Below are 56,115 nucleotides of genomic sequence, written 5' to 3' on the forward strand. Positions count from 1 at the left end.
CATCACCGGTGTTACCCAGGGATTCACCAAGGGTCTTGAGATCGTTGGTACCGGTTACCGTGTAACTGCAAAGGGCTCAGACATTGAGTTCGCGCTTGGTTACTCACACCCGATCCTGGTTCAGGCACCAGCCGGAATCACTTTCACCGTTGAAGGCAACACCAAGGTTTCTGTGTCGGGCATCGACAAGCAAGCCGTTGGTGAAATGGCAGCTAACCTGCGCAAGTTGCGCAAGCCAGAGCCTTACAAGGGCAAGGGTGTTCGCTACGCAGGCGAAGTTGTTCGCCGCAAGGCCGGAAAGTCAGGTAAGTAATCATGGGTCTAACTACTAGAACTCGCGGAAAGAGCAAGGCAGCTGCCCGTACTCGCCGCCACCTACGTCTTCGCAAGAAGATCGCCGGCGACGCAATGCGTCCACGTTTGGTTGTAACTCGTTCGGCACGTCACGTGTTCGTTCAGGTTGTAGACGACACCAAGGGCATCACTTTGGTTTCAGCTTCAACCATGGAAGCAGATATGCGTAAGGCTTCTGGCGACAAGTCAGAGAAGTCAAAGCAGATCGGTTTGCTAATCGCAGAGCGCGCCAAGAAGGCCGGAATCTCTCAGGTTATTTTTGACCGCGGTGGCAACAAATACGCAGGTCGCGTAGCAGCAATTGCTGATGGCGCACGTGAAGGTGGGCTGGAACTATGAGCCCAGAAAACAAGGAGCAAGTGTTGTCGACTGAGTCAACTGAAGCTGCAACCGCTGTTGTTGCAACTGAGACCGTAGAAGCTACTGAGCGCGAAGCTCGTCGTGGTTCACGTGAGCGTGCACCTCGCAACGACCGTCGCGAGCGCGAAACCGAGAAGAGCCCGTTCCTAGAGCGTGTTGTTACTATCAACCGTGTATCAAAGGTTGTTAAGGGTGGTCGTCGCTTTAGCTTCACCGCACTAGTTGTTGTTGGTGACGGCAACGGTCTAGTTGGCGTTGGCTACGGCAAGTCAAAAGAAGTTCCATCAGCTATTGCTAAGGGTGTAGAAGAGGCGAAGAAGAACTTCTTCCGCGTTCCACGCTCATCAAGCACAATTCCTCACCCAGTTCAGGGCGAGGCAGCAGCTGGTGTTGTACTTCTTCGCCCAGCATCTCAGGGAACCGGTGTAATCGCCGGCGGTCCTGTTCGTGCAGTGCTTGAGTGTGCAGGAATCCACGACGTTCTTTCAAAGTCATTGGGTTCTTCAAACACCATCAACATCGTTCACGCCACCATCGCCGCATTGCGTCAGCTCGAAGAGCCAGCTGCAGTTGCTGCACGTCGTGGTCTAACTCTTGAAGAAGTTGCTCCGGCAGGTCTTCTTCGCCAGGCAAAGGCAGGTGCCTAATCATGGCTAACCGTCTAAAGGTAACCCAAATCAAGAGCAAGATTGGCAACAAGCCAAACCAGCGCGAGACCCTGCGCACTCTAGGACTAAAGCGAATCGGCGACATCATTGTCAAAGAGGACTCTCCTTCAGTACGCGGCATGGTTCAGACCGTTGCTCACCTAGTTAAGGTCGAGGAGATCAACTAATGGCCGACGACAAGTCAACTCCGGCAGAAGCTAAGGCTCCTGCTGCAAAGAAGCCAGCTGCGGCGAAAGCTCCAGCGGCTGCAAAGGCTCCAGCTGCAGCGAAAGCTGCTGCACCTAAGGCCGAGAAGGCAGAAGCAACCGAAGCTAAGGCACCTAAGGCTGCCGCTGCTAAGGCTCCTGCCAAGAAGGCTGCTGCACCTGCAGAAAAGTCAAACGTTTTGAAGTTGCACCACTTGCGTCCGGCTCCGGGCTCAAAGAAAGACCGCACTCGTGTTGGTCGTGGTGAGGCATCTAAGGGTAAGACTGCTGGTCGTGGTACCAAGGGTACAAAGGCTCGTTACCAGGTTCGTCCAGGCTTCGAAGGTGGTGGTGTTCGTCTAGTAATGCGCACCCCTAAGCTTCGTGGTTTCAAGAACCCGTTCCGCGTTGAGTACCAGGTAGTCAACATCGAGAAGCTTGCTGAACACTATCCAGCAGGTGGCAACGTTACCGTTGCAGATCTAGTGTCTAAGGGTCTTGTTCGCAAGAACGAGCCTGTCAAGGTTCTAGGCAACGGCGACATCTCAGTTAAACTAACCATCAGTGTCGACAAGGTATCTGAGTCTGCAAAGGCCAAGATCGTTGCCGCCGGTGGCTCAGTAACCGAGTAACCACAAAGTTTCTTACAAGCCAGGAGGCTTAAGTTGATCAGCGCCATTCTTCGTGCATTCCGCACTCCGGACTTGCGTAGCAAACTGCTATTCACTCTTGCAATCGTTGCCATCTTCCGTTTGGGCTCGTTTATTCCAGCTCCATTCGTTGACTATGGCAACGTGCAAAAGTGTTTGGCACAGACCCAGAACACTTCAGGTCTTTACGAACTTGTAAACCTGTTCTCTGGTGGCGCGCTGCTTCAGCTTTCAATCTTTGCGTTGGGAATCATGCCGTACATTACGGCTTCGATCATTACCCAGCTTCTTCGTGTGGTTATTCCGCACTTTGAAACACTGCACAAAGAGGGTCAGTCTGGCCAGGCAACTCTTACTCAGTACACCCGTTACCTAACAATTGCACTTGGTGTTCTTCAGTCAACAACATTGATTGCTGTTGCACGCCAAGGTGCATTGTTCGGTGCTGACTGTGTGCTGCCAATTCTTACCGACTCTTCACCTTTGGGTGTTGGCGTAATGGTTCTAACCATGACCGCGGGTACCGGTTTGATCATGTGGCTTGGTGAGCTAATCACCGAGCGTGGCGTTGGCAACGGAATGTCGCTTTTGATTTTCACATCAATCGCATCTCGCTTCCCTGCATCACTTACCTCAATCGCTGAGCAGAAGAACATCGAAACTCTTCTTCTTGTTCTTGCCGTTGGTGTTGTTGTGGTTGGCCTAGTTATCTTGGTCGAGCAATCACAGCGCCGCATCCCGGTTCAATATGCAAAGCGCATGGTTGGTCGCCGCACTTACGGTGGCCAGAGCACATACATTCCAATCAAGGTCAACATGGCCGGTGTGGTTCCAGTAATCTTCGCTTCGTCATTGCTTTACTTGCCAGCGTTGATTGCTCAGTTCAACCAGCCAGATGCCAACGGAAAAGTTGCCGACTGGGTTAGCTGGGTTTCTCAGTACCTAACCAAGGGTGACCACCCGCTATACATGGCGTTGTACTTCTTGCTAATTCTTGGCTTCACCTACTTCTACGTTGCAATTACATTCAACCCAGAAGAAGTTTCAGACAACATGAAGCAATACGGCGGTTTCATTCCTGGCATCCGTGCCGGTCGCCCAACCACCGAATTCCTTGAATACGTTTTGAGCCGCATCACATTCCCAGGCGCTATTTACCTCGGATTGATTGCGCTGATTCCGTTGATTGCATTCTCACTAATCGGTGCCAACCAGAACTTCCCGTTCGGTGGAACATCAATTTTGATTATCGTGGGTGTTGGTCTTGAGACCGTCAAGCAAATCAACGCTCAGATGCAACAGCGCAACTACGAAGGTCTTCTGAAGTGAGCCGCCTCCTCTTGATTGGCGCCCCGGGCGCCGGCAAGGGAACTCAGGCAGAGCGTCTTTCAGCCGCGTTTGCAATCCCTGCGATTTCAACCGGCGATATCTTTCGTCACAACGTAAAGAATGAAACCGAACTTGGCAAACTTGCCAAGGGTTTTATGGATCGCGGCGAGTATGTGCCAGATTCATTGACCAACGACTTGGTTCGCGACCGCCTTTCACAGAGCGATGCCGCAGCTGGGTTCTTGCTGGATGGCTACCCACGCACTGCAGATCAGGTTGTTGAGCTAGACAGCATTTTGACTGCGCTTGGCACACAACTAGACGTTGTTGTTCAGTTGACTGCAAACACCGATGAAGTTGTTCGTCGTTTGCTAAACCGTGCGATTGAGCAGGGTCGTGCCGATGACACTGAAGATGTAATTCGTCGTCGTCTCGAAGTTTATGAAGAGCAGACAGCTCCGCTAATTGACATTTATGCATCACGCGGAATCGTTGTGCGCATCGACGGTCTTGGCGAAGTTGCCGAAGTTACCGACCGCATTCTTGAAGCGCTTGACGCTCGCGGCTTAACCCCAAACCTGTAATTCATGTCACGCACCGGGTTTGAACTAAAAACAAACGCTCAGATTATTGCCATGCGCGAAGCCGGATTGGCGACCGCTGCAGCTTTGGCCGCTGTAAAAGCCGCAATCAAACCTGGCATTAGCACCCTCGAACTCGACAAAATTGCCGACGACACCATCCGAGGCCTTGGTGGTCACTCAAACTTTCAATTAGTCCCCGGATACCAGCACACCATTTGCTCATCGATTAATGACGAGATCGTGCACGGCATTCCATCACCAGAGCGCATTTTGGCCGCCGGCGACATTGTGTCGATTGACTGTGGAGCCGAAATTGGCGAATGGAACGGCGACAGTGCCATCACTGTGGTGGTTCCAGGGGGAGACCCAGAAACCCACGGATTGCGCGAGCACCTAAGCAAAACCACCGAAACCTCGCTTTGGGTGGGCATTGCAGCTTTGGCCACCGCCGAACACCTAAATGAGGTTGGCGCCGCCATCGAGGCATACATTCGAGAAGAAGCCCAGGAATCTGGCCGCAAATTTGGCATTCTTGAGGAATATGTGGGTCATGGCATTGGCCGCTCGATGCACGAAGAACCGCCGGTTTTCAATTATGCGGTGCGCGAAAAAGGCCCAAAAGTGGTGCCTGGCCTATGCGTAGCCATCGAGCCAATGGTCACCGCCGGCAGCGCAAAAACCAAGATTTTGGCTGACGCGTGGACTGTTTCTACTAAGGATGGCGGCGACGCCAGCCACTGGGAGCACACCGTTGCTGTGCACTCGGGTGGAATTTGGGTTTTGACCGAGCCTGATGGCGGAGTCGAAAAGTTGGCTCGTTTCGGCGTTATCCCGGTGCCACTGGTTTAAATCGGCATTTGGGCAAACATTTAATTTCCCATATCCCGCGAAATCCCATAGGATTGATCTTCGGTGTTTCTTACCGCAAATCCCATCCGCAAGGTTTGGTTTTTTTGCGTGCCAGGCACCTCCAAAGCTTGAAGCAGATAAGTGAGTTATGGCCAGTAAAGACGGTGTCATCGAGATCGAAGGTTCGGTCGTCGAGGCTCTTCCAAACGCAATGTTCCGCGTTGAGTTGGATAACGGTCACAAAGTTCTAGCCCACATTTCAGGAAAAATGCGTCAGCACTACATTCGCATCCTCCCAGAGGACCGCGTGATTGTGGAACTGAGCAGCTATGACCTGACTCGTGGACGCATCATTTATCGCTACAAATAAAGAAAGTAAAAATCATGAAGGTTAACCCAAGCGTTAAGAAGATTTGCGACAAGTGCAAAGTCATTCGTCGTCACGGTCGCGTCATGGTTATCTGCGACAACCCGCGCCACAAGCAACGTCAAGGCTAATCACAGCGAACCAAAGTCTTCACAGTTTCACCGCACAACTAAATAGCTTCAAAAAATAAAAGGCAACACAAAGTTCGCAAGAACTTCACCTCCAGAGAATGCTGGAGCCCAATCGTGAGATTCGGAAGTGTTGCTGCAGACATTCAAAAAACAAGGAGAAATCCCATGGCACGTGTTGCCGGAGCCGATATTCCAGACGCGAAGCGCGTCGAAATCGCACTTACCTACATCTACGGCGTTGGCCGTACTCGCTCAGTTCAAATCTTGACTGAGACCAAGATCGACAAAAACATCCGCGTAAAAGACCTAACTGACGACCAGTTGGTTGCAATTCGTGACTTCATCGAAGGCACTTACAAGGTTGAGGGTGACCTCCGCCGTGATGTTGCAGCAGACATTCGCCGCAAGGTTGAAATCGGTTCATACGAAGGTATTCGTCACCGCAAGGGACTACCTGTTCGTGGTCAGCGCACCAAGACCAACGCACGTACTCGCAAGGGTCCAAAGCGCACCGTAGCCGGCAAGAAGAAGGCGGCTCGCAAGTAGCCCATAGGCACTTGTAGCCCCTCACTAAAACTTTAAGAATCTAGGAGAAACTCATGGCAGCACCTAAGGCAGCAGCGTCAGCGCGCAAGCCACGCCGCAAAGAGAAGAAGAACATTGCTGTTGGTCAGGCTCACATCAAGTCGACCTTCAACAACACAATCGTTTCAATTACCGACCCAACCGGTGCGGTAATTTCATGGTCATCATCTGGTGACGTTGGCTTCAAGGGTTCTCGCAAGTCAACCCCGTTTGCCGCACAGCTTGCTGCTGAAGCAGCTGCTCGCAAGGCACAGGAGCACGGCCTAAAGAAGGTTGACGTTTTCGTTAAGGGCCCAGGCTCTGGTCGCGAAACTGCAATCCGTTCACTGCAGGCTGCAGGTCTAGAGGTTGGTTCAATCTCTGACGTGACTCCTCAGGCACACAACGGTTGCCGTCCGCCAAAGCGTCGTCGCGTCTAACAAATTTATGGTGTCGTCTTCGACATCACCCATGAACCTTGTTCCTGAGGTTCATAAAAGTTTTAACTCGCATCAAGTCTCAGCAGTGGCCACTGCTGAGAACCCAACAAATAGACATCAAATAGTGGATGTCTAGCTGAAAGGAACCAAACGTGCTAATTGCACAGCGTCCAACCCGGCACGAAGAAGTACTATCAACCAACCGCTCACGTTTTGCACTTGAGCCTCTAGAGCCTGGCTTCGGTTACACCCTCGGCAACTCGCTTCGCCGTACCCTGTTGTCATCTATCCCAGGTGCAGCAGTTACCAACATTCGCATCGAGGGTGTTCGTCACGAGTTCAGCACCATCGAAGGTGTTAAAGAAGACGTAACCGAGATCATCTTGAACATCAAAGATCTTGTAGTTTCATCTGAGCACGACGCACCTGTAGTTGCACACTTGCGCAAGCAGACTGCTGGCCCGGTAACCGCCGCTGACATCCAGGTTCCTGCTGGTGTAGAGGTTCACAACCCAGAGCTAGTTATTGCAACCATCAATGCAAAGGCAAAGTTCGAAGTTGAACTGACCATCGAGCGTGGCCGTGGCTACGTGCAGGCATCACAGAACCGCAACCCAGATGCAGACGCTGGTGTGATTCCAATCGACTCAATCTATTCACCAGTGCTAAAGGTTTCTTACCGCGTTGAGGCAACTCGTGCCGGTGAGTTCACCAACTTCGACAAGCTAATTGTTGATGTTGAAACAAAGCCTTCGATCACTCCACGTGACGCAGTTGCATCTGCAGGTCACACTCTTGTTGAACTATTCGGCCTAGCCCGCGAGTTGAACACTGCAGCCGAGGGTATCGAGATTGGTCCAGCACCTGTAGAAGCAGGTCTGTCACCAGAACTCGCAATGCCAATCGAAGACCTGGACCTAACCGTCCGTTCATACAACTGCCTAAAGCGTGAGGGCATCAACACTGTGTCAGAGCTAATCGCTCTGTCAGAAGACCAGTTGATGAACATCCGCAACTTCGGCAGCAAGTCTGTAGACGAAGTTCGCGACAAGCTAGTTTCGATGGGACTTAAGTTCAAGGATGCTGTGCCAGGTTTTGACGCAGCATACTTCAGCTCGGCATACGACGAGGAAGACCAGATTTAATTCTGGTCACTCGAGAATTTCAAGAGGAGAAATAAATGGCAGCCCCAACTAAAGGCCCACGTCTAGGTGGCGGACCAGCTCACGAGCGTCTGCTTCTTCGCAACATGGCAACTAGCTTGTTCAAGCACGGCAAGATCACAACCACCGAGACTAAGGCAAAGCGTCTTCGTCCGTTGGCTGAGCGTCTTGTAACCTTCGCAAAGCGCGGAGACCTTGCAGCTCGTCGTCGTGTTCTTTCAATGATCACCGACAAGTCTGTTGTGCACGAGTTGTTCACCAACATCGCACCTCAGGTTGCAGACCGTCAGGGTGGCTACACTCGCATCACCAAGCTTGGCTTCCGCAAGGGTGACAACGCTCCTCTAGCTCTTATTGAGCTAGTGCTTGAGCCGGTAAACCCAAAGGCAGTTAACAAGAAGCCAAAGCTTGAGAACACCATCAAGGCAACCGCTGCAGCAGTAGTTGCTGAAGAAGTTGTTGAAGAAGTTCCTGCTGAGACCGTAGAAGCAGCTGCAGAAGCAGTTGCCGAGGCTCCAGCAGCTGAAGCAGCAGCTCCTTTTGAAGAAGTTGCAGCAGCTGAAGAAGCCGCTGGAACTGAAGAGACTCCAGCAGCCGAATAAGGTTAGTTTTATGTCTAAGCCCGTTGACCCTCAGGTTGACGGGCTTATTCGTTACCGGCTCGACCTGGCCTATGACGGCACCGACTATTTCGGCTTTGCTTTTCAGAAGGGCCACAAAACCGTTCAGGGCGAACTGCTCAAGGCGCTAACTACGGTTTTTGGTAAGAGCAAGGCCTCCTTTGAAATGCGCGTTGCCGGCCGAACCGACGCCGGCGTGCACGCCACCGGCCAAGTTGTGCACATCGACCTAACCCCAACGCAACTCAAGCGCCTGGGTCGAACCGTTGGCATGATGGGCAGCCTCAACGACCTGCTGCCAACCGACATTCGCATTCTCGATGTCACCGAACCCCCAAAGGGCTTCGACGCTCGCTATTCGGCTTCCTACCGCAAATATCGCTACATAATCGCCGACAAGCTGGCCATCAAAAATCCGTTGCTAGCCAGATCTACCCTGTGGATCAAATTTGAACTCGATACCTTGGCCATGCAGGCGGCATCCCTAGCGCTGGTGGGTCTTCATGACTACGCCTCATTTTGCCGCCCTAAGGATGGCGCCACGACCATTCGCGAGGTTCGATCGATCAAGGTGAGCCGCAATAAAAAGGCTGGCAACGTGATTGAGGTTGAGCTGGTGGCCGATGCCTTTTGCCACAACATGGTGCGTTCGATTGTGGGTGCCTTGATTGCCGCCGGTGGTGGGCGAGTGGGCTCAGATCAGGTGGCCGCTACTTTGGCTCGTCGCTCTAGGGTGGGTTCATTCAAGGTTCAGCCACCTCACGGGCTCACCCTCATTGAGGTGGGCTATCCGCCGAATAGCCAGTTGGCTGCCCAGGCCGAACAGGCCAAAAATTTGCGAACTTTGGATGAAAACTAGGGTTTGACCAGCGAGGGGTTATCGGGCTAGACTTGACCCTTGGTATTGCGCCAAAGCGCAAAATGTGAATCCCGTGAAGTTTCTTCTTCCAGTGCGGATTCATTTCGATCCGATATTAGAAGTAGAAGGCAATTTAACGTGCGTACTTATTCTCCAAAGGCTCACGAGCTAAGCAACGAGTGGCTAATCATTGACGCCACCGACGTAGTTCTTGGCCGTCTTGCAACACACGCTGCAACTTTGTTGCGCGGCAAGCACAAGGCAACCTTTGCTCCACACATGGACAACGGTGACTTCGTGATCATCATCAACGCTGACAAGGTTGCTCTAACCGGCGCTAAGTTGAAGCAGAAGAAGGCTTACCGTCACTCTGGTTACCCAGGTGGTCTAACAGCAACTACTTATGCAGAGCTTCTAGAGAAGTCTCCTGAGAAGGCTGTTGAAAAAGCAATCAAGGGCATGCTGCCTCACAACAAGCTAGGTGCAACCCAGCTAAACAAACTTAAGGTTTACCGCGGTGCAGAGCACCCACACGCTGCACAGCAGCCAAAGCCTTTCATCATCGACCAGGTAGCTCAGTAAGGAATCCCTCGTGGCTAAAGACACCGTAGAAACAACTACTACAGAAGAAGTAGCTCCTTCGAGCTACAGCACCGAGACTCCAGCTGCTAAGTCAGCTGCTGTTAAGTCACGTGGCCCATTGACTCAGCCAGGTGCTGGTCTTGGTCGCCGCAAAGAAGCAATCGCTCGCGTTCGCATCATGCCAGGCACTGGCGTAATCAAGGTGAACGGTCGCGACCTTGCAGAATACTTCCCAAACAAGTTGCACCAGCAGCTAATCACCGACCCATTCACCGTTCTTGACCTAAAGAACGCATACGACGTTGTTGCTCGCATCAACGGCGGTGGCTCAGCTGGTCAGGCTGGCGCACTGCGTCTAGGCATCGCTCGTGCACTTAACGAGATCGACCGCGACAACAACCGTGCAGACCTAAAGAAGGCTGGCTTCCTAAAGCGCGACTCACGTGTGATCGAGCGCAAGAAGGCTGGTCTGAAGAAGGCGCGTAAGGCTTCTCAGTTCTCGAAGCGTTAATCCAACACTTCACTGCTTTCTAAGCAATAAACTCACGTTATGGCGAGACTCTTTGGCACCGATGGTGTTCGAGGTCTCGCCAATCGTGATTTAACGGCAGATCTTGCAATCAAACTTGCTCAAGCCGCCGCAATTGTTTTGGGTGCAGATGCACGTTCACGCGGCATCAAACCAAAAGCGGTTATCGGTCGCGACCCGCGCATCTCTGGTGAATTTCTAGCCGCTGCAATTTCTGCCGGCTTATCATCATCCGGTGTTGATGTTTTCGACGCAGGCGTTTTGCCAACACCGGCAACCGCGTTTTTGACTGCAGACCTCGACGCCGATTTCGGTGTGATGATTTCTGCTTCACACAACCCAGCTCCAGACAACGGCATTAAGTTTTTTGCGCGCGGTGGCCACAAGTTGCCAGACGACATTGAAGATCTAATCGAGGCTGCAATGCAAAACGAACCGCTTGCACCTCTTGGTGCGGGCGTGGGTCACGTGCAACGTTTTGCCGATGCCGAAGATCGCTACATCGTGCACTTGCTAGGTGCAATTCCAAATCGTCTCGACGGGCTAAAGGTTGTTGTCGACTGCGCACACGGTGCTGCAGCTGGTGTATCGCCACAGGTGTTCGCCGATGCCGGCGCAAAGGTAATTGTGATTGGCGCCGACCCAGACGGCATGAACATTAACCTCGGATACGGTTCAACTCACCTTTCGGCATTGCAAACAGCTGTGCTTGAACACGGCGCAGATTTTGGTGTGGCACACGACGGCGATGCCGACCGTTGCCTTGCAGTTGATGCCAACGGCGCAATCATCGACGGCGATCAGATCATGGCCATCTTGGCGCTTTCAATGAAGCAACGCGGATTACTGGCGCGCAACACTTTGGTTGCCACAGTGATGAGCAACTTGGGTTTGAAGATTGCCATGAAAGAAAACGGCATCGACATGATTGAAACCAAGGTTGGCGACCGCTATGTGCTCGAAGAAATTCGCGCCGGCGGCTACACCCTTGGTGGCGAGCAATCGGGTCACGTAATTTTCTCTCGTCACGCAACAACCGGTGATGGCATTCTTACCGGACTCAAGATTGGCGCCGAAATGGCACGATCAAAAAAGACTCTTGCAGAGTTGGCTGGCGTGATGCAGGTTTATCCGCAGGTTTTGTTGAACGTGCCTGGCGTTGACAAAAACAAGTGCGATTCAAATGCCGCGGTGCAAGCCGTAGTTGCCGAAGCCGAAAAAGATTTGCACGGCACCGGCCGCATTCTGTTGCGTGCCTCAGGCACCGAGCCGCTAGTGCGCGTGATGGTTGAAGCCGCCGATGCAGGCACTGCGCAATCATGGGCTGAGCGCATCGCTCGCGTGGTTGAAAAAGAACTGGCTCTATAAAAACTAAGTGTGAGTGGCCAAGAGTTTCTCTATGTCACCAAATACTTCTAATCCTGCGCAAGTTGCCAGACCTTCATACAAAACTTCGCCGTTTGCGGCGGTGTGTTTAATCTCAATCGTGGCATCCAAAGTTTCTTCAACGCGTTGATACATCGCTGTGCGCAGCGGTGCGTGCAGCAATCCGCCCCGCACTCGAGCCGCCTTTAGTTCGAGTGTGCCGTGCTTTGAAGTAAGCGACCAGTGCACATGAGAATCGTCAATCGTTAGTTTCACTTCTTTGGCCCGGTTATAGGTCGACCATTTAAAAAGCTTGCCGCTGTGCTTAAAGCCAACAATGTACCCGCGAAATGAACTGGTGAGCCAGGGGATCAATGCAACCGAAGCAATCAGTGAGGCATCTGGTGCATTTGAAATGTGATTGCTGGCCATCCATACGTAGCCTGCCGGGAAAGACTTGCCCCAATCTTTCTCGATGTAGCCTCGGCCGGAATTGAAACTTACATCGGTACCTTCAACAGAAAGCGTGCCCTGCAGTGCATGGCCAAAACTCACTACTCCGTGAAAACATTCCATGGCTGGCACCATGCCAAACCAACCCATGATTCCCGGTTCGATGAATTTCACTGGCCACGGGTCAAGGGGAGTGCTGAACTTTAGTTCACCGCGCAGTTGAGGCAAATTTAGAGTGACTCCATTGCTGTCGAAGTAGTTCGTGCCAATGCGCACGTCGAATTTGTCGGTGGCCGCCACAAATTGTTCGGCGTCAAACTTGTGAAACCAAGATCTGCCTGTGAGTCCATCAAGCAACTGCACGAAAGCTTGATTATGCGGTTTGCCATTTTCGGTTCCAAAAAAAATACCCGGGATTACCGCCCAGCGCTGAGTTTGGTCGGCGTTGATTATTTTGATGTACCAACCCTCGAAATATGGCTGGCGTTTGCCCAGCCCATGAAAGGCCTCTGGGTGAGCTACCCCTCGGATGAAAGCGCCCAGACTCTGCATGCCTTCACCTTACGCTCGTAAACAATCGTTAATAAACTAATGGGCCACCGTTTCCGATGGCCCACGAGTTTGATTCGCTAAATCTGATTAGGCGTCTTTGAATTCGGTCTTGGCGAATTCTTTGTCGTCTTCTGCAGATTTGATGCGTGCAATGCTGAAGATAATCAAGCCAAATAGACACTTGGCCAAAATATCCGCAATGCTGTAGCCCACTTCACGGGCAACAAACTCGCTTGCGTTGAAGCCGGTTGAGCCCATTGCCAAAATGAAGGTGATTGGGTAAACGCCCCATGTTGCAATCAGCAGAATGCGAACCAACTTGACTTTTTTCTGCACCTCAACTGATTGACGCGACAAGCTCTTGCCTAGCTCGATAAAGAGAACGTAAAGGATGTATAGGAACGGAATGGTAGACAGCAAGCCCCAAACCGAAGCTGGAAGGCCCATAATGTCCAACTTGGCATCGCCCGGGTAACCAAGCACAATCATTGCAGCGGCCGCAGGAACCAAGCGCTTTAGGATCGAACTTTGTGCAGCCTTGGCAAGTGCCAAAACAGCAACCAGCTCGACCAATAGCAAAGGAACAGTTAGCAACCAGTCCACGTAGCGGTAGCCCACGTTGTAGGCATCTGGGTTATTGACTGTGCCGGCGAAGGCGTGGTTGAAGTTATCGAACATTCTGAAGTAGTGATATGTGGCAATTGCGGTAACTGTTCCAGAGACCATCACTGCCATGCGATAGCGAGGCAGTACTCGTTCTCTTCCGATGAAGAGAAAAATCGAGGTGAATAGCATCGATGCCAGACCCAGCGAAAGTATGTTGTAGACCAAGTTAAATTGGCCGTTGTCTAATGCATTAGACAAAGTGTTCATGTGAAGCCTCCCAATAGATGTACTTACTTATAAGAAGTCATCGTTTGCATCGTCGGGGCCATGGTTAACCCACGGCGACACCCATACGAATGGCTCAGGGTCAGTCAACCCTCTTTAGCGGTGATGCCATCCTCAGAAAGGTAACAGTTTGGTCACAGAAATTTACAGTTTGCGCAGCAGAACAGACTCAACCGCGTGATTCGCACCCTTTTTTAGCACCAGGGTGGCTCGACTGCGGGTTGGCAGAATGTTCTCGATCAGGTTTGGCAGGTTGATGGTTCGCCAAATTTCGTTTGCTCGTTCAAGCGCCTGATCTACCGGCATCTCGGCGTAGCGGTGAAAATAAGAAGCTGGGTTGGTAAACGCCGATTCACGCAATTTATAGAAACGGTTCAAAAACCATTCGGTGACATCTTCGGTTTGAGCATCAACATAAATTTTGAAGTCGAAGAAATCGCTCAGCGCAACATCTTGGCCAGCGCCCGGTGATTGCAAAACATTCAGACCCTCAATAATCAAAACATCTGGGCTGTGCACGGTGTTTACTTCATCGGGCACGATGTCATAAACCAAGTGTGAATAGACCGGAGCGTTTACCTCTGCCACACCGCTCTTGATGTCGGCAATGAATTTCAACAGGGCCAGGCGGTCGTAGCTCTCGGGGAACCCTTTGCGGTGCATGATGTTGCGACGCTCAAGTTCTGAGTTTGGGTAGAGAAAACCATCGGTGGTCACTAGCTCCACGCGCGGAGTGCCAGCCCAGCGGCTTAATAGTTCTTTAAGCAAACGCGAAACTGTTGACTTGCCAACCGCTACCGAACCAGCAACACCAATGATGAATGGCACGCGCTTGGTTTGCTCGCCAAAGAATTCGCTGGTGACGCTGTGTAGTTTTTGGTGCTCGGCAACATAAAGATTTAGCAGGCGACTGAGCGGAAGATAAACCTCGGTAACTTCTTTGAGGTCTAGAAAGTCGCCAAGACCGCGAAGCGAAGTAATTTCGGCTTCGGTAAGTGGCAATTCGGTGTGAGAACCGAGTTCTGCCCAGTCATCACGAGAAATCTCATTGAATGGACTCAGCAGGTCGCTCATAAAGAGCCATTCTGCCGTAAATTAGAGGCATGTGCGGAATCGTGGGCTACGTTGGCCCGAAATCAACCCAAGAAATATTGCTCGGGGGCCTGCGCAGACTCGAATACCGCGGATACGATTCAGCCGGAATTTCGGTAATTACCAACGGTGGCGCACTTGAGACACGCAAAAAAGCCGGCAAACTCGACAACTTGATTGCCGAGATTACCAACCACCCACTGGCCCCAGCCAACATCGGCATTGGTCACACTCGCTGGGCAACCCATGGCGCACCAACCGATGGCAACGCGCACCCGCACCTTGGTGGCCCAACCTCAAAACTTTCTCTAATTCACAACGGCATCATCGAGAACTTTGCCGAGCTAAAGGCCGAGTTGGTTGCCGCCGGCACAAAGTTTGCCAGCGAGACCGACTCAGAAGTTGCCGCTCACCTGATTGCCGCCGAGTTTGAAAAGACCGGCGACCTGGTTGCTGCTTTTGGCGCAGTGGTCAAGCGCCTGCACGGCGCCTTCACAATTCTTGTAATTCACCAAGATGCCCCGGATGTTGTTCTGGCTGCCCGCTGCAACGCACCGCTGGTAGTTGGCCTGGGCGATGGCGAGAACTTCTTGGGTTCAGACGTTGCTGCCTTTGTTGAGCACACCAAGCGCGCAATCTCGGTGGGTCAAAACCAGATTGTGATTCTGCACAGCAACAATGTTGAGCTGCGCACCTTTGATGGCGAACCAGTTGTGCCTGAGGAATTTACCGTGAGCTGGGATGCCTCGGCAGCCAGCAAGGGCGGCTGGAGTTCATTCATGGCCAAAGAGATTGCCGACCAACCGCAGGCGGTTGCCGACACCCTGATGGGTCGTTTGGCTTCGGATGGCTCGGTGCGCTTGGCAGAGATTGATGGCTTGACCGAGGCCGACATTAAAGCGATTGATCGCATTGTGATGGTTGCTTGCGGCACAGCTTCTTACGCTTGCGATGTTGCCAAGTATGCAATCGAAAAATTCTCACGCATTCCGGTGCAGGTTGAGTTGGCACACGAATTTAGATATCGCGACCCAATCATTACCCCAAACACTTTGATTGTTGCGGTGAGCCAGTCTGGCGAAACCATGGACACCCTGATGGCAACTCGTTTTGCCAAGGAGCAGGGCGCAAAAGTTTTGGCAATTTGCAACACTCAGGGTGCAACCTTGGCTCGCGAATCAGACGCCGTGATTTATACCCACGCTGGCCCAGAAGTTGCAGTGGCTTCAACCAAAGCACTGGTTGCACAGATGACCGCTGGTTATTTGTTGGCATTGTTCTTAGGTGCCGGTCGCGGTGCTGTGCCAGCCGCAGAATTGCGCTCCCTTGGCAAAGAACTTTTGAAGATGCCGGCACGCGTCAACAAGGTGCTTGGTCGCCTTGATTCAATTCGTGCTCTTGGCAAAGAACTTTCAACCGCAAAATCAGTTTTGTTCCTCGGTCGCAACGTTGGATTCCCGGTGGCAATGGAGGGTGCTCTAAAACTTAAAGAGCTCGCCTACATTCATGCCGAAGGTTTTGCAGCCGGCGAATTGAAGCACGGCCCAATTGCCCTGATTGAAGAAGGCCAGCCTGTAATTGTGATCGTGCCGAGCCCTCGCGATGCCGACAGCTTGCACCCAAAGGTGATTTCAAACATTCAAGAAATTCGCGCGCGCGGTGCTCGTGTGATTGCCATTGCCGAAGAGGGCGATGCCGAAGTTGAAAACTATGCCGAGCACGTTACCTATGTGCCAAAGTCAGCAAACATTTTCTCTTCGATTCTCACCGTGATTCCGCTGCAACTATTTGCACTTGAACTTGCAACTGCAAAGGGCTTGGATGTTGACCAGCCGCGCAACCTGGCCAAGTCGGTAACGGTCGAATAGTCGATGATTGTTGGCATTGGAGTAGATGCGGTTGAACTAAGCCGCTTCGAAACCAAACTTGGTGAAAATCAAAAGTTGGCCGAGCGCCTATTCACCGCTGCCGAGCTAGAAGCACCAATTCGCACTCTGGCCGGCCGCTTTGCCGCCAAGGAGGCGCTAATCAAGGCGTTATCCGGGGCCACCGGACTTGAATGGCACGGCATGCAGGTGCAAAAAGAAGCCTCGGGCAAGCCGGTGTTCGCCCTTAGCGGCAAGACCGCAGAGATTGCCGCGGCCGCTGGGGTGCAGAATATTCATCTATCCATTTCTCACGATGGCGACATGGTCATTGCGTTTGTAATTGCAGAAGGAGGTGCGTGATGCGTGAACTGATTATTGATCTCGACGCAATCGCAACCAATCTGCAAACCATGCGCAGCAAAGTTTCTGGCGCAATTGTGATGGCAATTGTCAAAGCCGATGCTTATGGCCACGGCATGATTCCGGTTGCAAAGAAACTTGAAGCAGCTGGCGCCGAGTACCTTGGCGTTGCCGACATCAACGAAGCACTCGCACTGCGCGATGCCGGAATCGATCTGCCAATCTTGGCTTGGTTGCATGACCCGCGTGACACATTTGTTCGCGCGGTTGATGCAGGCATCGAACTTGGTGTGGCAAATGTTGAGCAGCTCGCGCGAATTGCTGCAGCAGCCGAGCACCTTGGTCGCACCGCGCGTGTGCATCTAAAGATTGACACCGGTCTTGGTCGCAATGGCGCAACCGCCGCTGAGTGGCCAGATGTTTTGAAAGCCGCCCACGGATACGTTGCCGAGGGTTTCATGCAAGTAGTGGCAATCTTCAGTCACCTTTCTTGCACCAGCGAAGCCGACGACCTGCAACAAATAGCGCGATTCGAAACTGCTTGCGAACAGGCTCGCGAAGCCGGCGTTGAATTTGAGCTTCGTCACCTTACCGCGAGCGACGGCGCGCTGCGATACCCGCAGGCACACTACGAAATGGTTCGCCTTGGTGTTTCGCTCTATGGTCTTTCACCGTTCACCGAAAACACCGCTGCCGATTTTGGTTTGCGCCCAGCAATGACCGCACAAGCTTTGGTGACTCAAACCAAGCGTGTGCCAGCTGGTCAAAACATTAGCTACGGATACCTGCACCAGACCACAGCCGAATCAACCCTGGCACTCGTGCCGGTTGGCTACGCAGAGGGTTTGCCTCGCAATGCGAGTGGCAACGCCAAGGTTTCGCTAAACGGCAAAACATATTCAATCGACAGTCGCATTGCGATGGATCAATTTGTGCTCGATGTGGGCAATGACAAAGTTGCCGCTGGTGACATTGTGACTATTTTTGGCGACCCGGCATCCGGGGTGCCTTCGGCCGATGATCTTGCCGCTGCCGGCGACACCATCAACTACGAAATTGTAACTCGCATGGGCGGCCGCTTTAAGCGCACCTACCTGGGCGAAGAGGTCTAAGTGGGCCGCGTGTTGGCCAAGCACTCAATCACCACTCCAGAAGAAATGCACGATCTGGGTGCAGCCTTGGCAAAAGATTTTCGAGCGGGAGATTTGATTCTGCTGACTGGCCCGCTTGGCGCCGGCAAGACCACACTCACTCGCGGCATTGGCGAAGCACTTGGTGCAATTGGAAACGTTTCGAGCCCAACTTTTGTAATTGCCCGAACCCATAAGCGTGAAGACGGTGGCCCAAACCTAGTGCACGTTGATGCCTATAGATTGGGCAGCCCGGCCGAACTCGACGATCTCGATATCGATTTTGAAAATTCGATTGTGATTGTCGAGTGGGGCAAAGGTTTCACCGAGGGCATTGCCGATTCATGGCTCGACATTGAGATTGAACGTGACCACACCGGTGCTAGTGAAACTCGCGAGGTTACCGTGACAGGCTTTGGTGCTCGCTATGCCTAATCACACGCTTTGCATCGATACCTCTGCCGGCACTTCGGTTGCCGTACTTCGCGGTGCCGAATTGCTCGCCGAATTTAACGACGACCACAACATGGGCCACACCGAGGTGATCGGTCGCGCAATTGCCACCGCACTCGCCGATGCCGGCGTTGCCTCGCATCAAATTAAACGCGTGGTGGTTGGCCGTGGCCCGGCACCATTCACGGGCTTGCGCGTGGGCATCGCTGCAGCGACCATGTTTGCCGCGGGCGTGGGCGCCAAGTTGTTTGGCGTGGTCAGCCTCGATGCGATTGCGTTTGAAGCGCTGAGCGCATCCGAAGTGCCTTTGTTAGTTACCGCGGATGCCCGCCGCAGCGAGGTCTACTGGGCTCTGTATTCAGGTCGCACCACATCGGGCGCACCTATTTGCATTGAAGGCCCAGGGGTAATCAAGCCGGCAGCCCTTGAAGAAATGCTGAGCGAACGAGGCATCAACCCGATGCGCACCGAACTGCCGGTGCACGCCGCCGCCCTAGGTCAACTTTTTGAAGCGCAACTGATTGATGGCATCGAAAGCACCGACCTGAGTGCGCTCTATTTGCGTGCACCAGATGCAGTGCCAACTCCGGGCAAGAAGGTGAGCGGATGAGCACCTTCTCGATTCGCGAGGCAGCCGAGACTGACCTGCAACACGTGATGCAACTGGAGCAAGAGTGTTTTGCAAAAGATGCGTGGTCGCGCGACAACATGCACTTTGAATTGCTGGCTCATCACACCTATTACGTGGTGGCTCACGAGGGCGAGCAGCTGGTTGGCTTTGCTGGCCTAAGCAAGGTGCCTGGAAACGATCAAGCCGATATTCAAACCATCGCTGTTTCACCAAGCATGCGTGGCCGTGGCCTTGGCAAAGAGCTAATGCTCGAGTTGCTGTCGCAAGCACGAAAGTTGCACGCCAGCGAAATTTTTCTCGAAGTGCGTGCCGACAACCAGGTGGCACAAAATCTTTATCACGGTCTCGGCTTCGAGCACATCGATACCCGCGCTCGTTATTACCAACCCGATGACGTTGATGCCTGGGTAATGCGGTTGAAGTTTGCAACCAGTTCGATTGGCCGCGAGTCGGTGGTGCTTGGCATCGAAACATCTTGTGACGAAACCGGTGTTGGCATTGTGCGCGGCAACAAGTTGTTGGCCAACGTAATTTCTTCATCGATGGATGAACAGGCACGCTTTGGTGGTGTGGTTCCCGAGATTGCCGCGCGCGCCCACCTTGAAGCAATGAAGCCAACTTTGGATAAAGCGCTGGCCGAAGCAAACATGAGCATCAACGATATTGATGCGATTGCAGTTACCAATGGCCCCGGATTAGGTGGCGCACTTATGGTTGGCATCGGTGCAGCCAAGGCGCTATCCGTAGCAACTGGAAAACCGATTTATGCAGTGAACCACTTGGTGGGTCACGTTGGTGTCGACATTCTTGAACGCGGTGTATTGCAAACCCCAACCATCGCTTTGTTGGTGAGTGGCGGTCACACCTCTTTGTTGCTCGTGCGCGATTTGCTAAACGATGTTGAGTTGCTTGGTGAAACTATCGATGATGCTGCCGGTGAAGCTTTCGACAAAGTCGCAAGATTGCTGTCGCTCAAATATCCGGGCGGCCCAGAAATCGACAAGGCGGCAATCGGTGGCGACCCGAAAGCAATTAGATTCCCACGCGGTCTCACCCTGCCAAAAGACATGGAGAAGAACCGATACAACTTCTCGTTTTCGGGTTTGAAAACTGCGGTTGCGCGTTGGGTTGAAGTGGCCGATGCCAAGGGCGAGAACTACAACAAGGCCGACGTTGCCGCCAGCTTTAGAGAAGCAGTTGTCGATGTGTTGGTGAGCAAAGCAATTGCCGCCTGCCTCGATCACAACGTGCCTCGCCTGCTGCTTGGTGGTGGCGTGATTGCCAATGCCCGCCTGCGTGAGCTGGCCACCGAGCGCTGTGCCGCCAACGGCATCGAACTTCGCATTCCGGCGCTGCACCTGTGCACCGATAACGGCGCAATGATTGCCACCCTGGGTGCTCAGCTGATCATGGATGGCCGCGAGCCATCGAGCCTAAACTTCGGAGCCGAATCGACCCTGCCAGTCACACAGGTACAGTCCCGCTAACTCCCAGCCCACTCCCAGCAAACTCTGGTCGAATTCAGGTGAGCGCAATTGCTCGAAGATAAAAGGAGCAGCCAAATGGCTAAAGAAGCAGCAGTAGTTGCTAAAGAGAAGTACGACTTCACAAAACTAAACACACTTTCAGTTGTGTCACTTGCAACCGCACTAACCGGCATTGGTGCCGCAGCTGCAATCATCACCGGTCACATTTCACTTTCACAGATCAAGCGTTCGGGCGAAAACGGTCGCCCATTGGCGCTTGTTGGTCTAGTGCTTGGTTACCTTTCAATCGCACTTTGGATTATTGGCGGCATCGCGATGGTTGTGATTCGCTTCTGGCTGTCGACACGAGGCTATGACCTTGGCAATTACGGTGGCGGCATGATGGGCAACCGCAATTTTGATTTCAATGACATGGGTCCAGGCATGATGTGGAACAACGGCACAGACGGCACCAACTAAAAATTATTTAAGCGGCTCGCAAATGAGCACGCGATGGGCGTCGCCCACTCTGGTAACAATCAGGGTGGCGGCGCCTTCGCCTTTTGGCGCCAATTCTTTGCGCAGCTCTTCAGGCACAATATCGCTGCCGCGTTTTTTAATCTCGAGTGTGCCAATGTTTCGTTCGCGCAAATAGGCTTTGAGTTTTTTGCGATCGAATGCCATTTCGTCAAGCAGTCGGTAGCTCTTGAGCCATGGCGAAACAATTTGCTCGGTTGAAGTTAAGTAGGCAATCTCGGGTGCAAAAATTGTGGCGCCAAGTTCAATCGCCAGGTTGCCCAGCAGGTGCGAGCGAATCACCGAGTTATCCGGTTCATAAATAAACGCACCGAGCTCACCAATTGGTGCATCAACGCGTTCGGTGGAATCGCTGGTTAATTCAAAGCGAGTGCCGTTGGCAATCAAAAGCGCCGATCGTTTGACCTCCGGGCGAGCAACAGCACCAAACCAAAGACCCAGCTCAACCAAGTCGCCGTCGAATGAAACCCACTGCGCCTCGGCATCATCGGGAATTCCCTCGTGCGGATGCCCTGGACCAAACTTTATGCCGGTTGGTTTGGTGCGCGCAGCTTCGAGCACAAAATCGAAACTCGGGCTGAACATGGCTGGGTCAAATTTGCGAATCGCTTTGGCGCGAGCCGGGCCATCAAGGTCGCGTCGAGCCGGGTCAAAAAACAACGCCTCAAACTGCGACAGGTCGAGTTCGGTCACATCGGCTTGGTCTACGGAGGCATTTTCAAATGCGGCCAGGTTATAGGTGGCCACTGCGGCGGTGAGCTCATCGATCTCGAAGGCACGCACTTCAAGCTCGAGGCTGGCCATAGCCATGGCTTCAGCGCCAATGCCACATCCGAGGTCGGTAACCTGCTTGAAGCCAGCTTGACGAAAACGATCAGCGTGCAGAGCAGCGGCGGTTAGGCGAGAGGCCTGCTCAAGGCCCGGTTCGGTGAAAAGCATGTGCTCGGCAAAGGGTCCAAATTTGGTGGCCCCACGTCGGCGCAACTTGGCCTGGCTCAGCACTGAGGCAACCAGACCGGGCGAGTGCCCCTCGGCACGCAACTGGCTCACCAGTCGAACCACATCGGCCTTGGCATCCAAAGGGCCAACCTTTGCCAGCAGCGCCTGGCCCTGGGGCGAGAGCAAGCCAACAAAGTCTTCGCGGTTCATACGGCAAGGTTACCCGCCCAAAAACCGAGTTAGCACTCGCCGTGCCAGAGTGCTAATATGGCCAGTACAAACCCGTTTTTACGAGAGAAAAGGTCAAGATGTCGGTTTCGATTAAGCCACTTGAAGATCGCATTGTTGTTCGCCCGGTTGAGGCTGAGCAGATCACAGCTTCTGGTCTGGTAATTCCAGACACTGCAAAAGAGAAGCCACAAGAAGCTGAAGTTATCGCTGTGGGCCCTGGCCGCGTTGACGACAAGGGTGTTCGCATCCCTGTTGACGTTGCTGTTGGCGACAAGGTGATTTTCTCAAAGTACGGCGGCACCGAGCTTAAGTACAACGGCGAAGAGTACCTAGTGCTCTCCGCTCGCGATGTGCTTGCAGTCGTGGTTCGATAATCACGAATCCCCATGAAAACCCTGACGCGAGTCGGGGTTTTCTGCTTTCTGGTCACTAAATTGCGAAGGGTAGAATTGACCCCATGACTTCTCACGACCCATTTGGCTTTGTCGGGCTCACTTATGACGACGTTCTCTTGCTTCCAGGTGAATCTGATGTTGTGCCTTCTGGCGTAAACACCAAGACCCGCATCACCAAGCGCATCGAAATCAATGTGCCCCTGCTTTCATCGGCTATGGATACCGTGACCGAAGCGCGCTTGGCCATCTCCATGGCTCGCCAGGGTGGCATTGGAATCTTGCACCGCAACCTGTCGCTTGAGCGACAGGCCAGCGAGGTTGACCTAGTCAAGCGCAGCGAAGCCGGAATGATTACCCACCCGGTAACCACAACCCCACTTGCAACTATCCAAGAGGTAGACGAACTTTGTGGCCGCTACCGTGTTTCAGGTTTGCCAGTGGTTGACGAAGACGATCGCCTAATCGGCATTGTTACCAACCGCGACATGCGCTTTGTGCTTGATGTGCAGCGCACCACAACTTTGGTTAAAGACGTCATGACTCCAATGCCGTTGATCACCGCACCGCACGACATTAACCCAGACGAAGCAATTGCTATTTTTGCGCAGCACCGTATTGAGAAGTTGCCTCTGATTGATGGCAACGGCAAGCTAAAGGGTCTAATCACCGTTAAAGATTTCGACAAGTCAGAGAAGTACCCACTTGCATCAAAGGATGCAAACGGTCGCTTGCTTGTTGGTGCAGCTGTTGGTGTTGGTCAAGACGCTTGGGAGCGTTCAATGGCCTTGATCGATGCAGGCGTTGACTTGCTAATCGTTGATACCGCACACGGTCACAACCGCGCAGTGCTAGAGATGATTGCAAAACTTAAGGCAGAACCATTCGCACGCAACATCGATGTAATCGGTGGCAACGTGGCAACTCGCGAAGGTGCACAGGCAATCATTGATGCCGGTGCCGATGGCGTAAAGGTTGGTGTTGGCCCTGGTTCAATTTGCACCACTCGCGTTGTTGCTGGTGTTGGCGTGCCACAGATCACCGCAGTTTATGAAGCTTCACTTGCCGGCAAGCCTGCGGGTGTTCCAATCATCGCCGATGGCGGTTTGCAATACTCGGGTGACATTGCCAAGGCTTTGGTTGCCGGTGCAAGCGCTGTGATGATTGGTTCGCTTCTTGCTGGAACCGATGAGGCTCCCGGCGACATCACTTTTGTTGGTGGCAAGCAATTCAAGACTTACCGCGGCATGGGTTCACTTGGTGCCATGCAGTCTCGCGGCCAAGCAAAGTCTTACTCAAAAGACCGCTACTTTCAGGATGACGTTTTGCGCGAAGACAAGTTGGTGCCAGAGGGCATCGAAGGTCGCGTGCCTTACCGTGGTTCAGTTGCTTCAGTAGTTCACCAGTTGGTTGGTGGCTTGCGCGCATCAATGGGTTACGTTGGTGCCGAGAATATTCCTGCGCTGCAGTCAAAGGGCAAGTTCGTTCGCATCACTGCGGCTGGCCTAAAAGAGAGCCACCCACACGACATTCAGATGACTGTCGAAGCGCCTAACTACGGAACCCGCTAAACCGCGGAGGGGAAACCATGACCGAAATTCAAATCGGCCGCGGCAAAAGCGGCAATCGCGCCTGGGCCTTCGACGACGTTGCAATTGTGCCGTCACGACGCACTCGCGACCCTAAGGATGTTTCTACCGCGTGGAAAATCGATGCGTATGAATTTGGTTTGCCGGTTTTGGCAGCGCCAATGGACTCAGCGGTTTCACCAGAGACTGCAGTTGCAATTGGAAAACTTGGTGGCCTTGGTGTTCTAGACCTTGAAGGTCTTTGGACTCGCTATGAAGACCCAACCATGCAACTAAACGAGATTGCTAAGTTACCTGCCGAGCAAGCCACCCGTCGCATGCAAGAAATTTATGCAGAGCCAATTAAGCAAGAACTGATTCGCGATCGCATTGCAGAGATTCGTGCAGCTGGCGTTACCGTTGCCGGTGCGCTGTCTCCGCAGCGTGCCGCCGAATTTAGCGACTGCGTAATCAAGGCTGGTGTCGATCTTTTTGTAATTCGTGGCACCACTGTTTCGGCAGAGCACGTTTCTAAAACTCACGAGCCACTGAACCTAAAAGAGTTCATCTACAAGCTTGATGTTCCAGTAATTGTTGGTGGCGCGGCAACCTACACCGCGGCACTGCACCTAATGCGCACTGGCGCTGCCGGCGTGCTCGTTGGTTTCGGTGGCGGTGCAGCATCAACCACCCGCAAGGTGCTTGGCATTCACGCGCCGATGGCAACCGCGGTTGCCGATGTTGCTGGTGCCCGCCGTGACTACATGGATGAATCTGGTGGTCGCTATGTTCACGTTATTGCCGATGGCGGATTGGGAACATCCGGAGACATCGTTAAGGCGATTGCTGTTGGTGCCGATGCCGTAATGCTGGGCACCGTTTTGGCTCGCGCCGAAGAAGCACCGGGTCAGGGCTGGCACTGGGGTCAAGAAGCGTTCAACAAAGAATTGCCTCGCGGTCACCGCGTGCACGTTGGCACTTCGGGCACGCTTGAGCAGATTCTCAACGGTCCTTCATCTTCAGCAGACGGCACCACAAACTTGATTGGTGCGTTGCGTCGTTCAATGGCAACCACCGGTTATTCAGACGTCAAAGAATTCCAACGCGTTGATGTAGTAGTCGCGCCTTACAACAGCTAATTTGATGCCAACCAAGGCGCCAACCTTCTTTGCTATCGCAAGACAGCCAAAGTGGATTGGTGCTTTGCTTTTGGCGCTGGCAGTCGCGGCAATTTTTGCTCTGCTTGGTCAATGGCAACTCGATCGAGCTTTCACTAAGAGCGCACCAACCGACACCGATATCAAAATCAGCACCGTGAACGTGATGATCGACAGCTCGCACGTATTTATTGCGGCCAACCGTTTGCAAGATGGCGAACAGGGTTATTGGTTACTTAGCAACTCGCGCGATGAAGCCGGCAAGAGTGTGACCCTGGCTCTGGGCTGGTCGCCAAGCTATGCAGAAGTGAAGGGCGAATATGACGCCCTCAAAGATTCAGTTTTGGTTCAAGCATTCATGCCCATGAAGGGCGTGTTCTTGCCATCCGAGGCACCAAAGCCACTCGACTCAAAGCAGCCTTACCTGCTGCAATCGGTCTCGCTGGCCCAGCTGGTGAACCTCTATTCACCGGATAAGCCGGTAGCCAGTCATCCGGAGTATTTGGCACTTTGCGGTTGCGATGAGGGCATGGCCTGGCCGCCGCTTCGCCCAATCAAGGTGAATTACGCACAGACCGACCCAATCAACTGGCTAAGCGCGTTCTACTTTTTGGAATGGACCGTTTTTGCCGGCTTCGCAGTGTTTATGTGGTGGCGCCTGGTGAAAGACCAGCTAATTCGCGACCAGCTTGAAACGGTAAACTAAACCAATGAATTCAGAGGTAATCGGCTCAGCGCTCAAGTTTTACAAGGTCACCTCTTATATCACCGGCACTTTCTTGATGCTCTTGGTGATCGAAATGATTATTCGATATGGCTTTGGCCTTGACCTTTGGCTTGCTGGCCCAAACGGGTTTTTCACTCTTGAAGAGCGCGGTCTTGATGGCATGGGTTTGCCAAACACCGGCCTAAACATTTCAACCGCAATTTTGATTGTGCACGGATGGCTTTATGTGGCCTACCTATTTGGTGACTTCAGACTCTGGACGCTAATGCGTTGGAGCTTTATGCGTTTCTTGATCATTGCCGCTGGTGGCGTGGTGCCAATGCTTTCATTCTTTACCGAACGCCACTTCAGCAAGATTGCTGAACAAGAGTTGGCGGAAGCCGCAACCAAGAAGGCAGGCAAATGACCAGCGCAACATCAACCAATGCCCGCCCAGTTTTGGTGGTCGACTTTGGCGCACAGTATGCACAGTTGATTGCACGTCGTGTGCGTGAGGCTTCGGTTTACAGCGAGATCGTGCACCACAACATCACCGCATCCGAAGTTGCGGCAAAGAACCCATTGGCAATCATTCTTTCCGGTGGCCCGTCATCGGTTTATGAGCAGGGTTCACCAAAACTTGACCCGGCAATTTTGCAGCTCGGTGTTCCGGTACTTGGCATTTGCTACGGTTTTCAAACTTTGGCCAACGCGCTTGGCGGCACTGTGGAGCCAACCGGCATTCGCGAATATGGCGCCACCGAACTAACCGTTAAAGCTGGCGGTGAAATTTTGGATGGCCAGCCGGCATCACAGATCTGCTGGATGTCACATGGTGACCAGGTAACCAAGGCTCCTGAAGGTTTCGAAGTTTTGGCAACCACCGAGATCACTCCAGTGGCAGCATTCGCTAACCACGAGAAAAAGATCTATGGCGTGCAGTGGCACCCAGAGGTTAAGCACTCTCAGTTTGGCCAAAATGTTTTGACCAACTTCTTGCACAACGCGGCAGGCATTCCTGCCGACTGGAACTCGGGCAACGTGATTGCCGAGCAAGTTGAAAAGATTCGTGCGCAGGTGGGCGACGCTCGTGTGATTTGTGGTTTGTCGGGTGGCGTTGACTCCGCTGTTGCAGCTGCATTGGTGCACAAGGCAGTTGGCGACCAATTGGTTTGCGTTTTTGTTAACCACGGATTGCTTCGCCAAGACGAAGCCGAGCAGGTAGAGCGTGACTACGTTGCAGCAACCGGCATCCGCTTGGTCACCGTGAACGTTGAAGAGAAGTTCTTGAATGCACTTGCTGGAGTAAGTGACCCAGAAACCAAGCGCAAGATTATTGGTCGCGAATTCATTCGCACCTTCGAAGAGGCGCAGGCTGCGCTTTATGAAGAGTCAAAGGCCGACGACCGCCCAATCAAGTTCTTGGTGCAGGGCACGCTTTACCCAGATGTTGTTGAATCTGGTGGTGGCGCAACCGCTGGCATCAAGAGCCACCACAACGTTGGTGGATTGCCAGATGACATTGAGTTTGAACTGGTTGAACCGTTGCGCACTTTGTTTAAGGATGAAGTTCGTGCGATTGGTGCCGAGCTTGGTTTGCCTGCCGAGATCGTTCAGCGCCAGCCATTCCCAGGACCAGGCCTTGGCATTCGCATTGTTGGCGAAATCACAAAAGATCGCCTAGACCTATTGCGCAAGGCAGATGCCATTGTGCGCGCCGAGCTGAGTGCCGCCGGCCTTGACGCTGAAATCTGGCAGTGCCCAGTTGTGTTGCTTGCCGATGTTCGTTCGGTTGGCGTGCAGGGCGATGGCCGCACCTATGGTCACCCAATCGTGTTGCGCCCGGTTTCATCCGAGGATGCAATGACCGCCGACTGGACCCGTGTGCCTTACGACGTGCTTGCCAAGATTTCAAACCGCATCACCAATGAGGTTGAAGGCGTAAACCGCGTAGTGCTTGATGTGACTTCAAAGCCGCCTGGCACTATCGAGTGGGAATAACGGAATGACATTAGTCTTTGGGCACCGCGGCGCTTCTGGCTACCGCCCAGAGAACACACTCGAAGCATTCGAGTTGGCATTTGCGCAAGGCAGCGATGCAATTGAGTGCGACTTGGTGCCAACCAAAGATGGCCAACTAATCATTCGTCACGACAACTATTTATCGACGACTACGGATGTTGCTTCGCGCCCAGAGTTTGCCGATCGCGCGCGCGAAGGTGTGGTTGGTTGGCAAGAGACTCGCGTTGATTGGTTCTGTGAAGACTTCACGCTTGCCGAGTTGAAGCAGCTTCGCGCCATTGAGCGCATGCCTGATTTGCGACCTGGCAGTGCAAAGTTTGATGGGCAATTTGAATTGCCATCGCTCACCGAACTTTTGACCGCAGATTTTGCACGCGGCAAGCACCTGATTCTTGAAGTCAAACACGGTGCTTATTTTGCAGCTCGCGGTTTGCCGGTGGCTGCAAGTTTGGCTCGCACCCTAAACGAAATCGATTGGCGCGAACGCGGCATCACGTTGACCCTTGAAAGTTTTGACTTTAAGGTTCTCGAGCAAATGCAACGAGTGTGTGGCGCAATTGGTGACTACGTATTTTTGGTTGACACCTGGAGTGATCCGCAGCTCGATCACACCGCGCAAGTTTTTGACGGCATTAGTTTTAACGCGGTTTTGGTTTGGGATAACGACATGGTGGCCGAGTGCCACGCACGCGGACTCAAGGTCTTTGTTTGGACCGCGCGCGTTGAAGAAGCCGAAAATACCGTTGAGGGATATCTGGCTCGATTTGTGCACACCGGGGCCGATGGAATTTTTGTTGACCAGCCGGATCTGCTGCGCGAACTTGTCGCAGGCTTGGCCTAGGCTTTCTTGGTTATGAGTGAGTTAGATCTTTTTTCAGCCAGCGATCGCCTGGTAGAGGGGCTTAACCCTCAGCAGCGCGCAGCGGTTGAATACCGAGGCCCAGCCCTATTGATTGTTGCCGGTGCTGGTTCGGGCAAGACCCGAGTGCTCACTCACCGCATTGCTCACCTGCTGGCCAACAAAGAAGCCTGGCCGTCACAAATTCTGGCAATCACCTTTACCAATAAGGCAGCCGCCGAAATGCGTGAGCGTGTGCGTGCCCTGCTGGGCGATGCCGCAGATGGCATGTGGCTGAAAACCTTCCACTCCGCCTGTGTGCTTATTTTGCGCCGCGAAAGCGATCGCCTAGGCCACGATTCAAACTTCACCATCTATGACTCGGGCGATAGCCGCGCCATTCTGAAGCGACTCATCAAAGAGACCGGCGCAGACATTCACAAGCTCACCCCGGCTGGTGTTGGTGCCGCAATTTCGAATGCCAAGAACGAGTTGGCCGATGCCGAAAGCTTTGCCCGCAACATTGATCAGAACGACCCGGCCGCTCGCGCAATCAGCGACATCTTTAGCCGCTATCAAGGTGAGCTGCGTCGCAATAATGCTTTCGACTTCGACGACCTTATCGGCGAGACCGTGCACCTGTTTCGTGCTTTCCCCGAAGTAGCTGCACAATATCACCACAAGTTCAAGCACATTTTGGTTGACGAATATCAAGACACCAACCATGCGCAGTACGCCCTGATTCGTGAACTGGCCAAAGATGCATCACTAACTGTGGTTGGTGACTCAGACCAGTCAATCTATGCATTCCGCGGTGCTGACATTCGCAACATCACCGAGTTTGAAAAAGACTTTCCAGGCGCCACCACAATTTTGCTTGAGCAGAACTATCGCTCGACACAAAACATTCTTTCTGCGGCAAACGCCGTTATTTCAAACAACTTTGATCGCCCTTCAAAAAACCTTTGGACTGCAGAAGGCGATGGCGAAAAGATTGTTGGTTACACCGGATACTCGGCACACGATGAAGCGCAATTTATTGCCGACGAAATCAACAAGCTTCACGGCCAAGCAATCGCTTATCGTGACATCGCGGTGATGTATCGCACCAACTCCCAGACGCGTGCACTTGAAGATATTTTCATTCGCTCGGCGCTGCCTTATCGAGTCGTCGGCGGCACAAAGTTTTATGAGCGTCAAGAAATCAAAGACGCCATGGCCTACTTGGTTACTATTGCAAACACTAGGGATGACCTTGCCACTCGCCGCATTCTGAATGTGCCTAAGCGCGGCATTGGCGACGCAAGCGAAACCCAAATTGCTGGCTTTGCGCAGCGCAATGATCTGTCGGTTCGTCAGGTGCTTTCGCACGTTGCAGAACTTGGCTTTGGCCCAAAGATCACGGGGGCAATCATCGCACTGGCTGCATTGCTTGACGAACTCGAAGCCATGATTGAGAGCCAGCCGGTTGACGTAATTTTGCGTGCCGTGCTTGAGCGCACCGGCTACATCGAAAGCCTGCGCAATTCTCGCGACCCGCAAGATGAAGCGCGCGTTGAAAACCTTGAGGAACTTGTTTCGGTGGCTCGTGAATTCCAACGCAATAATCCCGAGGGCCGTTTGCCTGACTTCTTGAATGAAGTGGCTCTGGTTGCCGCAGCTGACGAAATCGATGACGAATCGGGAACCGTCTCGCTCATGACCCTGCACACCGCCAAGGGTCTCGAATATGACGCAGTGTTCCTCACCGGCATCGAAGAGGGCTTGCTACCGCACCGCATGTCATTCATCACTCCGGGTGGCATGTCTGAAGAGCGTCGACTTTTCTACGTGGGCATCACCCGCGCTCGCAAATTCCTTTATCTGAGCCTGGCCATGATGCGCACCACCTTCGGCGACTCCGAAGCGGCTACGCCAAGTCGCTACCTGCAGGAAATCCCGGGTGAATTGATTGATTGGCGCGAATCTAGCGGCGGCCGTGGCCTGGCAACCAGCAGATACCGCAGTTCAATTGCCGAAGGCCTCGGATACGGCCAGGAGCGCGAGAGCTCGGGCGGTTATGGCGGCACCCCAAGTGCCAAGCCAAAGACCGAGTGGAAGGGCGCGATTAGCTCGGTGCGCAACAACGAAGGCTTGCAATTGGCTGTTGGTGACCACATCATGCATGCCGATTTTGGCAAGGGCAAGGTTATTGCCACCGCGGGTGAAGGTGCCCGTCAGACAGCAGAAATTCACTTTGGAAGTATCGGAATCAAGCGCTTACTGGTCAAAGTCGCTCCGATTGAAAAGGTAAACTAGACCCGTCTTCAACCTCATTTTGAACGGAAATCACAGTGGATTTATTTGAGTATCAGGCGCGCGACATGTTCGAGGCCTACGGCGTTCCAGTTCTGCAGGGCATCACAGCAGACACTCCAGAAGAGGTTGAGGCAGCAGCTGCCAAAATCGGTGGAGTTGTAGTTGTAAAGGCCCAGGTTAAAGCCGGTGGCCGCGGCAAGGCTGGCGGAGTAAAGGTGGCCAAGTCACCTGAAGAAGCCAAAGAGCTTTCAAAGAACATTTTTGGCCTAGACATCAAGGGTCACATTGTTAAGCGCGTAATGGTTGCCCAGGGTGCAGCCATCGACAAAGAGTTTTACTTCTCGGTTCTGCTAGACCGATCAAACCGCACCTTCCTTTCGCTTTGCAGCGTTGAGGGCGGCATGGAGATCGAGCAGCTAGCCGAAGAGCGCCCAGAAGCTTTGGCAAAGGTGCCAGTTTCGGCAACCAAGGGCATCAACCTAGAGACCGCTTTGAGCATCGCAAAGCAGGGTGGCTTCGATGACGAAACCGCAGCTAAGGTTGCTCCGGTTTTCGTAAAGCTTTACGACGTGTTCGTTAAAGAAGATGCAACTTTGGTTGAAGTTAACCCGTTGATTCTTAGCAAGGATGGCGACGTTATCGCACTAGACGGCAAGGTGTCTCTAGACGACAACGCCGAGTTCCGTCACGAGCGCGAATCAATGGAGCGCGACCAGCTTGACCCGCTAGAGGCGAAGGCCAAGGCAATGGATCTTAACTACGTGAAGCTTGACGGCGAAGTAGGCATCATCGGTAACGGTGCTGGTCTAGTTATGTCGACTCTTGACGTTGTGGCCTATGCCGGTGAAAAGCACGGTGGCGTGCGCCCAGCAAACTTCTTGGACATCGGTGGCGGTGCTTCTGCTGAGGTTATGGCCGCAGGTCTTGACGTAATTTTGAACGACCCACAGGTAAAGAGCGTTTTCGTAAACGTGTTCGGTGGAATCACCGCCTGTGACGCAGTTGCTAATGGAATTGTTGGCGCGCTAAAGACTCTTGGCGACACAGCAACCAAGCCACTTGTTGTTCGCCTAGATGGCAACAACGTTCTTGAGGGCCGCTACATTCTGAATGAGTTTGCCCACCCACTTGTAACCGTCGTAGACACCATGGATGAAGCAGCCGACAAAGCCGCCGAGTTCGCGAACCGCTAAGCCCCAGAAGGAACTTAAAAACAAATGGCTATTTTTCTAGACGAGAACTCGCGAATTATCGTTCAGGGCATGACCGGCTCTGAAGGCATGAAGCACACCCGCCGCATGCTGCTTGGCGGCTCAAACATTGTTGGTGGCGTGAACCCGCGCAAGGCCGGCGAAACCGTTGACGTTGAAGGCAAGCAGTTGCCAGTGTTCGGCACCGTTGCCGAGGCAATGAAGGCAACCGGCGCAAACGTAACCGTAATCTTTGTTCCACCTGCCTTTGCAAAAGCCGCGATGATCGAAGCGATTGATGCAGAGATTCCACTAGCGGTTGCAATCACCGAGGGCATTCCAGTGCACGACTCAGCTGAGGCTTGGGCATACAACGTAGACAAGGGTCTAAAGACTCGTCTGATTGGCCCTAACTGCCCGGGAATCATCTCTCCAGGAAAATCAAACGCAGGCATTACCCCAAGCGACATCACTGGTGCAGGCCCAATCGGTTTGGTTTCAAAGTCAGGAACCCTGACTTACCAAATGATGTTTGAGCTTCGCGACATTGGCATGTCGACTGCAATCGGAATCGGTGGTGACCCAGTTATCGGCACCACACACATCGATGCACTAGCCGCTTTCCAGGCAGACCCAGAGACCAAGGCAATCGTTTTGATTGGTGAAATCGGTGGCGACTCAGAAGAGAAGGCTGCTGACTACATCAAGGCAAACGTGACCAAGCCGGTTGTTGCCTATGTTGCAGGTTTCACCGCACCTGAGGGCAAGACCATGGGTCACGCGGGTGCGATTGTTTCGGGCTCAGCTGGCACAGCGCAAGCAAAGAAAGAAGCTTTCGAAGCTGCTGGCGTAAAGGTTGGCAAGACTCCAAGCGAAACTGCTGCGCTTATGCGCGAAGTTTTCAAAAACCTCTAAGCAATTCGTTTAGGGGGAGTGCTGCGCTTTGAATCGTCGACTCACGTTTCTAATTTCTGCATTTGAAACTCTAATCATTGCGGCAATTGGCGTAGGTCTGACTCTCGCTCCACTCACCATCGTTTGGTTATTTGAAAACGACGCAACCATTAATTGGCTGGTGCCGTTTCGTGCATCCGCCGACATCTGGTTGATGGCGCACGGCACTCGATTGATGATTCCAGCAGGCTCTTTGCTCGGCACTGATTTTCCGCAATTTGTAATCAGCATGATTCCGCTGGCGTTCTCGGCGCTGATTGCATTTATGGCATTTAAGTTGGGCCGACGACTCACCACTGCTAGCGATCTTTGGATTGGTTGGCTCGGCTCTGGCTTGGTTTACGCCGCAATTTCATTTTTGCTAAGCACTGCCGCCTACACAAAAGGCGTATATCCAATTAACTGGCAGGGCACTTTCTTTCCACCAGTCTTCTTTTTGTTTTTCGTGATTCTCGGTTCACTAATTGGCAAGCAGGTTGCCCTTGGTGACGCCATTGGCTTGCCAGAACCTCGCGAACGAATTGCCTTTAGAAATTTTCTCGGTCGCCGATTCGATAATTTGCACTGGGCGGTTCGCGCAACATTGATTCCAGCACTGCGCGCCGGCACCGCTGTAACCGCAATCTTGGTTGGAACCTCGGCGATTTTGGTGGCAGTGATGATGGCACTCAACTGGGTGCAAATGACTCGTCTCTATGAAGGCTTGCACGTAAGTGTGCTCGGCGGAATCATGGTGACCGTAGGTCAATTGGCAATTTTGCCGAACCTGATTATTTTTGGAGCCAGCTGGCTCACCGGAGTTGGCTTCTCAATTGGCACTGGCTCGCTAATTAGTCCGCTTGGCACCGTGGTTGCGCCATTACCCGCTCTGCCAATCACCGCAGCGTTGCCTCAGGGTGAAATGCAATTCGCATTGGCTGCCGTTTTGGTACCGATGGTTGGTGCGTTCATCGCCACGATTGCTATTCGCCGTCACGCCGATCAAATTCGCTTTGAATTCGCCAGCGCTTGGGGGGCAGCATTTAGTTTGGGCATCGCCATCGGTTTGGTGGCCGCGCTTCAAATCGGCATACTCGCGGGTTTGGCATCCGGGGGAATTGGCCCTGAACGACTGCAGCAAGTGGGAATCAACGCTGGGTTGCTAATGCTCGTGGTTTTTGCCGAGGTCACCCTGGTGGCCACCCTGGCTGCCTTCTATAGCGCGCGACCAGATAAGGCAGACCACCCGCTGCTGGCTGGCCGTCGCGGCTAAACTAGACCAATGCTGTCGGTCGTAGTTCTAATTTCAGGTTCAGGTTCAAACCTCAACGCACTTCTTGAGGCAACTGAAAACCCACTGTTTGGCGCCAAGATTGTGGCCGTAGGCAGCGATAACCCCGCCGATGGCCTTGCCCACGCAGAGCGCTTTGGGGTGCCAACTTTTGTAGTTTCACCTGGGTCATTTGACACCCGTGAAAACTGGGCAACCGTGCTGATGGCCAACATCAATCACTTCAAGCCAGACCTAATTGTGCTTGCCGGTTTCATGAGAATTTTGCCTAGCAATTTCGTTGGCGCTTATAGCCCGAACCTCATCAACACCCACCCCTCTTTGCTGCCACAGTTTCCTGGTGGGCATGCAGTGCGCGATGCGCTTTATGCGGGTGCCAAAACTACCGGAGTTACTATCCACATTGTTGACGAAGGTGTCGACACTGGGCCGCACATTGCCCAGCGCGAAGTTGAAGTGTTGCCAGACGACAACGAATTCGAACTGCACGAACGCATCAAGGTGCAAGAGCGTGAGCTTTTAATCAACACCGTTCGTGACATTGCGCAAAACAAAATCAATCTCGCTGCAATCAGCAAATAACAGAAGAGGCAATCTTGGCCGCACACAACGACCACCGTCCAGCCGACTACCGTCACCGCGATCGTGTTGAAATTCAACGCGCACTACTTTCGGTTTCAGACAAAACTGGCTTGCTTGAGCTAGCTCAGGCGCTGCAAGCAGCAAACGTTGACATCGTTTCAACCGGTGGAACATTCAAAGCGCTGTCAGAGGCCGGCATTCCTGTGACCGAGGTTTCGCAGATCACCGGTTTTCCAGAATCTTTGGATGGTCGCGTAAAGACCCTGCACCCAAGCATCCACGGGGGCCTGCTTGCTGACATGCGCTTGATTGCACACGAGAACCAGCTTGCCGAACTAGGCATCGAAGCTTTTCAGCTTGTAGTTGTCAACCTTTACCCGTTTGTGCAGACAGTGCAGTCGGGAGCTAAGGGTGATGCAGTAGTTGAGCAGATTGACATCGGCGGCCCAGCAATGGTTCGCGCGTCAGCAAAAAACCACGCCAACGTAGCAATCGTGGTTGACCCATCAAAGTACGGCGAAATTATTGCCGCCGTTGAGAACGGCGGCACCACACTTTCTCAGCGTCGCGAACTTGCTTTCGCTGCCTTCTCACACACTGCTCGCTACGACGCAGCCGTTGCCGGTTGGTTTGCCAAAGAACTTGAAACCGAGTGGAAGAAGGCTGCCGGGCAGACAGCTGACACCGAGAGCAAGAACCCAGGCTTCCCTGCAGACTTCGCGGTTTCTGCCGAACTCGCCAACGTGCTTCGCTATGGCGAAAACTCACACCAGGCGGCTGCGGTTTATCGCTCAATTGGCGAAGGTGCCGTTGCCGGCATCGCGCAAGCGCGTCAGTTTGGCGGCAAAGACATGTCATATAACAACTACGTGGATGCCGACGCGGCACTTCGCGCAGCCTATGACTTTGATGTGCCAGCAGTGGCCATCATCAAGCACGCGAACCCTTGTGGCATCGCGGTTGGCGATGCCAACACTCCAGATGTGATTGCCGATGCGCACGCTAAGGCGCACATGTGCGACCCGGTTTCAGCATTCGGTGGCGTAATCGCTTCGAACCGCCCGGTCACCGTGACCATGGCCAAGCAGGTTGCCAGCATCTTTACCGAGGTAATCATCGCGCCTTCATACGAAATTGAGGCGCTGCAGATTTTGCTTGAAAAGAAGAACCTTCGCGTGCTCGAGTTGCCAGCCAACTACTCGCGCGAGGCTTTGGAATACAAGCAGATTTCAGGCGGCGTTTTGGTTCAGCAGTCGGATGAGTTCAGCAACTTCTCTTCTGCGGGCTGGAAGCTAGTGACTGGCACCAAGGCCGACCCTGCAACTCTGGCTGATCTTGAGTTTGCTTGGCGTGCCTGCCGCGCTGTGAAGTCAAACGGCATTCTGTTGGCTCGCGAAGGCGCATCGGTTGGTGTTGGCATGGGCCAGGTTAACCGCGTTGACTCTTGCCGTCTTGCCGTTGAGCGCGCTTCATCTCGCTCACGTGGTTCAGTAGCTGCCTCGGATGCATTCTTTCCGTTTGCCGATGGCTTGCAGATTCTGATTGACGCTGGCGTGAAGGCAGTAGTTCAGCCTGGCGGTTCAGTGCGTGATGAAGAAGTGATTGCGGCAGCCGAGGCAGCGGGCATCACCATGTACTTCACAGGTGAACGCCACTTCTTCCACTAAATCGCGCAAGTTCAGTTAGCGCACCTGCGCAGCAGCGCTAATTGCAACCACTGATTTTGAGGCAACGTTTACGATTGCGTTCTGATCGGCATCCACGGTGATTGCATCACCCTTGCATTTGCCGTTAGCTGATTTAAAACCGCCGCTGATCAAGTCGCAATAAACACCCGGTTGCAAAGTTGTTTTGACTGAACCTTCATATTTCTTGTCACCGTTGTTGAAGGCAATAAAACCAAGTTCGCCGCGGCTAAACGCATAAACGTTGCCGTCATCAAACTGCTTCAACACAGCTGTGTTTCCAACCGCGTGGCGCCAAGCAACCATGCCTGCAATTTCGTTCCAACGGTGTTGGCACACAAACAATCCGTCAGTCACGGCATCCACAGGGCTAGCAAATTTTGAACAGCTGGCATCAAGCACCTTATTGTCGGCGCCTAGGTTTGGTGAGGCATCGTTTTCGCTGAATGCATAGCCGGAATAAACCATTGGAACGCCGTATGGTACCGAAAGCATGAACGCATTGGCCAAGGCAAAAGCCGGCGCATCGCGATAATTCAAAGCTTCACCATTTCGCTCGGTGTCGTGATTGCTCACCATGGTCACCAAGTTTGCGCTGTCTTCAAACAAAGTCAACGCGGTTGGGTCGGCAGCGCCATTGAGCGAGCCAAACGAATTGAACATTTGGGTCGATTGGCTCATCCAGTTGAAGCTAAAGGTGTTTCCCATAGCCTTGTAGTCGGCTGGGTCTGGCGTGGTGCCGATTACCTCAAAAATCCACGAGGTGTCGCTGGGCATTGCGTCAACAATTTTTTTCAACTCGGCAGCGGCAATGTGTTTTGCTGCGTCAACGCGAAAACCAGCCACGCCAAGTGAGCGCAAATCTTTTAGATACCCAATAATTTTGTCGCGCACGCTTTGCTTGCTGGTGTCTAGATCAGAGAGTCCAAGCAATTCACACTGCTGAACCTGGTCCACGCTGTTCCAGTCCTCAATGCCACCCGAAGCAGAATCGCAGTGGTGAAAATCTGTTTCGCCATAAAGCCCCGGATAGTCGTATTTGGTGTGCTCGGTGCCTGCCCAACCGTTCACATCACTGGCAGCCATGTGGTTGATCACTGCATCGGCGATGATTGCCACGCCCGCTGTTTTGCATGTACTAACCATGTTGGCAAACTCTTCGCGGGTGCCCAGGTTTGAATCAAGCTTGTAGCTGGTTGGTTGATAGTGGGTCCACCATTGGTCGCCCAAAATATGTTCCTCGGGTGGTGAAACCAACACCCAGTCGTAGCCCGCTGGTCCTAGGAAATCGGTGCACTCTGCAGCTACCGAGTTCCAGTTCCACATGAACATCTGCACACCAACTGAATCTTCTGCTACAACTTTTGGGCCCACCGGAGCGCAGGCGCTAAAAGAGATGAGCGCAGCGATAGCAATTGCGATGGCTTTGATTGGCTTCATGCAAATCAGCCTAATTGCAAATTTGTGGATAACTCAGGTGGTGAAAGTATCCGGAGTTTTATTTTGTTCGCATGCACAGAATTCAAAAAACCAAGTGGCGCGCATTTTCTGCAGCGGCCTGCGTTCTTGCTGTGCTGTTCGGGGGATTGATCGCTCAATCGGTTCGAGCAGTGAGCACAAATCCAGCACCGGTGTGCGTGGGTACCAGTTGTTCGGTCACATTTCCATACACCGGCGACTACTATCGATGGTCACCTCCCGCGGGTGCCCAAAATGTTTCGATTGATTTGCTCGGCGCACAAGGTGGTCGAGCGGGCGGCCTAGGTGGTCGCGTGACCGGCACCTTTGCAACCGTGCCAACCTCGCTTTATATCTATGTTGGTGGCGCTGGCAATCAGGGCTCAGGCGCAGCCGGTGGTTTTAACGGCGGTGGCACTGCGGGTAGTGGTCGAGGCGATGAAGGCTCGGGCGGTGGCGCCACGGATGTTCGCACCGGCACTTTGCTTGCTGATCGCATTGCCACAGCGGGCGGCGGCGGTGGCTCTGGAGGTTTCTCAGGTGGCGGCGGTGGTGGAGCCGGTGGCACCTACGGTTCGGCTGGTACCAGCGGTCAAGGCCAAGGCGGTTCGGGTGCGACTGCAACCGCCGGTGGTAGCGGAGGGTTTCCAAACGGTGGAAGCTGGGGAACTGCGGGTGAACTTGGCCTAGGCGGCATCGGTGGTTCGAGCACCACTTCCGGAGGAGGCGGTGGCGGTGGCGGTTATTACGGTGGCGGTGGCGGCGGTGCCGACATCGATAGCTGTTGCACAAACGCCGGTGGTGGCGGTGGTGGATCATCTTGGGTGAACATCACTGCGCTCTTGAGTTCAACAAACACAGCTGCCTATCGAGCCGGCGCCGGTTTGGCAATCATTAGTTATTTGGTTCCACCGAGCGTGACAACTTTTGCGCCCAATGTGACGCTAACTAATACAGACCTAATTACCTACTCGTTGGTCTTTAACGAAACAGTCACTGGTTTAGCAAACACAGATTTTGCGACGACCGGTTCAACGGCAACTTGTTCCACAATTGCGGTGACAGGAAGTTTGACAATGTACACAGTGACGGTGTCGGGTTGCACGCCCGGCACATTGAACCTGAAGTTGAGTGCAAACTCGGTGACTGGCGCAATTGTTGGCCCAGCGGCTTTGGCTTCGGCAACTGCAGTGACCATCGATCGCGCGGCACCCACCGTGGTGATTACACCACCGACTACTCCAACAAATGCCGCAACTTTTAATTACACAATTTTGTTCAATGAGACCGTGACCGGTTTTGCTGCATCAGATCTTTCGGTTGTTCCAACCGGTTGTGTGATTGCAGAGCCCACTGGGTCAGGCACAAGTTACTCAGTTGCAGTCTCCGGATGTGCCGATGGCGCATCGGTAGTGCTCACACTCGCCACTAACTCGGTGGTGGATGCGGCTACGAATGTTGGCCCAGCTGCTGCAACTGTTGCCGCGGCGGTTGCCGTCAAACGCGCCGCACCGGTTCCGGTGTTTGCCACCGTTGCAGCAACAAGTTATGTTTCACCGAGTTTCAATTTGAGTTTTGCCGAAACGGTTACCGGAGTCACGCTCTCTGATTTCTCGACTACGGCCGCAGGTTGCAGCTTGAGCCTTACCGAAACTACGGCAGGCAAAGCCTTCACCGTGTCCACTACCGGTTGTGCACTTGGTCCGGTTCAGGTGAGCATCGCAGCAAATGCTTATGTTGATTCGCTTGGCAACCAGGGGCCGCTAGCAGCGACCCTTTCTGGCACAGTCACGGTTGCGGCTACCCCAACTCCAACACCAACGCCTACGGTGACTGCCACACCAACCCCGACACCAACGCCAACGCCTACTCCCACCCAGAGTGTGGCACCGATTGTGGTTAGTCCTCCGGTGAATTCAAACCCACCAACTTCGCCAGATAGCTCGACCCCGGTGGTTAATAAAACGCCTGACCCAGTGGCAACTGTTGATCCGTTGCCTCAACCAACCCCTGAGCCAACTCAGGCAGTCGTGATTGAGCAGGCACCAACCGTGCTCACGCCGGTAGTGCGGCCAACGGCTCCGAAGGCAACCCGCACCACCAAGAGTGCCGGCACCAAAGCAGTTGCCAGGTCAACGCCGAAGGCTATTGTCACTGTGCCAACCGAGGCAATTGAAGTGCAGTCAATCACGCCCACCGAGATGGCCACCGATGAATTGAATGTGAACCCAATTCAGCCCGAGAACATCGAGTTGCCGGCAGAGGAAATTATGCTGAATAACCCAACTGAGGCCAAGCCGTTTGAAATAAGTGAAAACGTAGATTGGCAAATGTGGGCGACCAGTGCGGTGATGGCGTTGGCGGTTGCGCTTGCCGGGGTTGGAATATTCCGCGGTAGCAAGAACCTGCGTCAACGCCGGTTAGAGAAAAAGTATGCCTAGCTGATTTAGCTAAAGATGATGGTGCGGTCGCCGTCGAGCAATACGCGACGTTCGGCAAACCATCGAACTGCCTGGGTGAGGGTCTTTGACTCAACATCTTGACCAATTGAAACCAAACGTTTCTTTGAGTCAGAGTGCTCAACACGAACAACGTTCTGTTCGATGATTGGGCCCTCATCCAGGTCGGCAGTTACAAAGTGTGCGGTGGCGCCAATCAGTTTTACGCCGCGGGCGTGTGCCTGCGCATATGGGTTGGCACCCTTAAAGCCTGGCAAGAATGAGTGGTGAATGTTGATGATTCGTCCCTCAAACTCCTTGCAGAATTCTTCTGACAAAACCTGCATGTAGCGAGCAAGAACAATAAGTTCAATATCTGCGCTCTTGATGTAGGCGCGGAGCATTGCCTCGAACGAACGCTTGTCGGCATCCGCGGTAATTTCGTGTGATTCAAATGGCACGCCATAAAACTCGGCCATTGATGCAAGATCTTTGTGGTTACCAAACACTGCAGGAATTTCGACAGGCAGCTGGCCACCGCGCTGGCGGAACAAAATGTCGTTTAGGCAGTGAGCGCTTTTTGAAACTAAGACCAAAGTCTTCATGTGGCGACCAACTGTGTCTAGCTGCCAAGTCATGTTGTATCGATCGGCCACTGGAATGATCTGCTTTTCGAAGTGTTCGCGCGGAACCGCTGATTCGATTTGCAGTCGCATGAAGAAGCGGCCGGTGTCCTCAGAGGCAAACTGTGATGACTCAGTGATGTTTCCGTTTGCAGCAACGATTGCCCCAGAGATTGCGTGCACAATGCCCGGCTTATCTTCACACACGAGGGTGAGCACCCAGTGGGTGTTAACTGTAGAAGTCATAGGCTCAAGTTTAGGTGAGCGGTTTAGTCCAGAGGGCTCTGATTGCGTGCCTTGTGCGTGATGACAGATACGAGAATCCATAGGCCCATCAATAGCCCAACGGCAATCATTGAGCCACCAATAAGCACAGGTGTAGGCAAATCAAACATTTTTTAGTTCCCCCAGTTGAGCAGGTTCAGTTTACCGAGCATTTCACGCCAGTGGCAGAGGGTGGCAACAAATAGGTGGCCAGCACGCACTGGGCTAATCCGGGGTCTGTAAATGTTAGAATTAGGCATTCTTACCGCCATTTTTAGGGGTTTACTCATGTCACAGCAGCATTCAACCTTCAACTTGCCTCTGAGCGAGACCGATCCTGAAATTGCCGCGGTTTTGGCTGCTGAGCTTGACCGCCAGCGCCACACCCTAGAGATGATCGCCAGTGAGAACTTTGTGTCTCGCGGCGTGCTTGAGGCTCAGGGCTCAGTGCTCACCAACAAATATGCCGAGGGCTACCCGGGCAAGCGCTACTACGGTGGTTGCGAAGCTGTGGACGTTGCCGAGAACCTAGCTCGCGACCGCGCAAAGGCCCTTTTTGGTGCCGACCACGCAAACGTTCAGCCCCACTCTGGTGCATCGGCTAACGCCGCAGTTTTGATGGCTTTGGCTAACCCTGGCGATCGCATTCTTGGTCTTGAATTGGCCCACGGTGGCCACTTGACTCACGGCATGCGTTTGAACTTCTCGGGCAAGATGTACGAAGGTCACGCTTACGAACTAAACGCCGAAACTCACCTAATCGACATGGACATCGTTCGTGCTCGTGCGCACGAGGTAAAGCCTGCGGTAATCATCGCCGGTTGGTCTGCTTACTCACGTCACCTTGACTTCGCCGAGTTCCGCAAAATTGCCGACGAGGTTGGCGCAAAGCTCTGGGTTGACATGGCTCACTTTGCAGGTTTGGTTGCGGCTGGTTTGCACCCGTCACCGGTTCCTTATGCCGATGTCGTTTCAACCACCGTGCACAAGACTCTTGCTGGCCCACGTTCAGGTTTGATTCTTTGCAAGGCTGAGTTTGCCAAGAAGATCGACTCAGCAGTGTTCCCTGGTCAGCAGGGTGGCCCGTTGATGCACGTTGTTGCAGCGAAGGCTGTTGCATTTAAGGCTGCTGCCTCGGATGAATTCAAAGACCGTCAGAAGCGCACCATCGAAGGTGCTGCAATCATCGCCGAGCGTCTGATGAAGGATGACGTCACTTCAAACGGAGTTAAGGTTCTAACCGGTGGCACTCAGGTGCACCTAGTTTTGGTTGACCTGCGCAACGCACCAATCGATGGCCAAACTGCAGAAGACTTGCTGCACGAAGTTGGCATCACAGTTAACCGCAACTCGGTGCCAAACGACCCGCGACCACCAATGGTTACCTCTGGTGTTCGCATCGGCACCCCGGCGCTAGCGACTCGCGGTTTTGGCGCAGAGCAGTTCACCGAAGTTGCGGAGATCATTGCAGGCGTTTTGGTGCCAAACCCAGACATCGCGGCCCTGCGCGCTCGCACACGTGCACTTACCGAAGCCTTCCCGCTATACAGCGGTTTGGAATCTTGGTAATAACGAAACTCGGGTAAAAATATGACTGCCGTTCGACTAGACGGCCTTGCCACCGCAAAAGCGATCAAGGCTGAAATTGCCGAACAGGTAATTCACCTAAAGCAAAAAGGCATCACACCAGGCCTTGGCACTTTGTTGGTTGGTGACGACCCGGGTTCGCACTCATACGTTTCGGGCAAACACCGTGACTGTGCCGAAGTTGGCATTCACTCGATTCGCGTCGACATGCCCGCCGATTCAAGTGTTGACGACATTCGTTCGGCAATTCGCGACCTGAATGAAGACAAAGAAGTAACCGGCTACATCATTCAGTTGCCGTTGCCGTTTGGCATCGACACCAACGCCATGCTTGAGCTGATTGACCCAAATAAAGACGCGGATGGCTTGCACCCAACCAACCTGGGCCGCTTGGTGCTTGGCGTATCAGGCGATCTGACCTCACCTTTGCCTTGCACCCCAGCCGGAATTGTGGAGCTGTTGGCTCGCTATGACGTGCCAATGCACGGTGCCGAGGTTGCAGTGATTGGCCGTGGTGTTACAGTTGGTCGCCCGCTTGGTTTGCTGATGTCTCGCAAGGGCATTGACTCAACAGTCACGCTTTTGCACTCGGGTTCTCGCGACATTGAGCACGCCGTCAAGCGCGCCGACATCGTGGTTGCCGCCCTTGGTGTTGCTCACTTTGTGCAACCGGAGTGGATCAAGCCTGGTGCCGCCGTGCTAGACGTTGGCATCACTCGTGTGACTGATGCCGAAGGCAAGGCAACTTTGGTTGGCGATGTTCACCCAGATGTGGCCCAGGTGGCCGGCTTCTTGTCGCCAAACCCAGGTGGCGTTGGCCCAATGACCCGAGCAATGTTGCTTCGAAACGTTCTTGACGCAGCTTCTCGCTAATCGCGCAATTTAATTTTTAGACTAGCAACTGGTGCTTTGCTAACTCTTTATAAAGCGGAGTGGTCTTAACTAATTCACTGTGCGTGCCAGAGCCGACAACCTTGCCGTGATCAATCACAATGATTTGGTCACTGTCGACAACGGTTGATAGTCGGTGCGCAATTACAATCAAGGTGCGATTCACGGCAACTGCGTCGATTGCTTCGCGCATGCGCTGTTCATTCAAACCATCGAGCGATGATGTTGACTCATCGAGCAACAAAATTGGTGGTGCAGAAAGTAATGTTCGTGCAATCGCCAAACGCTGACGCTCACCACCGCTCAACATGATTCCGCTTTCGCCAACTGGCGCGCCTAGACCCTGAGGGTCGCGTTGCAAAACCTCGGTGAGGTTAACTTTTTCGAGCACATCAATTAGAGCTTCATCGGTTGCATCTGGTGAACCAATCAACAGGTTCTCTCGAATTGAGCCGGCCAACACTGGTGCATCTTGTTCGACATAACCAATTTGTGAACGCAGCTCATCGCGACTAATTGCATGCACTGGCTGACCATCGAGAAAGATGAAACCAGAGTTTGGTTCATAGAAACGCTCAATCAAACTTAGGATGGTTGACTTGCCGGCGCCCGATGGGCCAACAATTGCAACACGAGTGCCGCGCTTAATTTCGAATGACACGTTATCAAGCACGGTAGCCGGTTCACTCGGTTCAGGGTTCTCTTCTGAAACAGGTGCCGCATATTTGAAAACAACATTTTCAAATTTGATGGCGGTGTCGTTGACTGCGTGGCGACCGCTTGAGATAACTTTTTCGGTGGCTTCGCTCTCAGTAGGAATCTCGAGAACCTCAGTGATGCGGGCAAGAGCGCCCAAAGCACTTTGCACTGAGCTGTAGGCACCAAAAGCTTGGCCCAAAGGTCGAACCATCAGAAACAACAACAAAACGAAGGTCACCAGGTTGGCTACTGTGGTGGCTCCTGAGGCAACTCGAAAACCACCAACACCAAGAACCACAATGAATGCGCCATTCATGGCGATGCCTGCAATTGGAGCAATGCTCGATGAGATGCGGGCAATCTTGACGCCCTGGTCGTAGGCCAAGCGAGCTTGCTCGCTAATGGCTTCGGCTTCGCGTTGCTCGGCTCGCGCCGCACGAATGGTGCGAATGGCTGAAAGGGCACGTTCAACCGCTGCCGCCATTGCACCAACTCGTTCTTGGGCCTTTGTGGTGGCGTGGCGAATCTGACGAGCGGTGAAAACAATTGCCGAGACGGCAACCAAAATTACCAACAGGGTTGCAATCAGCAGCACTGGGTCAAGAACTGCCATCACCACGATGGAGCCAACAAAGATGAGAGCGCCACCAACGGCATCAATCAAGCCCTGGGTGAGTACTGCACGAAGCAAGGTGGTGTCGCTGCCAACGCGCGAAACCAAGTCGCCGGTGCGGCGAAGGTCATACTCAGCAATTGGCAGGCGCAATAGTCGAGCTGCAAGGTGACGACGAGCACCGAGCACAACACCCTCGCCGGTCTTAGTCAAAACGTAGTACTGAAAGCCGCTGGCAACTCCGGCAACAATGATCAAGCCCACAAGCAGCACAGCAGTGCCAGTTAGGTTTTCACCTTTTTGCACCGAGGTGATTACTTGGCCCACCAACAGCGGTTGGGCCAGGCTTACACCGGCTCCAAAAACAGAAAGCGCAACCGCAATCCAGAGGGCCTTCTTGTGTTGGCTCAGGTATGGCAACAGCTGACTGAATTTTGCCTTTGGCCCGGTGTATCGACCATTGGTTGTGTTGCTATTGCCTCGTGGGCCGCGACGTGCGCCAAACATGCTCATTGGTTTTTAAACCTGCTCTTCTAGGTGGGCATTCCCAAGGATTTGCTCATTGAGTAAGTAATTGATTTCTTGCAGCGAAAGCGCTTCGGTGTAAGCGGTGTTTTTTGAAAACTTGGCAAAGTTCACGGTCTGCAAAGCCTTTAAAGCCTTCGGATGGTTGAGCTTCAAAAACATGCGGGTGGTGTTTGCTTGGCGCTCAAACTCGGTGTGCACTTTGCCACATCCGAAGCCAAAAATAGTAAGCGCCACATCGGCCGATTCTGGGTCGGTCTTTGTAATAAGCCCCTGATCTATCACCGAGTATTTTGGTCGCAATTCATCGCGTCGCTGCCAAATTTGAAAACAGGTGGCCAAGCTAGAGCGCTTGGATATCTTTTGGCCAAGTTCATCTTCGTAGTCGATTTCAATATCGTGATCGGCCACCAGGTGAAAGTTTCGGTCGAGTCGATTAATGACTGACCACTTGCGCCAGGAGCGCGGAACGATGAAGCAAATGAAGTCACTGTGGTGCGCCGCCTTATTGAAAAAGGGAATTGAAAGCGAGTTGTTGCGACCAAAGGGCGGGTTTGAAATGGTCACGGCATTTTTGGCACGCAGGTCGGCCTCGAGAAAATCGCCGGCCTTAACCTGTTTGTGCTTAGGTTCAATGTCGAATGCCAAAAACTTGTTGGCACCTAGTGATTTGGCCGCCTCAATAAAGCTTCCGGTGCCGCCGGCTGGCTCCAAAATTTGGTGCTGGGCAAGGTCTGGCACAATTTTTTGAACTTCGGCAACCAGCGATTTGGCCAAGCTAACCGGGGTGTAATACTGCTCTTTGCCAGTGACCCTCTTATTGCCTAGCTTTTTGGCGCGGGCTGGCGCTGGCGAGCTGGTCTTGGGCATGAAATAAGGCTAACAGGGACTATTTGGCAGTTTTTAGGGTTGGATATAACCATGGACCCAAGACTTGTACCTGGCGATGCTGCGCCCGATTTCGTGCTCTACGACAAAGACAGCAACCGAGTTCAACTTTCAGGTTTCCGAGGTCAAAAGTTAGTTTTGTTCTTCTACCCATCGGCCGAGACTCCAGGTTGCACCCTCGAGGCCTGCGATTTTCGCGATAACGAGCACATCTTTGGCGCTATGGGCTATAAAGTAATTGGCATCTCGAGCGACAACACCCTGAAGGTGAAGCACTGGGCAGAAAAGCGCAATCTTCAGTACACCCTTTTGCTAGACCCAGAAAAAACCGTGCACCGAGCGTTCGGCATTACTCGCTGGTCGAGCCCAATTTCGATGATCACCGGTGGCCGTTCACGAAGCACATTTGTTATTGACCAGGATGGCAAAATCGACATCGCGCTTTACAACGTGCAGGCTTTTGGCCACGTTAAGGCGTTGCGTAGTTTGCTTGAGTCACGCACAGTGGCTGCGTAGCAATGGCAGAAGCGATGATTAAGGCTGTTGGCCTTACCAAAAAATTTGAAGAATTCGTTGCCGTAGACGGCATTAACTTCGAAGTAAAAAAAGGCGAAGCATTTGGCCTGCTTGGCCCTAACGGGGCCGGCAAATCAACCACCATGCGAATGATTTCGGCCACCTCGCAACGCACCGCCGGTGATCTGCACATTCTTGGCAAGGACCCAAATCAAAAGGGCCCTGAGATTCGTGCTCACCTTGGCGTGGTTCCGCAGTCAGACAACCTCGACCGTGAACTAAAGGTTTGGGAAAACCTATTTATCTATGGTCGCTACTTTGGTTTGTCGCGTGCCTTCTTGAAGAAGAAGGTTGACGAGCTGTTGGCATTTGCCCAGCTTGAAGAAAAGCGTGATGCGAAAACCGATTCGCTTAGTGGCGGCATGAAACGTCGACTAACCATTGCCCGAGCTTTGGTTAGCGAGCCCGAGATTCTTTTGCTCGATGAGCCAACCACGGGACTAGACCCCCAGGCACGCCACGTGCTTTGGGATCGCCTGTTTCGCCTAAAAGAGCAGGGGGTCACGTTGGTGATTACCACTCACTACATGGATGAAGCTGAGCAACTTTGTGATCGACTAATCGTGATGGACAAAGGCCGAATCATGGCCGAGGGTAGCCCGGCTGAATTGATCAAGCAGTATTCGAGCAAAGAGGTGCTTGAAGTGCGCTTTGGTTCAACCAAAAACGCCGAGGCGGCGCAAAATATTTCTGGTTTGGGCGATCGCGTAGAGGTGTTGCCCGATCGAATTTTGATTTACACCGAAGATGGCGAAAAAGTGCTGAAACAAATTGTGAAGCTGGGCTTCGAGCCGGTCACCTCTTTGGTTCGCCGCAGTTCGCTTGAAGATGTTTTCCTGCGTCTCACCGGAAGACAACTAGTCGACTAATGAACTCAACCAAAATGACTTGGCAGGGCGCTGCCCAAATCGTCGACATCAAGAAAGCTATTTTTTGGGGCCCTTGGTATGTTGCCGAACAGCGCTTACGCAACATGAGCAAGTGGTTGGTCTCGCTGATTTCATTTGGCTTGGGAAACCCAATTCTGTTCCTGTTTGCCATTGGTCTTGGCGTGGGTTCATTGGTTGATGCTAATGCTGGCGGCAAGGCCATTGATGGCGTTGGTTATCTTGCCTTTCTCGCTCCTGCGCTGCTAGCAGGTGCGGCTATTCAAGCGGCTATGGATGAAACTTCGTTTCCAACCCTGCAGGGCTTTTTGTGGGAGAAGAACTTCTTTGCCATGAACGCCACACACCTAACCCCAAACTCGATTGTCATTGGTGTGCTGATTGCCTCGCTTATTCGCGCGGCGCTAACCACGCTGCTCTATGAAATCGTGCTGATTCTTTTTAGTGCCATTACTTGGGCCTCGGTGCTGCCACTGTTTGTATCCGCCATGTTGGCTGCCGGTGCGTTTGGTGCAGCCATGTTGGCCACCGCATCCAAAGTTGTTGATGACGATGGCTTCTTTGCGATTGTTGGCCGCTTCGTGATTGCCCCGATGATGCTTTTTTCGGGCACCTATTTTCCAATCGCTAGTTTGCCAATTTATCTGCAGCCAATCGGCTGGATCTCGCCGGTATGGCACGCCACTAACCTTGGCCGCGTGCTCAGCTATGGCTTGCCTATTGAGCCTTGGTTGTTCGCGATTCACATTGGCTACTTGTTGAGCATGTTTGTTGGCGGCAGCTTGATCGCGGGTCGAATCTTTGCGAAGCGGTTGGATTCATGAGTCTGATTGGTGCAACCTATGATTCGGCAATCGCGATTGCCGAACGCCGCAGTGGCAAACTGGGCAGCAACCTTTATGTTGGCCGCTCCAGTGCACTGCTTGAACGCAACCTTTTGGCAGTGCGATCATCAACCTGGCTAACTGTTTTCTCTGGCTTCGTTGAGCCAGTCTTTTATCTCTTGGCATTCGGCCTTGGTCTGGGCAACCTAATCGGGGGAGTCACCGACGGAAGCGGCCATCCGGTGAGTTATGCAGCATTTATTGCACCTGCACTATTGGCTACCAGCGCCATGAACGGCGCAATCTACGACTCAACTTGGAACGTCTTTTTCAAGATGCACTTCCAAAAGTTTTACAACACCGTGCTTTCGACCTCGATGGGTCCGCTAGATGTTGCCCTTGGTGAAATTAGCTGGGGATTATTGCGTGGCCTTGCTTACGCAATTGGATTCATGGCGGTCATCACACCCATGGGTCTCGTGCCAAGTTGGTGGGGAATCTTGGCGATTCCGGCATCGCTGTTGGTAGCGTTTGGCTTCTCATCTTTTGGCATGGCCGTGACTTCTTATTTCAAATCTTTTCAGCAGATGAACTGGCTAAACATTTTTATGCTGCCGATGTTTCTGTTCTCGGGCACCTTTTATCCGCTCAGCGTTTATCCCGAGTGGTTGCAATCGATCATTCAAGCTTTTCCACTTTGGCAAGCCGTTGAAATGATTCGTGCGCTGTGCCTAGGTCAAATTGGCCTTGGGTTGCTGTCGCACGTGATTTATTTTGTGGTGATGATTTCGATTGGTTTGGTCTTCACCACCAGAAGGCTCACCGCGCTCTTTATGAGATAAAAAAATCCCGCCCTGCAAAACGCATGGCGGGATATTGTATTTAAGTTTTAGCCCTGAACGATTGGGCCCAATACTGCAACGGCTACGTTCACAACGGTTAGCAATCCGATGGTTGGCACAACCCACTTAGGAGTTGTTTCGCGCTTCTGGTAGGTGTAACCCAAGAAGAAGATTGCGGTTAGAACAAGACCCTTGATTGACAATGCAAGGTTGTTCACAGTCTCTTCACCAATGGCATAAACCAAACCGGTCAAGATGAGGCCGGTTAGCAAGGCCAACCATGATCCGTGCAGAATGCCAGGGTTTACCTTGGCACCATTCTTGAAGTTCTTAGTTTCGCCAAGCACGCCACCAAGAATTACGGCGAAAGCTAGCAGGTGCAATACAAGTGTGATATCTAGAAAAAGGCTCATGAATTCAGTCTAGCCATCGCAATTGCGGCTTCAACTGCCTCGGCACCCTTGTCTTCTTTTGACTTTGGCAGGCCGGCGCGATCAAGTGCCTGCTTGGCGTTGTCTACGGTTAGCAAGCCAAAACCAATTGGCACACCGGTGTCTAGTTGCACGCGGGTTAGGCCATCGGTGGCAGCGTTGCAAACATATTCAAAGTGAGGGGTATCGCCCTGAATAACCACACCGAGTGCAATCACTGCGTCGGCACCAGCAGCAATTGCCTTTTGTGCGCCAAGTGGCAATTCAAATGCACCCGGGATACGCCAGATTTCGTAAGTCTCATTGCCAGCGGCTTTCAGAGCGCGCTCGGCACCAGCCAACAATCCGTCGGTGATTTCGGTGTGCCAACTGGTGACCACAATGGCCACCTGCAAATCGCTTGCATCGATGTTTAGTTTTGGTGCTCCCGCGCCGCTCATTCGGTTACCTCCGGAATTAGGTGCCCCATGCGAGCACGTTTGGTTTCTAGATATTGACGATTTTGTGCAGCTTCACCAACGATGACTGGCACATAAGAGTTAACCTTTACGCCAGCCTCATTGAGGTAGGCGCTCTTGGCTGGGTTGTTGGTCATTAGTCGAACGCTGGTGACGCCAAGGTCTTTCAGAATCGAAACAGCTGCGCCATACTCGCGGTTCTCGCTTGGCAAACCAAGCGCAAGGTTGGCATCCACGGTGTCGTAGCCCTGGTCTTGCAACGCATAAGCCTTTAGCTTGTTTAGCAAGCCGATGCCGCGACCTTCTTGACCGCGCAGATAAATCACTACGCCACCTTTTGGGTCCTTCGCAATTTGGTCGAGCGCAAAATCTAGCTGAGGGCCACACTCACACTTCAAAGATCCGAATGCTTCACCTGTGATGCACTCGCTGTGCATGCGAACCAAAACGTCGTCTCCGGTTGGGTTGCCAGCAATGATGGCTACGTGATCGGCGGTGGTGCGGGTGTCGTAGTAGCCACGCATGCGCAAGTCACCGTGAGTGCTTGGCAGTTTGGCTTCAGCTTCAAAACGAATTCGGTCATCAACCTTTTCGGTGGCAAATTCGATTGAGTCGAGGCGCGATGCAACAATCTGCTCGATGGTGATCACCGGCAGGTTTTCTCTTGCGCCAACTTCGATTAGCTCTGGCAAACGCATCATGCTGCCATCGGCCGAAATCATTTCGCCAATCACGCCAACTGGGTGAAGGCCAGCAAGCTTCAAAAGGTCAACGGTTGCCTCGGTGTGACCGCGACGTGAAAGCAAGCCATCTTGGTGGGCACGCAAAGGCAAGATGTGTCCTGGCCGCACAACTGAATCGCGGGTGCTGTTGGCGTCAGCCAAAATTCGCAAGGTCTTTGCGCGGTCGGCCGCGCTAATACCGGTGGTTACACCCTCGGCGGCATCCACAGAAATTGTGTACTGGGTGCGTAGCAAATCTTGGTTGGTGGTGGTCATCAACGGCAACTCGAGGCGGTTTGCCAGGTGCTCGGTCATCGGGGCACATAGGTAACCCGAGGTGTGCTTTACCATCCAGGCAATCCACTCTTCGGTGGCAAACTGGGCGGCCATGATGGCGTCGCCCTCATTCTCGCGGTTCTCATCGTCGGCAACCAGCACTGGTTTGCCAGCGCGTAGTGCGTCTAGAGCCTCTTCAATGGTTGAAAGTGCCATTAGTTGTTTCTCATTTCGATAAGTCGTTCAATGTGCTTGGCCATTACGTCTGCTTCGAGGTTCACTTTGTCGCCAGGCTTCTTGGTGCCCAGTGTTGTGACTTTTAGGGTTTCTGGAATCAAGCTCAAGCCGACCCAGTTGTCGCCTAGTTCATTCACGGTCAATGAAATTCCATCGATGGTGATTGAGCCTTTGAGCACTACATACTTCATTAGCTCTGCAGGAACCTGTACTCGCACCCATTCCCAGTTTTCGCTTGGCTGACGCGAAATAACTTCACCAACGCCATCAACGTGACCCAAAACAACGTGGCCGCCAAAGCGAGTTGCCGCGGTCATCGCGCGTTCAAGGTTTACCGGGTCGCCAACTTTGACACCATCAAGGCTAGTTAGCTTCAAAGTTTCTTGCATCACATCCGCGGTGAATGAATCGGCATCTTTTTCAACCACTGTGAGGCACGCGCCGCTAACCGAAATCGAGTCGCCACGGTTGGCATCAGAGACAACCAGTGGGCCAGAGATTGTTAGGCGAATTGCATCGGGCAACTGCTCGATGGCTTTCACCGAACCAAGTTCCTCAATAATTCCAGTAAACATTAGAGCTCCTTAGGCACTGATCGAATGAAAATGTCGTTGCCAAGTTGGCGAACTTCTTTGAAAACTAAGTGGTGTGCGTCTTTCATGGTTTCAACATCGATATTTGTCACCGATGTCTTTTTTCCGCCGAGCAGCATTGGCGCCATGTAGGTGAGGTACTCGTTGACCAAACCAAGTTTGATAAATGCACTCGCAGTTTTTGGCCCGCCTTCAACCAACACGTGGCGAACTCCGCGCTCAAAAAGTTCGGCAAGTGCGCCGTGAATTGAGCGAGTGCGCAAGTGAATTGATTCCGCGGCATCGTTGAACACTCGCGAACCAGCATCGAGTTCGGTTTCGCCTAGCACCACGCGCAATGGTTGGTGGTCATAAAGTGTGCCATCAGGTTTGCGAGCGGTTAGTTCAGGGTCGTCAATAATCACGGTACGAGTGCCAACCAAAATTGCATCGATCTGTGAACGACGAAGGTGGGTATCCGCGCGGGCCTCGGGTCCACTAATCCACTTGCTGGTTCCGTCTTCGGCCGCACTGCGACCATCCAAAGTGCTTGCCCACTTAACTGTGACAAAAGGTCGGACCTGTTTGGTTGCTGTGAGCCACACACGGCCTTGGTCGTTGCACTCTGCAGCAAGCACGCCACCAAGAACTTCGACACCAGCCTCGGATAGTGTCTTGGCTCCACCCGAAGATTTTGCACCCGGGTCGCTTGAGCCATAAATCACTTTTGCGATGCCGGCCTCGATTAGCGCTTGAGCGCAAGGGCCGGTGCGGCCAGTGTGGTTGCAAGGCTCAAGGGTGACCACTGCGGTGAGACCGCGCGGGTCAATGCCGGATTCGGCAAGTTTGTTCAAGGCGTCTACTTCGGCGTGTGCGGTGCCGGCGCCGCGGTGCCAGCCTTCGGCAACAATTGCTCCGTCGGCATCAAGAATCACAGCACCAACCTGTGGGTTCACGCCATAGGCGGGACCGTTGAGTGCCAGCAACAGCGCGCGACGCATTGCGTCTTCATAGCGCTTGATGGTTTGCATCTGCCCAGCTTTCGTTTTTCAACGCGCAAGGGGGCAGGCGAGTTGAGCCGTCGCCAAAAAAGGCACGTCTCAAACCGTTCCATCTACCATCCGGACTTTAACCGTCGGCACCTGAATTTCACAGATTCAACCGGCCACCGAAGTGACCGGGTCGCGGGCTATAACCGCCGGCTCAGATTTTCACTGACCCCGATGAACGTTTGTTGCAAGTTAAGGCTATCGCCCTGAAGGAATAAACCCAATTCGGTCATAAACCATTCCCAAAGTCTTTTCCGCAAGTTCATTTGCCTTCTGGGCGCCCTGGGCTAACAAGCGGTCAAGTTCGGCTTCATCGGTGAGCAGCTCGTTGGCGCGGTCGCGAATTGGTTCAATGCGGCTCAGCACCACTTCGGCAACTTCACTCTTCAGATCACCGTAGCCCTTGCCGGCAAAGTGGTCTTCAAGAGATTCAATGCTCTGGCCGCTAATCGCGCTGTGAATGCCCAGCAGGTTTGAAACACCAGGTTTGGTTTCGCGGTCAAAGCGAATCTCGGCGTCGGTGTCGGTCACTGCACTCTTAATCTTTTTCAGAATCACTGAGGAATCATCCATGATGTTGACCAAGCCCTTAGGGTCGCCAGACTTTGACATCTTGGCGGTTGGGTTTTGCAGGTCAAAAATCTTTGCGGTCTCTTTAAAGATCACGCCTTCTGGAATTGCAAAGGTTTCGCCGAAGCGTGAGTTGAAACGCGTGGCGAGGTCACGAGTTAGTTCCAAGTGCTGACGTTGGTCTTCACCAACCGGAACTTTATTTGCCTGGTACAACAAAATGTCGGCGGCCATCAATACTGGGTATGTGAAGAGACCCACCGAGGCAACGTCGGTGCCGCCCTTCTGGGTTTTGTCTTTGAATTGAGTCATGCGGCCAGCTTCACCAAAGCCGGTCATTGTCATAAGCACCCAAGCAAGCTGTGCGTGTGCAGGCACGTGTGACTGAACGAATAGCGCTGACTTGTTTTCGTCGATGCCTGCTGCAAGATATTGGGCAGCGGTTACGCGAGTGTTGCGACGGAGTTCGGCAGGGTCTTGCGCCACGGTGATGGCGTGCAAATCGACCACGCAATAAAAAGCGTTGTAGTCGTCTTGCATTTCGACCCAGTTGATCAATGCGCCCAGGTAGTTGCCTAGATGAAGAGAGCCGGCCGATGGTTGCATGCCGCTGAGCACATTTGGTTTTGTCATGTGCTCAAGTTTAGAAGAGCCAACAACGTTTAGCGGCCTGGCTAGAGTTTGTAGTCAACCACTACTGGGCTGTGATCAGTCCAGCGTGTGTCATAAGAAGGTGCACGCACAACGGTGTAGTTGCTGGCAACCTTCGCCAACTTAGGTGTAGCCAAGTGGTAATCGATGCGCCAACCAGCGTCGGTGTCGAACGCCTGACCGCGGTAAGACCACCAGGTATAAGGCCCTGCCACATCTGGGTGAGCCGCACGACCAACATCGACCCATCCCTGGGCGTTCATGAAAGTGTCAAAATAAGCGCGCTCTTCTGGCAAGAAACCTGCGTTCTTCAGGTTGCCCTTCCAGTTTTTAATGTCGAGCTCGGTGTGGCCAACGTTTAGGTCACCAACCACAACGGCAAAACCTCCGGATGCAATCAGCTCGGCCATGCGGGCCTGCATTGCTTCGAGAAATTTGTATTTCTCTACTTGTTTAGGAGTGTCAACTTCACCGCTGTGCACATAAGTGCTGATTACGGTGAGAACCTTGCTGCCAATTTTGAAATCTACTTCGAGCCAACGACCCGCAGAATCGAATTCATCGGGCCCAAGTGTGGTGCGCGTTGCGATTGGCTTGAGCTTGCTTATTACGGCAACTCCTGCGCGCCCCTTAGCCGTCGCGGCATCGTGCACAATGTGCCATTCGCCGGTTTCGGCAAATAGGTCAATTAGGTCTTTAGTTTCGGCACGAACTTCTTGCAAAGCGATGATGTCGGCGCCAGATTCATTAACCCAATCGGCCATGCCTTTTTTAAATGCGGCACGTACTCCGTTTACGTTAACGGTGGCAATCTTCAACGCGAAAACCCTAAGGCTTGCCGCGAAGAATTGCTTGCTTCACTTCAGCGATTGCCTTGGTGACTTCAATTCCACGAGGGCAAGCGTCGGTGCAGTTGAAGGTGGTGCGGCAACGCCACACGCCTTCTTTGTCGTTCAAGATGTCAAGACGAACTTCTGCAGCTTCGTCGCGTGAATCAAAGATGAAGCGGTGTGCGTTCACAATTGCGGCCGGTCCAAAGTACTGACCGTCGGTCCAGAACACTGGGCAAGAAGTTGTGCAAGCGGCACACAAGATGCACTTGGTGGTGTCTTCAAACTTTGAGTGTTGAACCGCGCTCTGTAGTCGCTCTTTTTCAGGGTTATCGCTTGC

61 protein-coding genes and 1 riboswitch (1 of these 62 only partly in view) are annotated in these 56,115 nt (G+C 53.0%); of the genes, 45 read left to right on the forward strand and 16 right to left on the reverse strand.

Annotated features, from left to right (window positions below; translation table 11 throughout):
• The 18 genes from rplF to glmM form a co-directional block, all read left to right on the forward strand.
• Positions 1-313 (forward strand): 50S ribosomal protein L6 (rplF, locus tag Q0L28_RS04245; protein ID WP_296632064.1); only part of this gene is annotated, 313 nt, incomplete at its 5' end.
• A 2-nt stretch (positions 314-315) separates the two neighbouring features.
• Entirely contained in the window at positions 316-693 is a 378-nt protein-coding gene (gene rplR / locus Q0L28_RS04250; RefSeq protein ID WP_296632066.1) for a 50S ribosomal protein L18, read from the forward strand.
• Positions 690-1,361, forward strand: a complete 672-nt coding sequence (gene rpsE / locus Q0L28_RS04255) for a 30S ribosomal protein S5 (RefSeq protein WP_296632068.1) — start codon at positions 690-692, stop codon at positions 1,359-1,361. The genes rplR and rpsE overlap by 4 nt, the downstream gene beginning before the upstream one ends.
• A gap of 2 nt (positions 1,362-1,363) precedes the next feature.
• Positions 1,364-1,549: a 50S ribosomal protein L30 gene (gene rpmD, locus Q0L28_RS04260; RefSeq protein ID WP_296632070.1), complete on the forward strand. Its 186-nt coding sequence runs from the start codon at positions 1,364-1,366 to the stop codon at positions 1,547-1,549.
• On the forward strand, positions 1,549-2,199 hold the full coding sequence (gene rplO, locus Q0L28_RS04265) for a 50S ribosomal protein L15 (RefSeq protein ID WP_296632073.1): 651 nt from the start codon (positions 1,549-1,551) through the stop codon (positions 2,197-2,199). Before rpmD ends, rplO begins: the two co-directional genes overlap by 1 nt.
• A 33-nt stretch (positions 2,200-2,232) precedes the next feature.
• Positions 2,233-3,546 carry a preprotein translocase subunit SecY gene (gene secY / locus Q0L28_RS04270; protein WP_296632076.1) on the forward strand — a complete coding sequence of 438 codons (1,314 nt, stop codon included), beginning with the start codon at positions 2,233-2,235 and terminating at the stop codon, positions 3,544-3,546.
• Positions 3,543-4,130, forward strand: a complete 588-nt coding sequence (locus Q0L28_RS04275) for an adenylate kinase (RefSeq protein WP_296632079.1) — start codon at positions 3,543-3,545, stop codon at positions 4,128-4,130. The genes secY and Q0L28_RS04275 overlap by 4 nt, the downstream gene beginning before the upstream one ends.
• A gap of 3 nt (positions 4,131-4,133) precedes the next feature.
• Entirely contained in the window at positions 4,134-4,979 is an 846-nt protein-coding gene (gene map / locus Q0L28_RS04280; protein WP_296632083.1) for a type I methionyl aminopeptidase, read from the forward strand.
• A 148-nt stretch (positions 4,980-5,127) separates the two neighbouring features.
• Positions 5,128-5,349 (forward strand): translation initiation factor IF-1, encoded by a 222-nt coding sequence (gene infA / locus Q0L28_RS04285; RefSeq protein WP_296632086.1) that lies wholly within the window; start codon positions 5,128-5,130, stop codon positions 5,347-5,349.
• Between the two features lie 14 nt (positions 5,350-5,363).
• The gene (gene rpmJ / locus Q0L28_RS04290) at positions 5,364-5,477 is read left to right on the forward strand and encodes a 50S ribosomal protein L36 (RefSeq protein WP_038503151.1); all 114 of its coding nucleotides are present in this window, start codon (positions 5,364-5,366) and stop codon (positions 5,475-5,477) included.
• A gap of 165 nt (positions 5,478-5,642) precedes the next feature.
• A complete protein-coding gene (gene rpsM / locus Q0L28_RS04295) occupies positions 5,643-6,023 on the forward strand; it encodes a 30S ribosomal protein S13 (protein ID WP_296632099.1) in 381 nt (126 codons plus the stop codon).
• A 53-nt stretch (positions 6,024-6,076) separates the two neighbouring features.
• On the forward strand, positions 6,077-6,481 hold the full coding sequence (gene rpsK, locus Q0L28_RS04300) for a 30S ribosomal protein S11 (protein WP_296632101.1): 405 nt from the start codon (positions 6,077-6,079) through the stop codon (positions 6,479-6,481).
• Positions 6,482-6,633: 152 nt separating this feature from the next.
• Entirely contained in the window at positions 6,634-7,626 is a 993-nt protein-coding gene (locus tag Q0L28_RS04305) for a DNA-directed RNA polymerase subunit alpha (protein ID WP_296632104.1), read from the forward strand.
• A gap of 35 nt (positions 7,627-7,661) precedes the next feature.
• Positions 7,662-8,246 carry a 50S ribosomal protein L17 gene (rplQ, locus tag Q0L28_RS04310; RefSeq protein ID WP_296632107.1) on the forward strand — a complete coding sequence of 195 codons (585 nt, stop codon included), beginning with the start codon at positions 7,662-7,664 and terminating at the stop codon, positions 8,244-8,246.
• A gap of 10 nt (positions 8,247-8,256) precedes the next feature.
• A complete protein-coding gene (truA, locus tag Q0L28_RS04315) occupies positions 8,257-9,123 on the forward strand; it encodes a tRNA pseudouridine(38-40) synthase TruA (RefSeq protein WP_296632109.1) in 867 nt (288 codons plus the stop codon).
• Positions 9,124-9,261: 138 nt separating this feature from the next.
• Positions 9,262-9,705, forward strand: a complete 444-nt coding sequence (rplM, locus tag Q0L28_RS04320; protein WP_296632112.1) for a 50S ribosomal protein L13 — start codon at positions 9,262-9,264, stop codon at positions 9,703-9,705.
• 10 nt (positions 9,706-9,715) lie between these two features.
• Complete coding sequence (gene rpsI, locus Q0L28_RS04325; protein ID WP_296632115.1) at positions 9,716-10,216, forward strand: 30S ribosomal protein S9; 501 nt, start codon at positions 9,716-9,718, stop codon at positions 10,214-10,216.
• A gap of 39 nt (positions 10,217-10,255) precedes the next feature.
• A complete protein-coding gene (glmM, locus tag Q0L28_RS04330) occupies positions 10,256-11,602 on the forward strand; it encodes a phosphoglucosamine mutase (RefSeq protein ID WP_296632118.1) in 1,347 nt (448 codons plus the stop codon).
• 3 nt (positions 11,603-11,605) lie between these two features.
• Here the strand turns inward: glmM and Q0L28_RS04335 are convergent, their stop codons facing one another.
• The 3 genes from Q0L28_RS04335 to coaA all read right to left on the reverse strand — a co-directional run bounded on the left by Q0L28_RS04335 (position 11,606) and on the right by coaA (position 14,569).
• Positions 11,606-12,604, reverse strand: coding sequence for a tocopherol cyclase family protein (locus Q0L28_RS04335; RefSeq protein ID WP_296632121.1), 999 nt, complete (start codon positions 12,602-12,604; stop codon positions 11,606-11,608).
• 87 nt (positions 12,605-12,691) lie between these two features.
• Positions 12,692-13,477, reverse strand: coding sequence for a bacteriorhodopsin-like (locus Q0L28_RS04340; RefSeq protein WP_296632124.1), 786 nt, complete (start codon positions 13,475-13,477; stop codon positions 12,692-12,694).
• 162 nt (positions 13,478-13,639) lie between these two features.
• Positions 13,640-14,569 (reverse strand): type I pantothenate kinase, encoded by a 930-nt coding sequence (coaA, locus tag Q0L28_RS04345; protein WP_296632126.1) that lies wholly within the window; start codon positions 14,567-14,569, stop codon positions 13,640-13,642.
• A gap of 29 nt (positions 14,570-14,598) precedes the next feature.
• On the opposite strand from coaA, the gene glmS reads away from it, so the two are divergent.
• From glmS to Q0L28_RS04380, 7 genes are all read left to right on the forward strand, one after another.
• Positions 14,599-16,455, forward strand: a complete 1,857-nt coding sequence (gene glmS, locus Q0L28_RS04350) for a glutamine--fructose-6-phosphate transaminase (isomerizing) (RefSeq protein WP_296632129.1) — start codon at positions 14,599-14,601, stop codon at positions 16,453-16,455.
• Between the two features lie 3 nt (positions 16,456-16,458).
• Positions 16,459-16,815 (forward strand): holo-ACP synthase, encoded by a 357-nt coding sequence (locus Q0L28_RS04355; RefSeq protein WP_296632132.1) that lies wholly within the window; start codon positions 16,459-16,461, stop codon positions 16,813-16,815.
• Positions 16,815-17,927: an alanine racemase gene (alr, locus tag Q0L28_RS04360; RefSeq protein ID WP_296632134.1), complete on the forward strand. Its 1,113-nt coding sequence runs from the start codon at positions 16,815-16,817 to the stop codon at positions 17,925-17,927. Before Q0L28_RS04355 ends, alr begins: the two co-directional genes overlap by 1 nt.
• Positions 17,928-18,380, forward strand: coding sequence for a tRNA (adenosine(37)-N6)-threonylcarbamoyltransferase complex ATPase subunit type 1 TsaE (tsaE, locus tag Q0L28_RS04365; RefSeq protein ID WP_366843521.1), 453 nt, complete (start codon positions 17,928-17,930; stop codon positions 18,378-18,380).
• Positions 18,373-19,008 carry a tRNA (adenosine(37)-N6)-threonylcarbamoyltransferase complex dimerization subunit type 1 TsaB gene (gene tsaB / locus Q0L28_RS04370; RefSeq protein WP_296632137.1) on the forward strand — a complete coding sequence of 212 codons (636 nt, stop codon included), beginning with the start codon at positions 18,373-18,375 and terminating at the stop codon, positions 19,006-19,008. Before tsaE ends, tsaB begins: the two co-directional genes overlap by 8 nt.
• Positions 19,005-20,516 (forward strand): tRNA (adenosine(37)-N6)-threonylcarbamoyltransferase complex transferase subunit TsaD, encoded by a 1,512-nt coding sequence (tsaD, locus tag Q0L28_RS04375; RefSeq protein WP_296632139.1) that lies wholly within the window; start codon positions 19,005-19,007, stop codon positions 20,514-20,516. The genes tsaB and tsaD overlap by 4 nt, the downstream gene beginning before the upstream one ends.
• Before the next feature lie 75 nt (positions 20,517-20,591).
• The gene (locus Q0L28_RS04380) at positions 20,592-20,975 is read left to right on the forward strand and encodes a DUF4190 domain-containing protein (RefSeq protein WP_296632144.1); all 384 of its coding nucleotides are present in this window, start codon (positions 20,592-20,594) and stop codon (positions 20,973-20,975) included.
• Positions 20,976-20,978: 3 nt separating this feature from the next.
• Here Q0L28_RS04380 and Q0L28_RS04385 read toward each other — a convergent pair whose 3' ends face one another.
• A complete protein-coding gene (locus tag Q0L28_RS04385) occupies positions 20,979-22,181 on the reverse strand; it encodes a methyltransferase (protein ID WP_296632150.1) in 1,203 nt (400 codons plus the stop codon).
• A 98-nt stretch (positions 22,182-22,279) separates the two neighbouring features.
• Between Q0L28_RS04385 and groES the strand changes: the two genes are divergently transcribed.
• The 13 genes from groES (at position 22,280) to purH (ending at position 36,846) form a co-directional block, all read left to right on the forward strand.
• A complete protein-coding gene (groES, locus tag Q0L28_RS04390; RefSeq protein ID WP_296632152.1) occupies positions 22,280-22,576 on the forward strand; it encodes a co-chaperone GroES in 297 nt (98 codons plus the stop codon).
• 83 nt (positions 22,577-22,659) lie between these two features.
• On the forward strand, positions 22,660-24,165 hold the full coding sequence (gene guaB / locus Q0L28_RS04395; RefSeq protein WP_296632155.1) for an IMP dehydrogenase: 1,506 nt from the start codon (positions 22,660-22,662) through the stop codon (positions 24,163-24,165).
• 17 nt (positions 24,166-24,182) lie between these two features.
• Positions 24,183-25,301 (forward strand): GuaB3 family IMP dehydrogenase-related protein, encoded by a 1,119-nt coding sequence (locus Q0L28_RS04400; protein ID WP_296632158.1) that lies wholly within the window; start codon positions 24,183-24,185, stop codon positions 25,299-25,301.
• 4 nt (positions 25,302-25,305) lie between these two features.
• Positions 25,306-26,025, forward strand: a complete 720-nt coding sequence (locus tag Q0L28_RS04405) for an SURF1 family cytochrome oxidase biogenesis protein (protein WP_296632161.1) — start codon at positions 25,306-25,308, stop codon at positions 26,023-26,025.
• 4 nt (positions 26,026-26,029) lie between these two features.
• A complete protein-coding gene (locus Q0L28_RS04410) occupies positions 26,030-26,452 on the forward strand; it encodes a DUF3817 domain-containing protein (protein ID WP_296632164.1) in 423 nt (140 codons plus the stop codon).
• Positions 26,449-28,026 carry a glutamine-hydrolyzing GMP synthase gene (gene guaA / locus Q0L28_RS04415; RefSeq protein ID WP_296632166.1) on the forward strand — a complete coding sequence of 526 codons (1,578 nt, stop codon included), beginning with the start codon at positions 26,449-26,451 and terminating at the stop codon, positions 28,024-28,026. Before Q0L28_RS04410 ends, guaA begins: the two co-directional genes overlap by 4 nt.
• A gap of 4 nt (positions 28,027-28,030) precedes the next feature.
• A complete protein-coding gene (locus tag Q0L28_RS04420) occupies positions 28,031-28,888 on the forward strand; it encodes a glycerophosphodiester phosphodiesterase family protein (protein ID WP_296632169.1) in 858 nt (285 codons plus the stop codon).
• 12 nt (positions 28,889-28,900) lie between these two features.
• A complete protein-coding gene (locus Q0L28_RS04425; protein WP_296632171.1) occupies positions 28,901-31,183 on the forward strand; it encodes an ATP-dependent helicase in 2,283 nt (760 codons plus the stop codon).
• A 35-nt stretch (positions 31,184-31,218) separates the two neighbouring features.
• On the forward strand, positions 31,219-32,376 hold the full coding sequence (sucC, locus tag Q0L28_RS04430) for an ADP-forming succinate--CoA ligase subunit beta (protein WP_296632173.1): 1,158 nt from the start codon (positions 31,219-31,221) through the stop codon (positions 32,374-32,376).
• Positions 32,377-32,400: 24 nt separating this feature from the next.
• On the forward strand, positions 32,401-33,288 hold the full coding sequence (gene sucD, locus Q0L28_RS04435; protein ID WP_296632176.1) for a succinate--CoA ligase subunit alpha: 888 nt from the start codon (positions 32,401-32,403) through the stop codon (positions 33,286-33,288).
• A 28-nt stretch (positions 33,289-33,316) separates the two neighbouring features.
• Complete coding sequence (locus Q0L28_RS04440) at positions 33,317-34,579, forward strand: DUF6350 family protein (protein ID WP_296632178.1); 1,263 nt, start codon at positions 33,317-33,319, stop codon at positions 34,577-34,579.
• A 9-nt stretch (positions 34,580-34,588) separates the two neighbouring features.
• Positions 34,589-35,179: a phosphoribosylglycinamide formyltransferase gene (gene purN / locus Q0L28_RS04445; protein WP_296632180.1), complete on the forward strand. Its 591-nt coding sequence runs from the start codon at positions 34,589-34,591 to the stop codon at positions 35,177-35,179.
• A 14-nt stretch (positions 35,180-35,193) separates the two neighbouring features.
• Positions 35,194-36,846, forward strand: coding sequence for a bifunctional phosphoribosylaminoimidazolecarboxamide formyltransferase/IMP cyclohydrolase (purH, locus tag Q0L28_RS04450; RefSeq protein ID WP_296632183.1), 1,653 nt, complete (start codon positions 35,194-35,196; stop codon positions 36,844-36,846).
• 15 nt (positions 36,847-36,861) lie between these two features.
• On the opposite strand, the gene Q0L28_RS04455 is transcribed toward purH, so the two are convergent.
• Positions 36,862-38,304 (reverse strand): alpha-amylase family glycosyl hydrolase, encoded by a 1,443-nt coding sequence (locus tag Q0L28_RS04455; RefSeq protein WP_296632185.1) that lies wholly within the window; start codon positions 38,302-38,304, stop codon positions 36,862-36,864.
• A gap of 71 nt (positions 38,305-38,375) precedes the next feature.
• Between Q0L28_RS04455 and Q0L28_RS04460 the strand changes: the two genes are divergently transcribed.
• Positions 38,376-40,763 carry a glycine-rich protein gene (locus Q0L28_RS04460; RefSeq protein WP_296632188.1) on the forward strand — a complete coding sequence of 796 codons (2,388 nt, stop codon included), beginning with the start codon at positions 38,376-38,378 and terminating at the stop codon, positions 40,761-40,763.
• 5 nt (positions 40,764-40,768) lie between these two features.
• On the opposite strand, the gene purU is transcribed toward Q0L28_RS04460, so the two are convergent.
• Positions 40,769-41,629 (reverse strand): formyltetrahydrofolate deformylase, encoded by an 861-nt coding sequence (gene purU, locus Q0L28_RS04465; protein ID WP_296632191.1) that lies wholly within the window; start codon positions 41,627-41,629, stop codon positions 40,769-40,771.
• Positions 41,630-41,935: 306 nt separating this feature from the next.
• Between purU and glyA the strand changes: the two genes are divergently transcribed.
• Positions 41,936-43,216, forward strand: a complete 1,281-nt coding sequence (gene glyA / locus Q0L28_RS04470; protein ID WP_296632194.1) for a serine hydroxymethyltransferase — start codon at positions 41,936-41,938, stop codon at positions 43,214-43,216.
• A 21-nt stretch (positions 43,217-43,237) separates the two neighbouring features.
• Positions 43,238-44,107, forward strand: a complete 870-nt coding sequence (locus Q0L28_RS04475; RefSeq protein WP_296632197.1) for a bifunctional methylenetetrahydrofolate dehydrogenase/methenyltetrahydrofolate cyclohydrolase — start codon at positions 43,238-43,240, stop codon at positions 44,105-44,107.
• 16 nt (positions 44,108-44,123) lie between these two features.
• Here Q0L28_RS04475 and Q0L28_RS04480 read toward each other — a convergent pair whose 3' ends face one another.
• Together Q0L28_RS04480 and Q0L28_RS04485 are read right to left on the reverse strand one after the other, a co-directional pair.
• The gene (locus tag Q0L28_RS04480) at positions 44,124-45,944 is read right to left on the reverse strand and encodes an ABC transporter ATP-binding protein (RefSeq protein ID WP_296632228.1); all 1,821 of its coding nucleotides are present in this window, start codon (positions 45,942-45,944) and stop codon (positions 44,124-44,126) included.
• 12 nt (positions 45,945-45,956) lie between these two features.
• The gene (locus Q0L28_RS04485) at positions 45,957-46,832 is read right to left on the reverse strand and encodes a hypothetical protein (protein ID WP_296632199.1); all 876 of its coding nucleotides are present in this window, start codon (positions 46,830-46,832) and stop codon (positions 45,957-45,959) included.
• A 51-nt stretch (positions 46,833-46,883) separates the two neighbouring features.
• Between Q0L28_RS04485 and Q0L28_RS04490 the strand changes: the two genes are divergently transcribed.
• From Q0L28_RS04490 to Q0L28_RS04505, 4 genes are read left to right on the forward strand one after another with little or no spacing between them, the layout of a single operon-like run.
• Entirely contained in the window at positions 46,884-47,366 is a 483-nt protein-coding gene (locus Q0L28_RS04490; protein WP_296632201.1) for a peroxiredoxin, read from the forward strand.
• A gap of 2 nt (positions 47,367-47,368) precedes the next feature.
• Positions 47,369-48,295: an ABC transporter ATP-binding protein gene (locus tag Q0L28_RS04495; RefSeq protein ID WP_296632204.1), complete on the forward strand. Its 927-nt coding sequence runs from the start codon at positions 47,369-47,371 to the stop codon at positions 48,293-48,295.
• Entirely contained in the window at positions 48,295-49,137 is an 843-nt protein-coding gene (locus tag Q0L28_RS04500; protein ID WP_296632206.1) for an ABC transporter permease, read from the forward strand. The genes Q0L28_RS04495 and Q0L28_RS04500 overlap by 1 nt, the downstream gene beginning before the upstream one ends.
• Positions 49,134-49,979 carry an ABC transporter permease gene (locus tag Q0L28_RS04505; protein WP_296632209.1) on the forward strand — a complete coding sequence of 282 codons (846 nt, stop codon included), beginning with the start codon at positions 49,134-49,136 and terminating at the stop codon, positions 49,977-49,979. Before Q0L28_RS04500 ends, Q0L28_RS04505 begins: the two co-directional genes overlap by 4 nt.
• A 47-nt stretch (positions 49,980-50,026) precedes the next feature.
• Here Q0L28_RS04505 and Q0L28_RS04510 read toward each other — a convergent pair whose 3' ends face one another.
• From Q0L28_RS04510 to Q0L28_RS04545, 8 genes are all read right to left on the reverse strand, one after another.
• Positions 50,027-50,392: a hypothetical protein gene (locus tag Q0L28_RS04510; RefSeq protein WP_296632211.1), complete on the reverse strand. Its 366-nt coding sequence runs from the start codon at positions 50,390-50,392 to the stop codon at positions 50,027-50,029.
• Positions 50,389-50,850, reverse strand: a complete 462-nt coding sequence (gene ribH / locus Q0L28_RS04515) for a 6,7-dimethyl-8-ribityllumazine synthase (protein WP_296632213.1) — start codon at positions 50,848-50,850, stop codon at positions 50,389-50,391. Before ribH ends, Q0L28_RS04510 begins: the two co-directional genes overlap by 4 nt.
• Positions 50,847-52,082 (reverse strand): GTP cyclohydrolase II, encoded by a 1,236-nt coding sequence (gene ribA / locus Q0L28_RS04520; RefSeq protein ID WP_296632215.1) that lies wholly within the window; start codon positions 52,080-52,082, stop codon positions 50,847-50,849. Before ribA ends, ribH begins: the two co-directional genes overlap by 4 nt.
• Positions 52,082-52,678 (reverse strand): riboflavin synthase, encoded by a 597-nt coding sequence (locus Q0L28_RS04525; RefSeq protein WP_296632217.1) that lies wholly within the window; start codon positions 52,676-52,678, stop codon positions 52,082-52,084. Before Q0L28_RS04525 ends, ribA begins: the two co-directional genes overlap by 1 nt.
• Positions 52,678-53,706, reverse strand: coding sequence for a bifunctional diaminohydroxyphosphoribosylaminopyrimidine deaminase/5-amino-6-(5-phosphoribosylamino)uracil reductase RibD (ribD, locus tag Q0L28_RS04530; protein ID WP_296632218.1), 1,029 nt, complete (start codon positions 53,704-53,706; stop codon positions 52,678-52,680). Before ribD ends, Q0L28_RS04525 begins: the two co-directional genes overlap by 1 nt.
• 73 nt (positions 53,707-53,779) lie before the next feature.
• Positions 53,780-53,907, reverse strand: a riboswitch (FMN riboswitch).
• 15 nt (positions 53,908-53,922) lie between these two features.
• Positions 53,923-54,927: a tryptophan--tRNA ligase gene (trpS, locus tag Q0L28_RS04535; protein WP_296632219.1), complete on the reverse strand. Its 1,005-nt coding sequence runs from the start codon at positions 54,925-54,927 to the stop codon at positions 53,923-53,925.
• A 41-nt stretch (positions 54,928-54,968) separates the two neighbouring features.
• Positions 54,969-55,763, reverse strand: coding sequence for an exodeoxyribonuclease III (locus Q0L28_RS04540; protein WP_296632222.1), 795 nt, complete (start codon positions 55,761-55,763; stop codon positions 54,969-54,971).
• A 10-nt stretch (positions 55,764-55,773) separates the two neighbouring features.
• Positions 55,774-56,115, reverse strand: the end of a protein-coding gene (locus Q0L28_RS04545; protein WP_296632223.1) for a succinate dehydrogenase iron-sulfur subunit. Its footprint extends 417 nt past the window's final position; the window shows 342 of its 759 coding nt (coding positions 418-759); its start codon lies beyond the right edge, outside the window; its stop codon occupies positions 55,774-55,776.

Origin of the sequence: Rhodoluna sp. (assembly GCF_024639375.1) — a bacterium.
GTDB lineage: Bacteria > Actinomycetota > Actinomycetes > Actinomycetales > Microbacteriaceae > Rhodoluna.

Coding starts and splice junctions, on each gene's coding strand:
- glmS (WP_296632129.1), top strand. CDS start 14,599: ATGTGCGGAATCGTGGGCTACGTTGGCCCGAAATCAACCCAAGAAATA.
- rpmD (WP_296632070.1), top strand. CDS start 1,364: ATGGCTAACCGTCTAAAGGTAACCCAAATCAAGAGCAAGATTGGCAAC.
- Q0L28_RS04385 (WP_296632150.1), bottom strand. CDS start 22,181: ATGAACCGCGAAGACTTTGTTGGCTTGCTCTCGCCCCAGGGCCAGGCG.
- rplR (WP_296632066.1), top strand. CDS start 316: ATGGGTCTAACTACTAGAACTCGCGGAAAGAGCAAGGCAGCTGCCCGT.
- Q0L28_RS04355 (WP_296632132.1), top strand. CDS start 16,459: ATGATTGTTGGCATTGGAGTAGATGCGGTTGAACTAAGCCGCTTCGAA.
- guaB (WP_296632155.1), top strand. CDS start 22,660: ATGACTTCTCACGACCCATTTGGCTTTGTCGGGCTCACTTATGACGAC.
- guaA (WP_296632166.1), top strand. CDS start 26,449: ATGACCAGCGCAACATCAACCAATGCCCGCCCAGTTTTGGTGGTCGAC.
- Q0L28_RS04485 (WP_296632199.1), bottom strand. CDS start 46,832: ATGCCCAAGACCAGCTCGCCAGCGCCAGCCCGCGCCAAAAAGCTAGGC.
- tsaD (WP_296632139.1), top strand. CDS start 19,005: ATGAGCACCTTCTCGATTCGCGAGGCAGCCGAGACTGACCTGCAACAC.
- Q0L28_RS04340 (WP_296632124.1), bottom strand. CDS start 13,477: ATGAACACTTTGTCTAATGCATTAGACAACGGCCAATTTAACTTGGTC.
- Q0L28_RS04500 (WP_296632206.1), top strand. CDS start 48,295: ATGAACTCAACCAAAATGACTTGGCAGGGCGCTGCCCAAATCGTCGAC.
- Q0L28_RS04480 (WP_296632228.1), bottom strand. CDS start 45,944: ATGTTTGGCGCACGTCGCGGCCCACGAGGCAATAGCAACACAACCAAT.
- rpsE (WP_296632068.1), top strand. CDS start 690: ATGAGCCCAGAAAACAAGGAGCAAGTGTTGTCGACTGAGTCAACTGAA.
- alr (WP_296632134.1), top strand. CDS start 16,815: ATGCGTGAACTGATTATTGATCTCGACGCAATCGCAACCAATCTGCAA.
- ribD (WP_296632218.1), bottom strand. CDS start 53,706: ATGCAAACCATCAAGCGCTATGAAGACGCAATGCGTCGCGCGCTGTTG.
- coaA (WP_296632126.1), bottom strand. CDS start 14,569: ATGAGCGACCTGCTGAGTCCATTCAATGAGATTTCTCGTGATGACTGG.
- Q0L28_RS04405 (WP_296632161.1), top strand. CDS start 25,306: ATGCCAACCAAGGCGCCAACCTTCTTTGCTATCGCAAGACAGCCAAAG.
- Q0L28_RS04380 (WP_296632144.1), top strand. CDS start 20,592: ATGGCTAAAGAAGCAGCAGTAGTTGCTAAAGAGAAGTACGACTTCACA.
- rplO (WP_296632073.1), top strand. CDS start 1,549: ATGGCCGACGACAAGTCAACTCCGGCAGAAGCTAAGGCTCCTGCTGCA.
- truA (WP_296632109.1), top strand. CDS start 8,257: ATGTCTAAGCCCGTTGACCCTCAGGTTGACGGGCTTATTCGTTACCGG.
- Q0L28_RS04495 (WP_296632204.1), top strand. CDS start 47,369: ATGGCAGAAGCGATGATTAAGGCTGTTGGCCTTACCAAAAAATTTGAA.
- rpsM (WP_296632099.1), top strand. CDS start 5,643: ATGGCACGTGTTGCCGGAGCCGATATTCCAGACGCGAAGCGCGTCGAA.
- rplQ (WP_296632107.1), top strand. CDS start 7,662: ATGGCAGCCCCAACTAAAGGCCCACGTCTAGGTGGCGGACCAGCTCAC.
- Q0L28_RS04475 (WP_296632197.1), top strand. CDS start 43,238: ATGACTGCCGTTCGACTAGACGGCCTTGCCACCGCAAAAGCGATCAAG.
- Q0L28_RS04420 (WP_296632169.1), top strand. CDS start 28,031: ATGACATTAGTCTTTGGGCACCGCGGCGCTTCTGGCTACCGCCCAGAG.
- Q0L28_RS04425 (WP_296632171.1), top strand. CDS start 28,901: ATGAGTGAGTTAGATCTTTTTTCAGCCAGCGATCGCCTGGTAGAGGGG.
- Q0L28_RS04510 (WP_296632211.1), bottom strand. CDS start 50,392: ATGAGCCTTTTTCTAGATATCACACTTGTATTGCACCTGCTAGCTTTC.
- Q0L28_RS04400 (WP_296632158.1), top strand. CDS start 24,183: ATGACCGAAATTCAAATCGGCCGCGGCAAAAGCGGCAATCGCGCCTGG.
- Q0L28_RS04460 (WP_296632188.1), top strand. CDS start 38,376: ATGCACAGAATTCAAAAAACCAAGTGGCGCGCATTTTCTGCAGCGGCC.
- Q0L28_RS04525 (WP_296632217.1), bottom strand. CDS start 52,678: ATGTTTACTGGAATTATTGAGGAACTTGGTTCGGTGAAAGCCATCGAG.
- tsaB (WP_296632137.1), top strand. CDS start 18,373: ATGCCTAATCACACGCTTTGCATCGATACCTCTGCCGGCACTTCGGTT.
- Q0L28_RS04335 (WP_296632121.1), bottom strand. CDS start 12,604: ATGCAGAGTCTGGGCGCTTTCATCCGAGGGGTAGCTCACCCAGAGGCC.
- purN (WP_296632180.1), top strand. CDS start 34,589: ATGCTGTCGGTCGTAGTTCTAATTTCAGGTTCAGGTTCAAACCTCAAC.
- groES (WP_296632152.1), top strand. CDS start 22,280: ATGTCGGTTTCGATTAAGCCACTTGAAGATCGCATTGTTGTTCGCCCG.
- rpmJ (WP_038503151.1), top strand. CDS start 5,364: ATGAAGGTTAACCCAAGCGTTAAGAAGATTTGCGACAAGTGCAAAGTC.
- glmM (WP_296632118.1), top strand. CDS start 10,256: ATGGCGAGACTCTTTGGCACCGATGGTGTTCGAGGTCTCGCCAATCGT.
- Q0L28_RS04410 (WP_296632164.1), top strand. CDS start 26,030: ATGAATTCAGAGGTAATCGGCTCAGCGCTCAAGTTTTACAAGGTCACC.
- Q0L28_RS04455 (WP_296632185.1), bottom strand. CDS start 38,304: ATGAAGCCAATCAAAGCCATCGCAATTGCTATCGCTGCGCTCATCTCT.
- Q0L28_RS04490 (WP_296632201.1), top strand. CDS start 46,884: ATGGACCCAAGACTTGTACCTGGCGATGCTGCGCCCGATTTCGTGCTC.
- Q0L28_RS04505 (WP_296632209.1), top strand. CDS start 49,134: ATGAGTCTGATTGGTGCAACCTATGATTCGGCAATCGCGATTGCCGAA.
- trpS (WP_296632219.1), bottom strand. CDS start 54,927: ATGACAAAACCAAATGTGCTCAGCGGCATGCAACCATCGGCCGGCTCT.
- ribH (WP_296632213.1), bottom strand. CDS start 50,850: ATGAGCGGCGCGGGAGCACCAAAACTAAACATCGATGCAAGCGATTTG.
- sucD (WP_296632176.1), top strand. CDS start 32,401: ATGGCTATTTTTCTAGACGAGAACTCGCGAATTATCGTTCAGGGCATG.
- purU (WP_296632191.1), bottom strand. CDS start 41,629: ATGACTTCTACAGTTAACACCCACTGGGTGCTCACCCTCGTGTGTGAA.
- map (WP_296632083.1), top strand. CDS start 4,134: ATGTCACGCACCGGGTTTGAACTAAAAACAAACGCTCAGATTATTGCC.
- infA (WP_296632086.1), top strand. CDS start 5,128: ATGGCCAGTAAAGACGGTGTCATCGAGATCGAAGGTTCGGTCGTCGAG.
- rpsK (WP_296632101.1), top strand. CDS start 6,077: ATGGCAGCACCTAAGGCAGCAGCGTCAGCGCGCAAGCCACGCCGCAAA.
- glyA (WP_296632194.1), top strand. CDS start 41,936: ATGTCACAGCAGCATTCAACCTTCAACTTGCCTCTGAGCGAGACCGAT.
- ribA (WP_296632215.1), bottom strand. CDS start 52,082: ATGGCACTTTCAACCATTGAAGAGGCTCTAGACGCACTACGCGCTGGC.